Source organism: Actinomadura sp. NPDC048394 (genome assembly GCF_040651755.1).
GTDB classification, from domain to species: domain Bacteria; phylum Actinomycetota; class Actinomycetes; order Streptosporangiales; family Streptosporangiaceae; genus Spirillospora; species Spirillospora montaniterrae.
Map to the genome: position 1 here is coordinate 1 of NZ_JBEZJL010000051.1, position 53,288 is coordinate 53,288.

General features: G+C 73.8%; 61 protein-coding genes (1 of these 61 running past the window's edge). 36 read left to right on the plus strand and 25 right to left on the minus strand.

All coding sequences use genetic code 11. The annotated features are described in order from the left end of the window. From AB0C78_RS32120 to AB0C78_RS32145, 6 genes are all read left to right on the plus strand, one after another. Window positions 1-570 (plus strand): aldehyde dehydrogenase family protein (locus AB0C78_RS32120; RefSeq protein WP_360755158.1); only part of this gene is annotated, 570 nt, incomplete at its 5' end. Between the two features lie 90 nt (window positions 571-660). After that, window positions 661-1,605, plus strand: a complete 945-nt coding sequence (locus AB0C78_RS32125; protein ID WP_360755160.1) for a ribokinase — start codon at window positions 661-663, stop codon at window positions 1,603-1,605. Continuing rightward, window positions 1,602-2,000 (plus strand): D-ribose pyranase, encoded by a 399-nt coding sequence (rbsD, locus tag AB0C78_RS32130; RefSeq protein ID WP_360755162.1) that lies wholly within the window; start codon window positions 1,602-1,604, stop codon window positions 1,998-2,000. Before AB0C78_RS32125 ends, rbsD begins: the two co-directional genes overlap by 4 nt. Before the next feature lie 12 nt (window positions 2,001-2,012). Next, on the plus strand, window positions 2,013-3,506 hold the full coding sequence (locus tag AB0C78_RS32135) for a sugar ABC transporter ATP-binding protein (RefSeq protein WP_360755165.1): 1,494 nt from the start codon (window positions 2,013-2,015) through the stop codon (window positions 3,504-3,506). Beyond that, the gene (locus tag AB0C78_RS32140) at window positions 3,503-4,552 is read left to right on the plus strand and encodes an ABC transporter permease (RefSeq protein ID WP_360755167.1); all 1,050 of its coding nucleotides are present in this window, start codon (window positions 3,503-3,505) and stop codon (window positions 4,550-4,552) included. The genes AB0C78_RS32135 and AB0C78_RS32140 overlap by 4 nt, the downstream gene beginning before the upstream one ends. A gap of 35 nt (window positions 4,553-4,587) precedes the next feature. Continuing rightward, entirely contained in the window at window positions 4,588-5,598 is a 1,011-nt protein-coding gene (locus tag AB0C78_RS32145) for a substrate-binding domain-containing protein (protein ID WP_360755170.1), read from the plus strand. Window positions 5,599-5,667: 69 nt separating this feature from the next. On the opposite strand, the gene AB0C78_RS32150 is transcribed toward AB0C78_RS32145, so the two are convergent. Further along, window positions 5,668-7,797 carry a thiamine pyrophosphate-dependent enzyme gene (locus tag AB0C78_RS32150; RefSeq protein WP_360755173.1) on the minus strand — a complete coding sequence of 710 codons (2,130 nt, stop codon included), beginning with the start codon at window positions 7,795-7,797 and terminating at the stop codon, window positions 5,668-5,670. A gap of 222 nt (window positions 7,798-8,019) precedes the next feature. Here AB0C78_RS32150 and AB0C78_RS32155 point away from each other — a divergent pair, with 222 nt between their 5' ends. From AB0C78_RS32155 to AB0C78_RS32165, 3 genes are read left to right on the plus strand one after another with little or no spacing between them, the layout of a single operon-like run. Then, window positions 8,020-9,558 carry an aldehyde dehydrogenase family protein gene (locus AB0C78_RS32155; protein WP_360755176.1) on the plus strand — a complete coding sequence of 513 codons (1,539 nt, stop codon included), beginning with the start codon at window positions 8,020-8,022 and terminating at the stop codon, window positions 9,556-9,558. A 9-nt stretch (window positions 9,559-9,567) separates the two neighbouring features. Next, complete coding sequence (locus AB0C78_RS32160) at window positions 9,568-10,710, plus strand: FAD-binding oxidoreductase (RefSeq protein WP_360755178.1); 1,143 nt, start codon at window positions 9,568-9,570, stop codon at window positions 10,708-10,710. After that, a complete protein-coding gene (locus AB0C78_RS32165) occupies window positions 10,703-11,845 on the plus strand; it encodes a Glu/Leu/Phe/Val dehydrogenase (protein ID WP_360755181.1) in 1,143 nt (380 codons plus the stop codon). Before AB0C78_RS32160 ends, AB0C78_RS32165 begins: the two co-directional genes overlap by 8 nt. On the opposite strand, the gene AB0C78_RS32170 is transcribed toward AB0C78_RS32165, so the two are convergent. The 4 genes from AB0C78_RS32170 to AB0C78_RS32185 form a co-directional block, all read right to left on the minus strand. After that, window positions 11,823-12,749 (minus strand): LysR family transcriptional regulator, encoded by a 927-nt coding sequence (locus AB0C78_RS32170; RefSeq protein ID WP_360755184.1) that lies wholly within the window; start codon window positions 12,747-12,749, stop codon window positions 11,823-11,825. The genes AB0C78_RS32165 and AB0C78_RS32170 overlap by 23 nt on opposite strands. A 62-nt stretch (window positions 12,750-12,811) precedes the next feature. Further along, a complete protein-coding gene (paaZ, locus tag AB0C78_RS32175; RefSeq protein ID WP_360755187.1) occupies window positions 12,812-14,851 on the minus strand; it encodes a phenylacetic acid degradation bifunctional protein PaaZ in 2,040 nt (679 codons plus the stop codon). Between the two features lie 187 nt (window positions 14,852-15,038). Then, entirely contained in the window at window positions 15,039-15,374 is a 336-nt protein-coding gene (locus AB0C78_RS32180) for a hypothetical protein (protein ID WP_360755189.1), read from the minus strand. Window positions 15,375-15,399: 25 nt separating this feature from the next. After that, window positions 15,400-16,521 (minus strand): zinc metalloprotease, encoded by a 1,122-nt coding sequence (locus tag AB0C78_RS32185; protein ID WP_360755192.1) that lies wholly within the window; start codon window positions 16,519-16,521, stop codon window positions 15,400-15,402. Between the two features lie 220 nt (window positions 16,522-16,741). Here AB0C78_RS32185 and AB0C78_RS32190 point away from each other — a divergent pair, with 220 nt between their 5' ends. The 4 genes from AB0C78_RS32190 (at window position 16,742) to AB0C78_RS32205 (ending at window position 20,238) form a co-directional block, all read left to right on the plus strand. Further along, a complete protein-coding gene (locus tag AB0C78_RS32190) occupies window positions 16,742-18,313 on the plus strand; it encodes an AMP-binding protein (protein WP_360755195.1) in 1,572 nt (523 codons plus the stop codon). 74 nt (window positions 18,314-18,387) lie between these two features. Further along, a complete protein-coding gene (gene mgrA, locus AB0C78_RS32195; protein WP_360755198.1) occupies window positions 18,388-19,413 on the plus strand; it encodes an L-glyceraldehyde 3-phosphate reductase in 1,026 nt (341 codons plus the stop codon). Window positions 19,414-19,477: 64 nt separating this feature from the next. Further along, window positions 19,478-19,921 (plus strand): YbhB/YbcL family Raf kinase inhibitor-like protein, encoded by a 444-nt coding sequence (locus AB0C78_RS32200; RefSeq protein WP_360755200.1) that lies wholly within the window; start codon window positions 19,478-19,480, stop codon window positions 19,919-19,921. After that, window positions 19,918-20,238, plus strand: coding sequence for a DUF6343 family protein (locus tag AB0C78_RS32205; protein WP_360755203.1), 321 nt, complete (start codon window positions 19,918-19,920; stop codon window positions 20,236-20,238). Before AB0C78_RS32200 ends, AB0C78_RS32205 begins: the two co-directional genes overlap by 4 nt. Here AB0C78_RS32205 and AB0C78_RS32210 read toward each other — a convergent pair whose 3' ends face one another. After that, window positions 20,239-21,120 (minus strand): helix-turn-helix transcriptional regulator, encoded by an 882-nt coding sequence (locus AB0C78_RS32210; RefSeq protein ID WP_360755205.1) that lies wholly within the window; start codon window positions 21,118-21,120, stop codon window positions 20,239-20,241. A 102-nt stretch (window positions 21,121-21,222) separates the two neighbouring features. Here AB0C78_RS32210 and AB0C78_RS32215 point away from each other — a divergent pair, with 102 nt between their 5' ends. After that, on the plus strand, window positions 21,223-22,653 hold the full coding sequence (locus tag AB0C78_RS32215) for an MFS transporter (RefSeq protein WP_360755208.1): 1,431 nt from the start codon (window positions 21,223-21,225) through the stop codon (window positions 22,651-22,653). Window positions 22,654-22,691: 38 nt separating this feature from the next. Here the strand turns inward: AB0C78_RS32215 and AB0C78_RS32220 are convergent, their stop codons facing one another. Both AB0C78_RS32220 and AB0C78_RS32225 read right to left on the minus strand, forming a co-directional pair. Further along, window positions 22,692-23,519: a glycosyltransferase family 2 protein gene (locus AB0C78_RS32220; RefSeq protein WP_360755212.1), complete on the minus strand. Its 828-nt coding sequence runs from the start codon at window positions 23,517-23,519 to the stop codon at window positions 22,692-22,694. Between the two features lie 17 nt (window positions 23,520-23,536). Then, window positions 23,537-24,424: a glycosyltransferase gene (locus tag AB0C78_RS32225; protein WP_360755215.1), complete on the minus strand. Its 888-nt coding sequence runs from the start codon at window positions 24,422-24,424 to the stop codon at window positions 23,537-23,539. Between the two features lie 273 nt (window positions 24,425-24,697). Between AB0C78_RS32225 and AB0C78_RS32230 the strand changes: the two genes are divergently transcribed. The 10 genes from AB0C78_RS32230 (at window position 24,698) to AB0C78_RS32275 (ending at window position 35,734) form a co-directional block, all read left to right on the plus strand. Further along, on the plus strand, window positions 24,698-26,338 hold the full coding sequence (locus AB0C78_RS32230) for a carbamoyltransferase C-terminal domain-containing protein (protein ID WP_360755218.1): 1,641 nt from the start codon (window positions 24,698-24,700) through the stop codon (window positions 26,336-26,338). After that, window positions 26,335-27,855 carry an HAD-IIIA family hydrolase gene (locus AB0C78_RS32235; RefSeq protein WP_360755220.1) on the plus strand — a complete coding sequence of 507 codons (1,521 nt, stop codon included), beginning with the start codon at window positions 26,335-26,337 and terminating at the stop codon, window positions 27,853-27,855. Before AB0C78_RS32230 ends, AB0C78_RS32235 begins: the two co-directional genes overlap by 4 nt. Next, a complete protein-coding gene (locus tag AB0C78_RS32240) occupies window positions 27,852-28,880 on the plus strand; it encodes a glycosyltransferase family 9 protein (RefSeq protein ID WP_360755223.1) in 1,029 nt (342 codons plus the stop codon). The genes AB0C78_RS32235 and AB0C78_RS32240 overlap by 4 nt, the downstream gene beginning before the upstream one ends. Continuing rightward, window positions 28,877-29,872, plus strand: a complete 996-nt coding sequence (locus AB0C78_RS32245) for a glycosyltransferase family 4 protein (protein ID WP_360755226.1) — start codon at window positions 28,877-28,879, stop codon at window positions 29,870-29,872. Before AB0C78_RS32240 ends, AB0C78_RS32245 begins: the two co-directional genes overlap by 4 nt. Before the next feature lie 8 nt (window positions 29,873-29,880). Continuing rightward, window positions 29,881-31,086 carry a glycosyltransferase gene (locus AB0C78_RS32250; protein ID WP_360755228.1) on the plus strand — a complete coding sequence of 402 codons (1,206 nt, stop codon included), beginning with the start codon at window positions 29,881-29,883 and terminating at the stop codon, window positions 31,084-31,086. Between the two features lie 154 nt (window positions 31,087-31,240). Then, window positions 31,241-31,765, plus strand: coding sequence for an SIS domain-containing protein (locus tag AB0C78_RS32255; RefSeq protein ID WP_360755381.1), 525 nt, complete (start codon window positions 31,241-31,243; stop codon window positions 31,763-31,765). Next, a complete protein-coding gene (locus AB0C78_RS32260) occupies window positions 31,762-33,159 on the plus strand; it encodes a PfkB family carbohydrate kinase (protein ID WP_360755230.1) in 1,398 nt (465 codons plus the stop codon). Before AB0C78_RS32255 ends, AB0C78_RS32260 begins: the two co-directional genes overlap by 4 nt. Next, the gene (locus AB0C78_RS32265) at window positions 33,156-33,833 is read left to right on the plus strand and encodes an SDR family oxidoreductase (RefSeq protein WP_151546959.1); all 678 of its coding nucleotides are present in this window, start codon (window positions 33,156-33,158) and stop codon (window positions 33,831-33,833) included. The genes AB0C78_RS32260 and AB0C78_RS32265 overlap by 4 nt, the downstream gene beginning before the upstream one ends. Continuing rightward, entirely contained in the window at window positions 33,824-34,768 is a 945-nt protein-coding gene (locus AB0C78_RS32270; protein WP_360755233.1) for a glycosyltransferase family 9 protein, read from the plus strand. The genes AB0C78_RS32265 and AB0C78_RS32270 overlap by 10 nt, the downstream gene beginning before the upstream one ends. Before the next feature lie 9 nt (window positions 34,769-34,777). Beyond that, on the plus strand, window positions 34,778-35,734 hold the full coding sequence (locus AB0C78_RS32275; protein ID WP_360755235.1) for an NAD-dependent epimerase/dehydratase family protein: 957 nt from the start codon (window positions 34,778-34,780) through the stop codon (window positions 35,732-35,734). Between the two features lie 19 nt (window positions 35,735-35,753). Here AB0C78_RS32275 and AB0C78_RS32280 read toward each other — a convergent pair whose 3' ends face one another. The 6 genes from AB0C78_RS32280 to AB0C78_RS32305 all read right to left on the minus strand — a co-directional run bounded on the left by AB0C78_RS32280 (window position 35,754) and on the right by AB0C78_RS32305 (window position 39,341). Next, entirely contained in the window at window positions 35,754-36,641 is an 888-nt protein-coding gene (locus AB0C78_RS32280; protein WP_360755237.1) for a polysaccharide pyruvyl transferase family protein, read from the minus strand. A gap of 7 nt (window positions 36,642-36,648) precedes the next feature. Beyond that, complete coding sequence (locus AB0C78_RS32285) at window positions 36,649-37,221, minus strand: DUF4142 domain-containing protein (protein WP_360755240.1); 573 nt, start codon at window positions 37,219-37,221, stop codon at window positions 36,649-36,651. Between the two features lie 285 nt (window positions 37,222-37,506). Next, a complete protein-coding gene (locus AB0C78_RS32290; RefSeq protein WP_151546346.1) occupies window positions 37,507-37,869 on the minus strand; it encodes a CrcB family protein in 363 nt (120 codons plus the stop codon). Then, on the minus strand, window positions 37,866-38,216 hold the full coding sequence (locus AB0C78_RS32295) for a DUF190 domain-containing protein (RefSeq protein WP_151546347.1): 351 nt from the start codon (window positions 38,214-38,216) through the stop codon (window positions 37,866-37,868). Before AB0C78_RS32295 ends, AB0C78_RS32290 begins: the two co-directional genes overlap by 4 nt. After that, on the minus strand, window positions 38,213-38,698 hold the full coding sequence (locus AB0C78_RS32300; RefSeq protein WP_360755244.1) for a CrcB family protein: 486 nt from the start codon (window positions 38,696-38,698) through the stop codon (window positions 38,213-38,215). Before AB0C78_RS32300 ends, AB0C78_RS32295 begins: the two co-directional genes overlap by 4 nt. Window positions 38,699-38,879: 181 nt before the next feature. Beyond that, on the minus strand, window positions 38,880-39,341 hold the full coding sequence (locus tag AB0C78_RS32305) for an SRPBCC family protein (RefSeq protein ID WP_360755248.1): 462 nt from the start codon (window positions 39,339-39,341) through the stop codon (window positions 38,880-38,882). 164 nt (window positions 39,342-39,505) lie between these two features. Between AB0C78_RS32305 and AB0C78_RS32310 the strand changes: the two genes are divergently transcribed. Further along, a complete protein-coding gene (locus AB0C78_RS32310) occupies window positions 39,506-40,321 on the plus strand; it encodes a SigB/SigF/SigG family RNA polymerase sigma factor (protein WP_360755250.1) in 816 nt (271 codons plus the stop codon). Window positions 40,322-40,386: 65 nt separating this feature from the next. On the opposite strand, the gene AB0C78_RS32315 is transcribed toward AB0C78_RS32310, so the two are convergent. Further along, a complete protein-coding gene (locus AB0C78_RS32315) occupies window positions 40,387-41,232 on the minus strand; it encodes a serine protease (protein WP_360755252.1) in 846 nt (281 codons plus the stop codon). Between the two features lie 119 nt (window positions 41,233-41,351). Here AB0C78_RS32315 and AB0C78_RS32320 point away from each other — a divergent pair, with 119 nt between their 5' ends. Next, entirely contained in the window at window positions 41,352-42,341 is a 990-nt protein-coding gene (locus AB0C78_RS32320) for a Gfo/Idh/MocA family oxidoreductase (RefSeq protein ID WP_360755255.1), read from the plus strand. Here the strand turns inward: AB0C78_RS32320 and glpK are convergent. The 3 genes from glpK to AB0C78_RS32335 form a co-directional block, all read right to left on the minus strand. Further along, window positions 42,317-43,834, minus strand: a complete 1,518-nt coding sequence (gene glpK, locus AB0C78_RS32325; RefSeq protein WP_360755257.1) for a glycerol kinase GlpK — start codon at window positions 43,832-43,834, stop codon at window positions 42,317-42,319. The genes AB0C78_RS32320 and glpK overlap by 25 nt on opposite strands. Before the next feature lie 82 nt (window positions 43,835-43,916). After that, window positions 43,917-44,768, minus strand: coding sequence for an MIP/aquaporin family protein (locus AB0C78_RS32330; RefSeq protein WP_151546353.1), 852 nt, complete (start codon window positions 44,766-44,768; stop codon window positions 43,917-43,919). 93 nt (window positions 44,769-44,861) lie between these two features. Further along, the gene (locus tag AB0C78_RS32335; RefSeq protein ID WP_360755260.1) at window positions 44,862-45,332 is read right to left on the minus strand and encodes a thiamine pyrophosphate-dependent enzyme; all 471 of its coding nucleotides are present in this window, start codon (window positions 45,330-45,332) and stop codon (window positions 44,862-44,864) included. Window positions 45,333-45,458: 126 nt separating this feature from the next. Here AB0C78_RS32335 and AB0C78_RS32340 point away from each other — a divergent pair, with 126 nt between their 5' ends. Further along, the gene (locus tag AB0C78_RS32340; RefSeq protein ID WP_360755263.1) at window positions 45,459-46,337 is read left to right on the plus strand and encodes a tyrosine-type recombinase/integrase; all 879 of its coding nucleotides are present in this window, start codon (window positions 45,459-45,461) and stop codon (window positions 46,335-46,337) included. Here AB0C78_RS32340 and AB0C78_RS32345 read toward each other — a convergent pair. After that, on the minus strand, window positions 46,334-46,600 hold the full coding sequence (locus tag AB0C78_RS32345) for a GntR family transcriptional regulator (RefSeq protein WP_360755265.1): 267 nt from the start codon (window positions 46,598-46,600) through the stop codon (window positions 46,334-46,336). The two genes, AB0C78_RS32340 and AB0C78_RS32345, sit on opposite strands and share 4 nt — an antisense overlap. Window positions 46,601-46,690: 90 nt before the next feature. Here AB0C78_RS32345 and AB0C78_RS32350 point away from each other — a divergent pair, with 90 nt between their 5' ends. Further along, window positions 46,691-47,062 carry a hypothetical protein gene (locus tag AB0C78_RS32350; protein ID WP_360755268.1) on the plus strand — a complete coding sequence of 124 codons (372 nt, stop codon included), beginning with the start codon at window positions 46,691-46,693 and terminating at the stop codon, window positions 47,060-47,062. A gap of 68 nt (window positions 47,063-47,130) precedes the next feature. Here the strand turns inward: AB0C78_RS32350 and AB0C78_RS32355 are convergent, their stop codons facing one another. From AB0C78_RS32355 to AB0C78_RS32380, 6 genes are all read right to left on the minus strand, one after another. After that, window positions 47,131-47,430 carry a hypothetical protein gene (locus tag AB0C78_RS32355; RefSeq protein WP_360755271.1) on the minus strand — a complete coding sequence of 100 codons (300 nt, stop codon included), beginning with the start codon at window positions 47,428-47,430 and terminating at the stop codon, window positions 47,131-47,133. Continuing rightward, window positions 47,427-47,807, minus strand: a complete 381-nt coding sequence (locus tag AB0C78_RS32360; protein WP_360755273.1) for a hypothetical protein — start codon at window positions 47,805-47,807, stop codon at window positions 47,427-47,429. The genes AB0C78_RS32355 and AB0C78_RS32360 overlap by 4 nt, the downstream gene beginning before the upstream one ends. After that, window positions 47,804-48,274 (minus strand): hypothetical protein, encoded by a 471-nt coding sequence (locus AB0C78_RS32365; RefSeq protein ID WP_360755276.1) that lies wholly within the window; start codon window positions 48,272-48,274, stop codon window positions 47,804-47,806. Before AB0C78_RS32365 ends, AB0C78_RS32360 begins: the two co-directional genes overlap by 4 nt. Further along, a complete protein-coding gene (locus AB0C78_RS32370) occupies window positions 48,271-48,474 on the minus strand; it encodes a helix-turn-helix domain-containing protein (RefSeq protein WP_360755278.1) in 204 nt (67 codons plus the stop codon). Before AB0C78_RS32370 ends, AB0C78_RS32365 begins: the two co-directional genes overlap by 4 nt. Before the next feature lie 123 nt (window positions 48,475-48,597). Beyond that, window positions 48,598-49,014: a hypothetical protein gene (locus tag AB0C78_RS32375; protein WP_360755281.1), complete on the minus strand. Its 417-nt coding sequence runs from the start codon at window positions 49,012-49,014 to the stop codon at window positions 48,598-48,600. After that, the gene (locus AB0C78_RS32380) at window positions 49,014-49,352 is read right to left on the minus strand and encodes a hypothetical protein (protein ID WP_360755283.1); all 339 of its coding nucleotides are present in this window, start codon (window positions 49,350-49,352) and stop codon (window positions 49,014-49,016) included. The genes AB0C78_RS32375 and AB0C78_RS32380 overlap by 1 nt, the downstream gene beginning before the upstream one ends. A 40-nt stretch (window positions 49,353-49,392) precedes the next feature. Here AB0C78_RS32380 and AB0C78_RS32385 point away from each other — a divergent pair, with 40 nt between their 5' ends. The 8 genes from AB0C78_RS32385 to AB0C78_RS32420 all read left to right on the plus strand — a co-directional run. Then, window positions 49,393-49,536 carry a hypothetical protein gene (locus AB0C78_RS32385; protein WP_360755286.1) on the plus strand — a complete coding sequence of 48 codons (144 nt, stop codon included), beginning with the start codon at window positions 49,393-49,395 and terminating at the stop codon, window positions 49,534-49,536. Next, entirely contained in the window at window positions 49,524-50,174 is a 651-nt protein-coding gene (locus tag AB0C78_RS32390; protein WP_360755288.1) for a hypothetical protein, read from the plus strand. The genes AB0C78_RS32385 and AB0C78_RS32390 overlap by 13 nt, the downstream gene beginning before the upstream one ends. Then, window positions 50,155-50,886, plus strand: coding sequence for a hypothetical protein (locus AB0C78_RS32395; protein WP_360755290.1), 732 nt, complete (start codon window positions 50,155-50,157; stop codon window positions 50,884-50,886). The genes AB0C78_RS32390 and AB0C78_RS32395 overlap by 20 nt, the downstream gene beginning before the upstream one ends. Before the next feature lie 15 nt (window positions 50,887-50,901). Next, window positions 50,902-51,342: a hypothetical protein gene (locus tag AB0C78_RS32400; protein WP_360755293.1), complete on the plus strand. Its 441-nt coding sequence runs from the start codon at window positions 50,902-50,904 to the stop codon at window positions 51,340-51,342. 10 nt (window positions 51,343-51,352) lie between these two features. Beyond that, on the plus strand, window positions 51,353-52,546 hold the full coding sequence (locus AB0C78_RS32405; RefSeq protein WP_360755296.1) for a hypothetical protein: 1,194 nt from the start codon (window positions 51,353-51,355) through the stop codon (window positions 52,544-52,546). Then, window positions 52,543-52,842 carry a hypothetical protein gene (locus tag AB0C78_RS32410; RefSeq protein ID WP_360755298.1) on the plus strand — a complete coding sequence of 100 codons (300 nt, stop codon included), beginning with the start codon at window positions 52,543-52,545 and terminating at the stop codon, window positions 52,840-52,842. The genes AB0C78_RS32405 and AB0C78_RS32410 overlap by 4 nt, the downstream gene beginning before the upstream one ends. Before the next feature lie 111 nt (window positions 52,843-52,953). Further along, window positions 52,954-53,241 carry a hypothetical protein gene (locus AB0C78_RS32415; RefSeq protein ID WP_360755301.1) on the plus strand — a complete coding sequence of 96 codons (288 nt, stop codon included), beginning with the start codon at window positions 52,954-52,956 and terminating at the stop codon, window positions 53,239-53,241. Between the two features lie 12 nt (window positions 53,242-53,253). Continuing rightward, window positions 53,254-53,288, plus strand: partial view of a hypothetical protein gene (locus tag AB0C78_RS32420; RefSeq protein WP_360755304.1) — the 5' end (the start) only. 121 nt of this gene lie beyond the right edge of the window; only the first 35 of its 156 coding nucleotides appear in the window; its start codon is at window positions 53,254-53,256; the stop codon falls past the right edge of the window.

A 53,288-nucleotide genomic window follows, 5' to 3' on the forward strand; every position in this document is an offset into this window, starting at 1 on the left:
ACCGGCGCCTCCAAAACCCAGGCCGCCGCCGAGGTGGACGCCGCGATCGACCGGTGGGTCTGGTACGCCGGCTGGGCCGACAAGATCACCGCCGTCGCCGGCGCCGCCAACCCCGTCGCCGGACCCTACTTCAACTTCTCCACCCCCGAACCCACCGGCGTCGTCGCCGTCATCGCCCCCGACTCACCCCTGCTCGGCCTGGTCTCGGTGATCGCACCCGCGATCGTCACCGGCAACACCACCATCATCGTCGCCTCCGAGCCCGCACCCCTCGCCGCGATCACCCTCGCCGAGGTCCTCGCCACCTCCGACCTGCCCGGCGGCGTCGTGAACATCCTCACCGGACACCGCACCGAACTCGCCCCCTGGCTCGCCTCCCACATGGACGTCAACGCCATCGACCTCACCGGCGTCCCCGACGAGCACGTCCAGGACCTCGAAGAGAAGGCCGCCGGCAACCTCAAACGCGTCCACCGCCCCACCGCCACCGACTGGACCGCCGATCCCGGGACCGCGCGCATGACCGCGTTCCTGGAGACCAAGACCGTCTGGCATCCCGTCGGGGTCTAGACCCACGACCGCACGACGCCCAAGGACACGGCGGAACCGCCGTGACCTCTCCCCACTCATGCCTCGAACAGCCGGAACAGGAGGACCGCGATGGAACCCCACGGTGTTCTCGTCGTCGGCAGCATCACCGCGGACGTGACCGCGTTCAGCGCACGGTTCCCGCGGCGCGGCGAGACCGTGCTCGGCGACGACTTCACCCTCGTGCTCGGCGGGAAGGGGGCGAACCAGGCGGTCGCCTCCGCCCGCGCGGGGGCGCGGACGTGGCTCGCCGGGTGCGTCGGCCGGGACCCGTTCCGCGAGATCGTCCTGGACGGCCTGCGCGCGCACGGCGTCGAGCTGGACCAGGTCCGGACCGTGGACGGCCGCACGGGCGTCGCGCACATCCGGGTCGACGCGTCCGGCGAGAACGACATCGTCATCACTCCCCTGGCGAACGCGGACCTCGGCCCGGCGATGGTCGACGCGAGCATCGCCGCGACCGCCGGGAAGGTCGGGGTCCTGCTGCTGCAGCTCGAAGTCCCCGCCGCGACGACCTGCCACGCGGCGAAGGCGGGCCGCACGGCCGGGCTGACGGTCGTCCTCGACCCCGCCCCCGCGCAGCCGCTGCCGGACGACGCGTGGCGGCACATCGACCTCGTCACGCCGAACGAGAGCGAGGCGACCGGGCTGACCGGCGTGGAGGTGACCGACGCGGCGTCCGCAGAGCGGGCGGGGCGGTGGTTCCTCGACCGCGGCGTCGGCCACGCGCTGATCACGCTGGGCGCGGGCGGCGCCGTGTCCGTCACCGCCGCCGGCGCCCGCCACTACCCCGCCTACGAGGTCACCGCCGTCGACACCACCGCCGCCGGGGACGCGTTCACCGGGTCACTCGGCGCGGCGCTCGCGGCCGGCGACGACGTGGAACGTGCCATCAGGCGCGGGATGGCCGCCGGCGCGCTGGCGACGACCCGGCCCGGCGCGAGCCCGTCCCTCCCCGGACGCGACGAGGTGGACGCGCTGATGACCGGCACCACCCTGGAAGGAGCCGCCCGATGAGGCGCAACAACGGCACGCTCAACGGCCAGCTGGCCCGGGTCATCTCCGAGCTCGGCCACACCGACCTGCTCGCCGTCACCGACGCCGGGCTGCCCATCCCGCCCGGGGTGGAGCGGGTCGACCTGGCGGTGCGGGAGAACCTGCCGCGCTTCCTCGACCTGCTGGACGCCGTCCTCGCCGAGGTCGCCGTGGAGGGCGTCCTGATGTCGGAGGAGATCAAGGAGCACAGCCCGGACATGCTCGCCGCGATCGAGGCGCGCCTCCCGGGCGTGCCGGTGCGGTTCGTCCCGCACCCCGAGTTCAAGCGGGCCACCGGCGGCGCGCGGGCGGCGGTGCGGTCCGGGGAGTTCACCCCGTACGCGAACGTGCTGCTCACCGCGGGCGTCGTCTACTGACGGGAGATCGACATGCGGATGCAGCTGGCCGACGTCCACAAGTCGTTCGGGGAGAACCACGTGCTGCGGGGCGTGAGCCTCGCGGTCGAGCCGGGCGAGGTCGTCGCGCTGTGCGGCGAGAACGGCGCCGGCAAGTCCACCCTCACCCGGGTGATCTCCGGCGCGCACCAGCCGGACGGCGGGCGCGTCCTCATCGACGGCGAGGCCGCGGTCCTGAAGGACCCGCAGGCCGCGATGGCGCTCGGCATCGAGGTCATCTACCAGGAGTTCCAGCAGAACCTGTTCCCGCACCTGTCGGTCGCGGAGAACATGCACGTCCTCGACCGGGAGGGCCGGTTCGGGCGGTGGAGCGTGTCGCGGCGCCGGATGGCGGAGGCCGCGTCGTCCGCGCTGCGGGACCTCGGCCTGGACATCGACGTCCGGCGCCCCGTCGGCGAGCTGGGCGTCGCCGAGCGGCAGATGGTCGAGATCGCGAAGGCGATGACGCACGAGCCGCGGCTGCTGATCCTGGACGAGCCGACGGCGGCGCTGGACGAGCGCGAGTCGGAGCGGCTGTTCGAGCAGGTCCGGCGGCTGCGCGAGGCGGGCGTCACGATCCTCTACATCAGCCACCGGCTGGACGAGGTGTTCGAGCTGTCCGACCGGATCGTCGTGCTGCGCGACGGCCGCGTCACCCTGGACGAGCCCACCGGGTCGCTCACGCCCGCCCGGGTCGTCACCGCGATGGTCGGCGACGCCGTGGACGACTTCTACCCGAAGGAGCGCAACGCCACCGACCGGGTCGTGCTGCGGGTCCGGGGCGCGTCGGGCGGCGCGGCGTTCCACGGCGTGGACCTCGACGTCCGGGCGGGCGAGGTGCTCGGCATCGGCGGCGTGGTCGGCTGCGGCCGCGGCGAGCTGCTGCGCGCCCTGTTCGGCCTGCACCCGCTGACCGCCGGGACCGTGACCGTGGACGGCGAGCCGGTCAGGGCGAGCGACCCGCGGCGGGCGATCGCCGGGCGCATCGCCTACGTCACCCCGGACCGGTCCGGTGAGGGCCTCGCGATGCGGCAGTCGGTCGAGGCGAACGTGTCGCTGCCGTCCCTCGGCCGGTTCACCACGGCCGACGTCGTCCGGCGCGGCCGGGAGCGCGCCGCGACCGGGAAGGTGATGGCGGACCTGCGGGTCCGCGCGGCGTCGCCGTCGATCCCGGCCGGGTCGCTGTCGGGCGGCAACCAGCAGAAGACCCTGTTCGCCAAGTGGGTCATGACCGGCCCCCGGGTGCTGCTGATGGACGAGCCGACCCGCGGCGTCGACGTCGGCGCCAAGACCGAGATCTACCGGATCATCAACGGGCTCACCGCGGACGGCGTCGCCGTCGTGCTGGTCAGCTCCGACCTGCCCGAGCTCGTCGCCATGTCCGACCGCGTCCTCGTGATGCGCGAGGGGCGGCCCGTCTCCGAGCTCACGGGCGACGACGTGAACGAACAGAACATCCTCGAACACGCACTGGTAGGTGCCCCATGACCTCCACCGTCACGAGCCTCGCGTCCCGGTCCCGGCTCTCCTCGGCGGCCGCCGCCGCGCGCCGGCTGCGCGCGGTCTGGATGCTGCTGCTGGTCGGGGTCGTCCTGACCATCGCCTCCCCGGTCTTCCTGACGCACAACAACCTGATGAACGTCGGGCTGGCCACGTCGGTCGCGGCGCTGCTCGCGGTCGGCCAGACCTACGTGATCATCCTGGCGGAGATCGACCTGTCGGTCGGCGCGGCGCTCGGCTTCACCGCCGTCGTCACCGCGCAGACGCTCCGCGACCACGGCCTGGTCGCCGGGGTCGCCGCGGGCGTGGCGGCGGGCGCCGCGATCGGGCTGGTGAACGGGCTGCTCGTCACCAAGACGCGGATGCCGTCGTTCATCGCGACGCTCGCCACCATGTCGGTGCTGTCGGGCCTCAGCCTGCAGCTCACCAAGGGCAACCCGGTCGCCGTCACCGACTACGACTTCCAGGGCATCGGGCAGAGCCGGATCGCCGGCGTGCCCGTCCCCGTCGTGATCATGCTGGTGGTGTTCGCGGCGGCCGGGTACCTGCTGGCCCGGACGCGGTTCGGCCGGCACGTCTACGCCACCGGCGACAACACCGAGGCGGCGCGGCTGTCCGGCGTCCGCACCGACCGCGTCAAGATCCTCGCGTTCGTGATCAGCGGGGTGCTGGCGGCGCTCGCCGGGTTCATCCTGACGGCCCGATTGTCGACCGCCGAGCCGACCGCCGGCACCGGCCTGGAGCTGGAGGCCATCGCCGCCGTCATCATCGGCGGGACGAGCCTCGCGGGCGGCCGCGGCACGCTGCTCGGCACCCTCGTGGGCGCGCTCGTCCTCGGCGTCATCGACAACGGGATGAACCTCCTCGACGTGTCGCCGTTCCTGCAGAACGTCGTGAAGGGCCTGGTCATCCTGCTGGCCGTGTTCCTGGACCGCAACATCGACGTGCTGCGCTCCCTCATCCCGAAACGCGCGGACGGCACCGCGCACGGCGGCCCGTCGCATCGCGGCACCGCCGCCGCCAAGACCCGCTGACCGGTTCCCACCCCACCCCCGCGAAGGAGATTCCCATGCGCGTGGCCCGTACCACCCGCGCCGCGATCGCCGTGACCGCCGCCGCCGCGCTCGCCCTCACCGGGTGCAGCCGCGCCGGCGACGACGCCGGCGCGGACACCGGCAAGGCGTCCGGCAAGAAGGACGCGACGATCATCATGAGCACGCTGAACAACCCGTTCTTCGTCAGCGTCAAGAACGGCGCGCAGGCGCAGGCGGCCAAGCTCGGCATCAAGCTGAACGTGCAGAACGCCAACAACAGCGACGCCGCCGCGCTGAACCAGGCGACGACGGCCGTGTCCAAGCAGACCGGCATCCTCATCATCGACCCGGTCAGCACCCAGTCGGCGACGTCGTCGGTGACGCAGGCGAACGGCGCGAACATCCCGGTGATGGCGTTCGACCGCAAGCCGTCCGGCGGCAAGCTCGCGACGTTCGTCGGCTACGACGCCGTCCAGGCGGGGCGCAACGCCGCCAAGTCGCTCGCCGAGGCCGTCGGTGAGAAGGGCAAGGTCGTCGAGATCCAGGGGCTGCTCGGCACGAACGTCGCGCAGGACCGCAGCAAGGGCTTCAACGAGGAGATCGCGAAGCACAAGGGCATCACGGTCGTCGCCAAGCAGGCCGCGGACTTCGACCGCGCGAAGGCGCTCAACGTGATGACGAACGTGCTGCAGGCCAACCCCGGCATCAACGGCGTCTACGCGGCGAACGACGAGATGGCCATGGGCGCGCTGTCCGCGCTGAAGGCCCGCAACCTGGCCGGGAAGGTGAAGCTCGTCGGCAACGACGGCATCTCCGACGCGCTGGCCGCCGTCGCGGCGGGCGACATGTACGCGACCAACGCCGAGTCGCCGTTCGCGCTCGGCCAGAAGGTCATGGCGCTCGCCGCCGACATCCTGGCGGGCAAGCAGGTCGCGGCGGACGAGACGCTGCAGGGCCGGCTCGTGACGAAGGCCGGCGCCAAGGAGTACGCCGACTACCTGGTCGGGCTCGGCGACGCCGCCGACGTTCCGGCGTCCCTGAAGTAGCCCGGCTCTCGGTCCCGCCGCCCGGTCCGGGGCGGCGGGACCGTTGCCGTCCGCGCGCCTGTGCCCTCGTCATCGGGGACGGCCGAGCAGGCGCGCGGCGGCCTCGACTACGGCGTCCTCCGAGAGCAGCACGTGGGAGGCCGCGTCGCCGAGCGGGATGAAGGAGTCCTCGCTCGCGACGCGGGCGGCGCGGCCGCCGAACCCCGCGTCGGCGAGCGCCGTCAGGACGCCCTCGGACACGCCGCCCGTCCGCCTCGTCTCGTCCGCGACGAGGACGGCGCCGGTCGCGCGGGCCTCCCACAGCAGGTCGTCCACGGGCAGCGGGGCGAGCCACCGCAGGTCGAGCACGCGGCACCGGACTCCACCCGCCTCCAGGCGGCGCGCGGCCCGCAGGCTCATCCGCAGGCCGTTGGCGAAGGTGACAATCGTGAGGTCGCGGCCGTCGCCGTAGGTGCGGCCGCGCCCGAGCGGGACCGTCCCACCGGCCGGCGCCAGCCACCCGCCATCGCCCTCTTCGTGCAGGTCACGCGTGCGGTAGAGGGCGATCGGCTCCAGGAACGCGCAGACGCGGCCGTCGCGTTCGGCCGCGTCGGCGCAGGCGCGCAGCATCCCGGCGGCGTCGTCCGGCCTGGCGGGCGAGGCGATCACGAGGCCGGGGACGTCCCGCAGCGCCGCCACGGCGTTGTCGTTGTGGAAATGGCCGCCGAACCCCTTCTGGTAGGCGTAGGCGGCGATGCGGACCACCATCGGGTTCCGGTACCGCCCCGCCGAGAAGAACGGCAGCGTCGCTGCCTCGCCCCGGATCTGGTCGGCGGCGTTGTGCAGGTAGGCGAGGTACTGGATCTCCGGGACGGGCAGCATGCCCGCGAGGCCGAACCCGAGCGCGAGCCCGAGGATCGACTGCTCGTCCAGGACGGTGTCGAACACCCGCGCCGCCCCCGCCCGTTTCATCAGCCCGCGCGTGACGCCGTAGACGCCGCCCTTGCGGGCGACGTCCTCCCCGAAAACGACCATGCCGGGGCGCTCGTCGAGCAGGTCGGCGAGCGTCCGGTTGATCGCCTGCGCGACCGTGACGGGCTCGCCCCGCCCGGGCGCCTCCGCGCCGGGCGGCGGCTCGCGGTACCGGATCGGGGCCATCACCTCGGCGGCGGACGCCAGCCGCGGCGCGTCCCTCACCCGTTCCGCGCGCCGGATCACCTCGTGCCGCTTGGCCTCGTACAGCCGGACGACCTCGTCGGCGGTCGCGATGCCCCGGTCGACAAGGAGGCGCGCCGTGCGCAGCAGCGGGTCGGAGGCGAGGTCCGCGGCGATTTCGGCGGGCGTGCGGTAGGCGGACTCGACGTCCGACCCGGCGTGGCCCATCAGCCGGACGCAGCGCAGATGCAGGAAGGCGGGGCGGCGGTGCTCGCGCACCCACTCGGCCGCGCGGCGCGACGTCGCGAAGGCGTCCTCCAGGTCGCCGCCGTCGGCCGGGAAGTAGGCGAGGCCGGGCCGCGAGCCGTAGGCGGCCTCGATCCAGCCGGGCGGGGTGCGGACGCTGATGCCGATGCCGTTGTCCTCGCAGACCAGCAGCAGCGGCATCGGCAGCCCCTGGAAGCCGCAGTTGACCGCGGCGTTGATCGCGCCCGCCGCCGTCGAGTGGTTCGCGGACGCGTCGCCGAAGCCGCACACCGCCACCGCGTCGCGCGGCCACGGCGACGCGACCCCGAGCCGCGCGGCCCGTTCGATCGCGAACGCGACGCCGAGCGCGCGCGGCAGGTGCGAGGCGATCGTGGAGGTCTGCGGGACGATGTGCAGGCGTTGGCTGCCGAACACCTTGTGGCGGCCGCCCGCGATCGGATCCTCGGCCGCCGCGACGACGCCGAGCAGCACGTCCCTGAGCGGGTCCGTCTCGCCAGCCTGCCGGGCCCGCTCCAGGAAGAACGCGCCTGACCGGTAGTGCAGGAGTGCCGGGTCGTCGGGACGCAGCGCGGCGGCGACGGCCGCGTTGCCCTCGTGGCCGGACGACCCGATGGTGTAGTAGCCGCGGTCCTGGGCGCGGAGCCATCGCGCGGCGAGGTCGAGGTGCCGGCTCCCGAGCTGCGCGTCGAACAGCCGCAGGCACTCCTCGTCCGAGAGCGTGCCGGGCGCGCGCGGGGTCCCCGGCGGCTTCAGCGACGCGGCCTGCTCCAGGAAGTGGAGGTCGGCGGGCTCGGCCATGCGGGCTCCTGCAGTGCGGTGAAGCGGTCCGGTAACGAGCATCGTGCGCGCGCGCCGCCCGGGTCGACCGGTGCGAGACCACGATCCGGTTGTCAGGTGGCCAAGGGATGCTTAACGCGCGTGCTCGGCGGGCGAAGCGTCAGCCGGGCTTGGCCTCGCGGTAAGCAAGCCGCGCTCTGCCCGATCTTGGCCGCGCCCGGCGGCCGGTTCAGTGTGGGAACCGTGCTCACCTCCGTCATCGGCGGCGCCCGGATCCCGGCGGGGCCGCGCTCATACCGCTCCACCGATCCCTCCCGGTCCGCGGACCTGGTCGCGGAGGTGTCCCTCGCGGACGCCGCCGGCCTCGCCGCGGCCTGCCGGGCGGCGCGCGCGGCGCAGGACGCCTGGCGCGACGTGCCGGCACCGGTCCGCGGGCAGGTCGTCGCGTCGATCGGCCGGCTCGTCGAGGCGAACAAGCCGGCGCTGGCGCGCGTCGTCGCCCGCGAGGTCGGCAAGCCGTACGCCGAGGCGCTCGGCGAGGTCCAGGAGATCGCCGACACGTGCGCGTTCTTCCTCGGCGAGGGGCGGCGGCTGTACGGGCAGACCGTCCCGTCGGAGATGCCGGACAAGCAGCTGTTCACGTTCCGCGACCCGGTCGGCGTCGTCGCCGTGATCACGGCGGGGAACTTCCCGGTCGCGGTGCCGTCCTGGTACATCGTCCCGGCGCTGCTGTGCGGGAACGCGGTGGTGTGGAAGCCCGCCGAGTACGCGGCGGCGTGCGCCGATGCGTTCTACCAGCTGTTCGCGCACGCGGGCCTGCCGGAGGGCGTGCTCAACGTCGTCTACGCCGACGGCCCGGAGACCTACGCGGGGCTGGAGCGGGCGCTCGGCGAGGGGCTCGTCGACAAGGTCGGGTTCACCGGGTCAACGGAGGTCGGGTCGCGGATCGGCGAGCTGTGCGGGCGGCACCTGCAGACGCCGTGCCTGGAGCTCGGCGGCAAGAACCCGATGGTGGTGACCGAAGACGCCGACCTGCCGCTCGCCGTCGAGGGCGCCCTGTTCTCCGGCTTCGGGACGGCCGGGCAGCGCTGCACGTCCCTCGGGACGGCGATCGTGCACGAGTCGCTGCACGGCGCGTTCGTCCGCCTGCTGGACGAGGCGGTGCGCGCGGCGCCGGTCGGCGACCCGTTCGAGGACGTCCTGTACGGCCCGCTCATCAGCGAGCGGTTCGCCGCCGGGTTCGAGAAGACGCTCGGCTGGGTCGGCGGCGGCCACGCGGTGCACGGCTCGTCCGGCACGGGGCGGATCACCGCGGCGAACCCGCGCGCCGGCTTCGTCGGGGACCCGGAGGCCGGGCTCTTCTACCACCCGGTGATCGTCGACGGCGTCGGTCCCGCCGACGAGCTGTTCATGAACGAGACGTTCGGCCCGGTCGTCGGCGTCGTCCCGTACCGGACGCTGGACGAGGCGATCGCGCTGGCGAACGCGCCGGGCTACGGCCTGTCCGCGTCGATCTACACCACGGACCCGGCGAAGGTGTTCCGGTTCCGGCGGCGGATCTCCGCCGGGATGGTCAGCGTGAACAACTCGACGTCCGGTGCGGAGGCGCACCTGCCGTTCGGCGGGAACGGGCGGTCCGGCAACGGCAGCCGCCAGTCCGGCGTCTGGGTGCTGGACCAGTTCACCCGCTGGCAGTCGATGAACTGGGACCACTCGGGGCGGCTGCAGAAGGCGCAGATGGACGTCGCCGAGATCGTCCCCGACCTGGGCTTCCGGCTGTAGGGGCGGGCGATGGGGCACGAGGCGGACGTCGTCGTCATCGGCGGCGGGGTGATGGGGACGAGCATCGCGTTCCACCTCGCCGAGGCCGGGGTGCGGGTGGTGCTGGCCGAGCGGGACGAGCTGGGCTCCGGGTCGACGTGCAAGGCGGCGGGCGGGGTCCGGGCGCAGTTCTCCGACGAGGTGAACATCCGCCTCGGCGCCCGCAGCCTGGAGGCGTTCGCGCGGTTCGGCGAGCGTCCCGGCCAGGAGATCGACCTGCACCGGGTCGGGTACCTGTTCCTGCTGTCGCGGCCCGAGGACGTCGCGGCGTTCGAGGAGAGCGTCGCGCTGCAGAACGAGCTCGGCGTGCCCAGCCGGATGATCACGGTGGCGGAGGCGCGGCGGCTGTCCCCGCTCATCGAGACCGGCGGGCTCCTCGCCGCCGCGTTCTCCCCCGACGACGGGCACTGCACGCCGGAGTCGGTCGTCCTCGGGTACGCGACCGCCGCGCGGCGGCACGGCGCGACGCTGCTCACGCACTGCGAGGTGCTCGGGATCGACGCGGACGGCGGTGAGGTCCGGGCGGTGGAGACCTCGCGGGGACGGATCGCCGCGTCCGCCGTCGTGTGCGCCGCCGGGGCGTGGTCGGCGCAGGTGGGCGCGATGGCCGGCGTCGACCTGCCGGTGGAACCGCTGCGGCGGCAGATCGCGTTCACCGGGCCGATGCCGGACCTGCCGCGTCCCGTGCCGATGACGATCGACTTCACGACCTCGTTCTACTTCCACGGCGAGGGCGAGGGGCTGATGCTCGGCATGTCCGACCCGGACGAGCGGCCCGGCTTCCTGCTCGACCGGACGGACGCGTGGCTGCCGCGGCTCACCGGCGCCATCGCCGCCCGCGCGCCGCGCCTCCTCGACGCGGGCCTCGCCGGCGGATGGGCCGGGCTGTACGAGGTCACCCCCGACCACAACGCGCTGATCGGCGAGGACGGCCGGGTGTCCCGGTTCCTGTACGCGACCGGGTTCTCCGGCCACGGGTTCCTGCAGGGCCCGGCGGTCGGGGAGGTCGTCCGCGACCTGTACCTGCGCCGCGAGCCGTTCGTGGACGTCGCTCCCCTGCACGCCGCGCGGTTCGCCGGCGACCGCCCCCGCCCGGAGATCAACTGTGTCTGACGTGCTCGCGCTGATGGACGAGTGGGGCCCCGAGCGGGTCGTGTGCGTGTCGGACGCCCGGACCGGGATGCGCGGCGTCCTCGTCATCGACAACACCGCCCTCGGGATGGGGAAGGGCGGCATGCGGATGAGCCCGGGCGTGACGGTCGCGGAGGTCGCGCGGCTCGCCCGCGTGATGACCTACAAGTGGGCGGGCGCCGACCTGTTCTTCGGCGGCGCGAAGGCCGGGATCGCGGCCGACCCCGCGTCCCCGGACCGGGAGGGGATCCTGCGGGCGTTCGTGCGGGCGCTGGCGCAGGAGATCCCGGCCCGGTACGTCGCGGGCCTCGACATGGGACTGACGGAACGGGACGCGGCGATCGTCCAGGACGAGCTGGGCGACCGCGGCGCGGCGGTCGGCACCCCGCACGCGCTGGGCGGCATGCCCTACGACGAGCTGGGCGTGACCGGGTACGGCGTCGCGGAGGCCGCCGACGCCGCCGCGCGCGACGCGGGGCTGGAGCTGTCCGGCGCGCGGGTCGCGGTGCAGGGGTTCGGCGCGGTCGGGCACGCCGCCGCGCGCCGCCTGGCGGAGCTGGGCGCGACCGTCGTCGCGGTGTCGACCGTCCACGGTGCACTGCACGACCCCGACGGTCTGGACGTCGCGCGCCTTCTCGCGCTGCGCGGCGAGGCCGGCGACGCGGCGGTGAAGGAGTACGGCGGGCGGCTCCTGGACGTCGGCGCCGAGCTGCTGGTGCCCGCGGACGTCCTCGTCCCGGCCGCGCTGCAGGACGTGATCGGCGAGGACGTCGCCGGGCGGATCCAGGCGCGGATCGTCGTGGAGGGCGCGAACCTGCCGACCGACCGCGCGGCGCAGCGGGTCCTCGCGGAGCGCGGCGTCACGGTCGTCCCCGACTTCGTCGCCAACGCCGGAGGCGTCGTCGCGGCCGGGTTCGCGATGGACGCCCGCTACTCGGCGTTCCGCCCCGACCCCGGCGCGGTGTTCGCGGCGGTCTCGTCGAAGATGCGCGACAACACCGCGAAGGTGCTCGCCGCCGCCCGCGCGCAGGGCACGACCACGCACGAGGCGGCGCTGGCGCTCGCGCAGGACCGCGTGCGCGCCGCGATGGAGCTCAAGGGCCGGTGGCGCCGCTGATCTCCGCCTCCACGTCGCGCGCCACGTCCATCAGCCCGCGCAGCGCGTCCTTCACCAGCGGGTTGCTGTTGGAGGTGCGGCGCAGCACGGTCACGTGGCGGCGCGGCGTGCGGCGGCTCAGCCGCAGCGTCCGCAGGCCCGGATGCGGGACGCAGCCGAGCGCCGGGACGAGCGCGATGCCGAGGCCGCAGCCGACGAGCCCGCACACCACCGCGTAGTCGTTGCTGCGGAACGCGATGTTCGGCGTGAACCCGGCGGTGCCGCACAGCCGCAGCAGCGCCTGCGCGCCGCAGCTGTCGGGGCGGCTCGCGATCCACGTCTCCGACCGCAGGTCCCGCAGCCGCGCGGTGCGCCGGCCCGCCAGCGGATGCCCGGCCGGGACGCACAGCACCAGGTTCTCGTCCATCACCGGCGTCTCGATGATCTGGTCGGGCCAGCCGCGCGGGAACAGGTCGTACCGGTAGACGAGCTGCAGGTCGAGGTCGCCGTCCAGCAGCTCGGGCAGCAGCTCGTCCGGTTCGCCCTCCGACAGCTTGATCTCGATGCCGGGCCGGATCCGCGACAGCTCCGCCAGCACCCGCGGCAGGATGCGGGCGCTGGCGGTCGGGAAGCTGCCGAGCTGCAGCGCGCCGCGCTCGCCGCTGGCGACGGTGCGCAGCTCCCGCTCCAGCGTGGCCAGCGCCGACAGCACGTCGTTGCCCTTGCTGACCAGCAGGAACGCCGCGCTGGTCGGCCGCACGCTGCGGGCCCGGCGCTCGAACAGCACCAGCCCGCAGGCGCGCTCCAGCGCGGCGACCTGCTGGGAGACGGCGGACGCGGTGTACCCGAGGTTGCGGGCGGCGTCCGCGAACGACCCGGTGCGCACGACCTCGCGCACGGTCTGGATGTGCAGGGGACTGATCATCGGTGCTCCCCGTCGACCGGCGGCGCTTCGACGTCTCCCCGCGGACGCCCCCTCCTTCCGTTCTAGTCGTGCGCGGGCCGTTTCGCCACCAGCGTCAGCACGTCGTACTTGGCGACGGACGCGCCGTCCTGGTTGGTGACGTCGGTGTCCCAGCGCACCTCGCCGTAGTCGGCGCCCTCGCGCGGCGAGATCTGCTTGGCGGTCAGCGTCACCGTCAGCTCGTCGCCGGGCTTCACCGGGGTGAGGAACCGCAGGTTCTCCAGCCCGTAGTTCGCCAGCACCGGCCCGGGCGCCGGCTCGACGAACAGCCCCGCCGCGAACGACACGACGAGGTAGCCGTGCGCGACCCGGCCGCCGAACAGCGGGTTCCTGCGGGCCGCCTCCTCGTCGGTGTGCGCGTAGAAGGTGTCGCCGGTGAACTCGGCGAAGTGCCCGATGTCGTCGAGCGTGACGACGCGGGGCCCGCCGACGGCGGTGTCTCCGACCCGCAGGTCCTCCAGGTGCTTGCGGAACGGGTGCTCGTCGGTGACGGTGCGGTCGGTGCCGGGCACCCAGCGGCCGGTGAGCGCGGTGAGCATCGCGGGCCCGGCCTGGACGGCGGTGCGCCGCATGTGGTGCACGACCCCGCGGATCCCGCCCATCTCCTCGCCGCCGCCGGCGCGCCCCGGGCCGCCGTGGACGAGCGCGGGCAGCGGCGACCCGTGCCCGGTGGACTCCTTGGCGTCCTCGGAGTTCAGCACCAGCAGCCGCCCGTGCCAGGGCGCAAGGCCGAGGACGACGTCGCGCGCGAACTCGGCGTCGGCGGTCACCACGGACCCGGCGAGGCTGCCCCGGCCGCGCGCCGCGAGCGCGATCGCGTCCGCCGCGTCCGCGTGCGGCATCAGGGTGCTGACCGGGCCGAACGCCTCGACCTCGTGCGGCTCGGCGCGCCCGGTGTCGTCGGCGCGCAGCAGCACCGGCGACATGAACGCGCCGCGCTCGGCGTCCGCGCCCCTCACCTCGACCCGCTCCGGGTCGCCGTACACGATCCGGCCCGCGTCCGTCAGCGCCTTGAGCGACCGGCGGACCTCCTCGCGCTGGTCGAGGGTGGCGAGCGCGCCCATCCGCACGTCCGGATCGGCCGGGTTCCCGACCGTCACCCGCGCCAGCCGCTCCTGGACGGCCTCCGTCACGGCGTCGATCAGCGCGGCGGGGACCAGCGCGCGGCGGATCGCGGTGCACTTCTGCCCCGCCTTGACGGTCATCTCCGCGACCAGCTGCTTGACGTACAGGTCGAACTCGGGCGTGCCGGGCGCCGCGTCGGGGCCGAGGACCGAGCAGTTCAGCGAGTCGGCCTCGGCGTTGAACCGGACGGCGTTGCCGACGATCGCCGGATGCGTCCGCAGCAGCCGCGCCGTCGAGGCAGAGCCGGTGAACGCCACGACGTCCTGCTCGGTGAGGTGGTCGAGCAGGTCGCGCGGGTCGCCGCAGACCATCTGCACGCTGCCCTCCGGCAGGATCCCCGACTCCACGACCAGCTCGACCAGCCGGGCCGTCAGGTACGCGGTCTGGCTCGCGGGCTTGATCAGGCTCGGCATGCCGGCGAGGAACGCGGGCGCGAGCTTCTCCAGCGGCCCCCAGACCGGGAAATTGAACGCGTTGATCTGCACCGCGACGCCGTGCGACGGCGTGCACAGATGCTGGCCGACGAACGTGCCGCCCTTGCCGAGCGGCTCGACGCCGCCCTCCACCAGCACCGTGTCGTTCGGCAGCTCACGCTTGCCCTTGCTCGCATAGCCGAACAGCACACCGATGCCGCCGTCGACGTCGAACTTGGAATCGCCCAGCGTTGCGCCCGTCCGCGCGGACAGCGCGTACAGCTCCTCGCGGTGCTCCCGCAGGTGGGACGCCAGCGCCTTCAGCAGCGCGGCGCGCTGGTGGAACGTCAGCTCCCGCAGCACCGGCCCGCCGACCGCCCGCCCGTGGTCCAGGGCGGCGCCCATGTCGACCCCCGCGGAGGAGATCCGCGCGATCTCCTCCCCCGTGACGGCGTCGTGCAACGGCGCCCCCTCGTCCTCCGGAGCACGCCATGAACCCGACACATAGCTGCGCAGCACGACCACCGGGACCTCCTCGTCCGCATATCTCTGGTTCTTCCTGCCACGATCGGCGCGCGTTCACGCCTTGCAGACATGACAGCCCAGGACGGGTTTCTTTGTCGACATGCTGCCTCGCGGCAAGGAGGATTCCGGCTGCGAGGGACACGGAGGCCGGTGATCTTGCGCAGGGCGGAGGCCGGGGCCCCGCCCCTCAGTTCTCGACGAGGAGCCTGTCGCCGTCGTCCCTGGAGACGGACATGACGAGCGGTGCCCCGTGCCCGCCGGGGAAGTCGACGGCGATCCGCTCCGGCCCCCGCCGCTCCCACCGGCCCTCGCGCTCGGCGAGGCGGTCGTCGGGAGCGGGACGGTGCTCGGTGACGGTGCCGTCCGGGCGGAACTCCAGGCGCCGCCGCGGGCGGCGGGCCGGAGGGAGCGGCCGGCCTTCCGGCCGGTACACCGCCGCGGCCGGGGTGTCCTCCTCGAAGGCGTGGACCCACGTGCCCGTGACGGGGGCCGGCGTGCCGTCCGTGCCGCTTCCTCCGGTCATGGCGCCTCCTCCGGCGATCGTCCCGTCATCCGCCGAAGCGGTGGCCGACGAGCCCGAGCGCGTCGTGGATGTCGGTCAGGGCCTCCCGGGTCAGGCGCTCGGTGTCGTGGAGCAGCCGTTCGACGTCGGCGTCCTGCGCGACGTACCCCGGAGTCTGAGCCTCCACCGGCCTCGTCTCGGGCGCGGGCGCGGCGGGTGTCGCGGGCGCGGCCTGGTGCGCCACGAGGAACGAGGCGCGCGTCCCCTCGAGGCAGGCGTTGATCCGCTCGCGCTGGCCGCGGGTGAACATGAACATGCTGTCGTCGTCCACGTAGTCCATATAGTTCATGAACATGTCGCCGTTCGGGCCGTTGTTGCAGGTGACGTGCGGGAACGCCGGCTTGCCCACGTTGGAGTTGGCCTGGTTCGGCGTGTCCGCGACGCGGTCGTCGTTGCTGCACGCGCCGTCGTCGTCGCCCCAGATGTGGAACAGGTCGAGCCAGTGCCCGATCTCGTGCGTCGCCGTGCGGCCGCCGTTGTACGGGGCCGCGGCGGTACCGGTCGTCCCGAAGGCCGAGTGCAGGATGACCACGCCGTCGGTCTGCGGCGGGCCGCCGGGGAACTGCGCGTAGCCCAGCAGGCCCTCGCCCAGCTGGCACACCCACAGGTTGAGGTACTGGTCGCTCGGCCAGGGATCGGCGCCGCCGCTGGCCGCCGCCTTCACGGCGTCGTGCGAGTCGAAGCCGGTGCGGTCCGTCTCGGCCCTGACGATCCCTCCCGTCGGGGCGCCGTGGGGATCCACGGTCGCGAGCGCGAACTCGACCTCGATGTCGGCCACCAGCGGCTTCCACGCGTCCGGCACCCGCGACACGTCGGGGTTGGCGGCGCGGAAGTCCCGGTTGAGGACGTCGATCTGGCTGTGGATCTGCGCGTCGCCGATGTTCTGCGCCGGGGTGCGCGGGTTGTGCACCACGTGGACGACGACCGGGATGGTGACCACGCCGCTGCGGACGGAGGCGCGCCGCCCGGTCTCGTACTGGAGAGCCCGGTTCTCGATGCGCGCCCGCTGCGCCCGGTAGGTCATGCTCTCGTTCAGCAGCCGGCGGTGGACGTGCATGGCGCCGCACAGGTCGCGCGACGGGGCCGGGAAGGGGTTGTACTCGGTCATGGTGGTCCTCTCGGATCTCGCGGCCGAGGCCCGCCTCTCCCGCGCGGGCCTCCCCCTGCCGTGCCGGGAGCCCTACCAACCACCACCGGCACCCTAAGCTCGAAAAGCCGCAAACTACCGTCAAACCCCCAGACGTCTACATTTCACTCGGCATTCACGACCCACCCGAACGAAGTTACAGATCTTGATGATCTGTTCCTCCGTTCACTACGCTGCGCGCATGCCCACGCTCTCCCGCGTCTCCGCCGAGCTGACCGGCCTGCGCGCCGCCGCCCGCGCGGGGATGATCGGCCCGATGCCGCCGGCCGCGCTGCTGCGGGCGGCGCGCGCCCTGCGCGCCTACGGGCCGCTCGGCGCCGTGACCTCGCTGCCCGCCCAGCGCTTCCCCGACCGCGTCGGGCTCGTGGACGAGCGGGGCCCGCTGACGTTCGCCGAGCTGGAGCGGCGCTGCAACGCCCTCGCCAACGCGTTCCGGGAACGCGGCGTCGGCCCGGACTCCACCGTCGGCATCCTGTGCCGCAACCACCGCGGCCTGCTGGAGGCGATGTCGGCGGCGGCCAAGACCGGCGCGTCCGTGCTGTTCCTCAACACCGACTTCGCCGCGCCGCAGCTGCGCGACGCCGTGACCCGCGAGGGCGTCACCGTCCTGGTGCACGACGAGGAGTTCGCGGCGGTCGCCGACGGCCTCGACCTGCCCCGCCACACCGACGCCGGCCTCGACGCTCTCATCGCCGAAGGCGGCGCCGCTCCCCCGCCCGCGCCGTCCCGGCACGGCTCGATGGTGATCCTCACCAGCGGCACGTCCGGCCGGCCGAAGGGCGCGCCGCGCTCGCAGTCGCCGTCGATGGCACTGCCCGGCGGCATCCTGTCGAAGGTGCCGTTCCGGGGCCGCGAAGCGATGTTCGTCGGCCCGCCGCTGTTCCACGGGTTCGGGCTGACCTGCGCCGTCCTCGCGCTCGGCCTCGGCTCCACCCTCGTGCTGCGCCGCCGCTTCGACGCCGCCGCGGTCCTGGCCGACCTCGCCGAGCACCGCTGCACGTCGCTGATCGCCGTCCCGGTGATGCTGAACCGGCTGCTCGCCTCGCCCGCGCTCGACGCCCGCGACCTGTCCCGGCTCAAGGTCATCCTCACCGGCGGAGCGCGGCTGGACCCCGACCTCGCCCGCCGCACCGCCGAGGCGTTCGGGCCCGTCCTGCACAACTTCTACGGCTCCACCGAGGCGTCCTGCATCACCATCGCCACGCCCGAGGACCTCGCCGCCGCGCCCGGCTGCGTCGGACGCCCGCCCGCCGGCACGACCGTCGCGATCCTCGGCGACGACGACCGCCCCGTCGCCCCCGGCGCGACCGGCCGGATCTTCGTCGACTCGCCCGCCCGGTTCGGGGGCTACACCGGCGGTGGCGGCAAGGAGGAGGTCGGCGGGCTGATGGCCGTCGGCGACCTCGGCCATGTCGACGAGGGCGGCCGGCTGCACGTGGACGGCCGCGCCGACGACATGATCGTCTCCGGCGGGGAGAACGTCCACCCGGGCGAGGTCGAGGACCTGCTGGCCGCGCATCCCGCCATCGCGGAGGCCGCCGTCGTCGGCGTCCCCGACGAGGAGTTCGGCCAGCGCCTACGCGCCTTCGTCGTCGTCGCCGCCGACGGCGAGGGCCTCGGCGAAGACGACGTGAAGAAGCACGTCGCCGCCAACCTCGCCCGCCACAAGGTGCCCCGCGAGGTCGTCTTCCTGGACGCCCTCCCCCGCAACCCGGCGGGCAAGGTCCTCAAGCACACCCTCCCGGAGCCCTGACCGGCCGCGCCGCCCACCATCATCGCGGTGACCGGCGCCGAGGTCCGGCGCGGCGGGCTGAAATACTCGTGACCATGACTTACACGGCCGACGGCGACCGATACGAACGAATTCCCTACCGGCGGTGCGGGCGCAGCGGGCTGCGGCTCCCCGCGATCTCGCTCGGGCTGTGGCACAACTTCGGCGACGACCGCCCGATCGACGTCCAGCGGGCGATCCTGCGGCGGGCGTTCGACCTCGGGGTGACGCACTTCGACCTCGCCAACAACTACGGGCCGCCCTACGGGTCGGCGGAGACCAACTTCGGCCGCATCATGCGCGAGGACCTCGCGCCCTACCGGGACGAGCTGATCATCTCGACGAAGGCCGGCTACGACATGTGGCCCGGCCCGTACGGCGAATGGGGGTCGCGCAAGTACCTGCTCGCCAGCCTCGACCAGTCCCTGAAGCGGATGGGGCTGGACTACGTCGACATCTTCTACAGCCACCGGTTCGACCCGGACACGCCGCTGGAGGAGACGATGGGCGCGCTGGACCACGCCGTCCGGTCCGGGAAGGCGCTGTACGCGGGCATCTCGTCGTACTCGCCGAAGCGCACCGCGGAGGCCGCGCGGATCCTGCGGGAGATGGGGACGCCGCTGCTGATCCACCAGCCGTCCTACTCGATGCTGAACCGGTGGATCGAGGGCGGCCTGCTCGGCACCCTGGAGGAGGAGGGCGTCGGCTGCATCGCGTTCTCGCCGCTGGCGCAGGGCATGCTCACCGGCAAGTACCTCGGCGGCATCCCGGAGGGGTCGCGGGCCAGCCGGAACACCTCGTTCTCCAGCGACCTGCTGACCGAGGAGAACGTCCGGCACGTCCGGACGCTCGACGAGATCGCCCGGGGGCGCGGCCAGTCGCTCGCGCAGATGGCCCTCGCCTGGTCGCTGCGGGACGCGCGGGTCACCTCGGCGCTGATCGGCGCGAGCAGCGTCGCGCAGCTGGAGGAGAACCTCGCGGCGCTGGACCGGCTCGACTTCACGCCGGACGAGCTGGAGGCGATCGACCGGGACGCGGTGGAGGCCGGCATCAACATCTGGGCGGCGTCCAGCGCCGACTGACCGAAGGCGGCGGCGGAGTCTGCATCGTCGTCCCCGGACCGGGCACGACGGCGGCATGGAAGAGATGACGCTGCGCAGTGCCGCATTCGACGATCACACGCTCATGCCGTCGGAGTACTCGCACGACCGGGGCGACGTGTCGCCGCCGCTGGAGTGGTCGCCGGTCCCGGAGGAGGTGGTGGAGCTGGCGCTGGCCTGCGAGGACCCGGACGCCCCGGTCGGGACGTTCGCGCACTGGCTGGTCGCCGGCATCGACCCCGTCACCACCGGCCTGGACGCCGGGGAGCAGCCGACCGGCGCGGTCCTCGGCCGCAACGACTACGGGACGGAGGGCTACGGCGGGCCGAAGCCGCCGGCCGGCGACGACCCGCACCGCTACTTCTTCCGCCTGTACGGGCTGTCGGAGCCGTCCGGGCTGCGGGACGGCTTCACCGCGGAGGAGCTGCGGGACGCCGTCGAGGACAAGGTCGTGGCGTCGGGCACGCTCGTCGGCACGTTCGCCCGGTGACCGCGGGGAGCCCCGGCCCGGACGACGACGACCGCGGCCGCGAGGACCACGACGGCCACGACGGCCACGAGGACCGGGAGCCGGTCAAGGAGCCGGCAGGGAACGAGCCGCTGACCGCCCGGAGCGCGCTGGGCCTGCGGGCGGTCCTGTCGGGCGTCGCGCTGGTGGCGGCGGTCGCGGCGGCCATCGTGTTCGGCATCGTCGCGAACCGCGACGGGAGCGGGTCGGCCTGGGGCGCGGCGGTCGTCTGCGTGATCGTCGCCGCGATCGCGGCGGCGGACCTCGCGGTGATCGCGCGCCGCGCCCGGGGCCGCTGATCAGTGCCGGTGGGACGGCGCGGCCAGCTCGGGGTGGGCCAGCAGCCAGGAGATCCGCTCGCGGCTCTCGTCGTCGGTGGGCGTGTAGACGACCAGCCGGGCGCCCGCCGACCCGGTGATGTCGAGGTTCGTGGTGCGGGTGCGGATCTCCTCGACCACGGGGTGCCGGAACACCTTCACGCGCGGCCCCGGCAGGGCGACCTCGTGCTCGGCCCACAGCCGCGCGAACTCCGGGTTGGCCGCCTGGAGCCGCTGGACCAGCTCCTTCCAGCCCGGCTCGTTCATGTGCCGGCTGTAGCGGTACCGGAACACCGCGACGTGCATCGGCATCTCCTCGGCCATGTTCCCGACCGGGTTGCAGCACGACGGCGTCGTGAACGTGATCCACATCGTGTTGCGCTCGCACGGCGGAAACGTCTCCAGGCACGGGAAGATCGCCGTGAAGGCGGCGTTCCAGGCGAGCACGTCCGAGCGGGCGTTGCACACCGCCGCGGGCAGCGGCAGCAGCTCGTCGAGGATCGCCTGCATGTCCTCGGGCAGCTGCCGGGCCTCGTCCGGGGGCTCCGCCTCCGGTACCTCGGCGAGCCGGTACAGGTGCTCGCGCTCGGCGCCGTCGAGGCGCAGCGTGCGGGCCACGGCGTCCAGCACCTGGGTGCTGGCGTTGATCGGGCGGCCCTGCTCGAGCCAGGTGTACCAGGTGACGCCCACCCCGGCGAGCTGCGCGACCTCCTCGCGGCGCAGGCCGGGCGTTCGGCGCCGCTGCCCCGGCGGCATGCCGACCTCGTGCGGGGTGATCCGCTCGCGCCTGCTGCGCAGGAACTCCGCCAGTTCGGTGCGGCGGCGGGACGTCCTGCGCCCGGTCGCCGTTCCGGTCGTCGTCACGGTTCCAGCCTGCCCTTCGCGCGGGGTCGTTACCAGGTGCTGCCAGTACCAGTATCAAGGGGCTCTCGTTACCGGTACCGGATCGGCGCCAGTGTCGTTCCCATGACACAGACAACCGATCTGCGCGGGGTCATTCCCGAGCGGGATGCGCGGAGCGGTCCCGGAGGCCTCGTCCTCGGCCTCCTGCTGCTGGGACAGTTCATGGCCATCCTCGACGTGAACATCGTCAACGTGGCGCTGCCGACGATGCGGGCGGACCTGCACGCGTCCGGCGCGGGACTGCAGCTGATCGTCGCCGGCTACACCATCACCTACGCCGTGCTGCTGATCACGGGGGCGCGGCTCGGCGACATCGCCGGGCACCGCCGGACCTACCACGCCGGGCTGGCCGCCTTCACGGTGATGTCCCTGGCCTGCGGGCTGGCGCCGTCCACCTGGCCGCTGGTCGGGTTCCGGTTCCTGCAGGGCGCCGGGGCGGCGCTGATGACGCCGCAGGTGATGTCGATGATCCAGCGGAACTTCACCGGCGCGGCACGGGCGCGCGCGCTGGGCTTCTACTCGGCGGTGATCGCGGGCGGCGTGGTCGTCGGCCAGGCCGCCGGGGGGCTGCTGGTGAGCGCGGACCTGTTCGGCGCGGGCTGGCGGACGGTGTTCCTCGTCAACGTCCCGATCGGCGCGGTGCTGCTGGCGGCCGGGCCGCGGCTGCTGCCGCGCGACGGCGGCGGCGCGCGGCGCGGGGACCTCGACCTGCGGGGGCTGCTCACGCTGTCGCCGGCCGTGCTGCTGTTCGTCGTCCCGCTGATCCTCGGGCACGAGCTGGGCTGGCCGCTGTGGGGGTGGTTCTCGCTGGCGGCGAGCGCCGCGTTCCTCGCCGCGTTCGTCGCGGTGGAGCGGGGCGTGGCGGCGCGCGGCGGCCGGCCGCTGGTCTCGCCGCGGGTGCTGCGGGCGCCGCGGCTGCTGCCCGCCTGCGGGGCGCTCATGCTGGCGCCGGGGACGTGGGGCTCGTTCCTGTTCACGACGACGCTGCACCTGCAGGGCGACCTGAGGATGTCGCCACTCCGGTCGGGGCTGGCGTTCGTGCCGTGCGTCGCCGCGTTCGCGCTGGTGGGGCTGAACTGGCAGCGGCTGCCCGTCCGCTGGCACCGGCGGGTGATCCCGGTGGGGTTCGCGATCGCGGCGGCGGGCTACCTGTGCGTCGGCCCGCTGGCCGGCGGCGGCGTCGCGTACGAGGCGCTCACCGCGGTGATCGGGTTCGGCCTCGGGGTCATGTCTATCATCATGACGGTGGGGCTGGAGCACGTCCCGGCCGCGGACGCGGCGGACGCCAGCGGGCTGCTGCTGACGCTGATGCAGATCAGCCAGGTGATCGGCGTCGCGACCATCGGGACGCTGTTCCTGACCGCGGCGGAGTCGAGCGGTTCGACCCGGCACGCCGAGTACGCGACCGGGTGGGCGCTGGGGGCGGTCGCGCTGGCCGGTACCGCGTTCACGGTGCTGCTGGCCCGCGGCCGGGCCGCCGCCCGCGACGCCTGACGCGCTCCCCGCCTTACGCGGAGCCTCAACGCGGAGCCTCAGTACGCGGTGAGCCGGGCGCGCGCGGCCTCCACGGCGGGCGGCAGGGGGCGACGCTCGCCTGCCAGCCGTGGCAGCGCGCGCGCCGCGTCGGCGAGCCCCGCCCGGCCGTCGCGGCTGCCCAGCGCCGCGGCGGCCATCCGGGCGACGGCCGGGAGTGGGCGGCGCAGCCAGGCCGTCAGCAGCCCGTTGCGGATCTCCCGGCGGCGCCGCGCCGACGGGTTCCGGCCGCTCTGCGACGGATGGTGGTGCACGACCAGCTCGGGGACGTAGGCGAGGTCCCAGCCCGCGGCGGCCAGGTCGAGGGCGAGGAGCTCCTCCTCGCCGGCGAAGTGCAGCACGTCGGAGAAGCCCCCGGCGTCGAGGTAGGCGTCGCGGCGGACGATGGCCGAGCAGGCGAGGAAGCCGAGGACGGCGGGCCCGGGCACGCCGTCCGGCCGCCCGAGCGGCGACCGGGACATCGCCTCCGACACCGGCTCCAGGTGCTCGTCCTCGCCGACGAGGACGCGGGCGGCCAGCAGCGCCGTCCGCGGGTGGGCGTCGAGGATCTCCACGGCTCGTTCCAGCGCTCCCGGCGCCCACCAGGAGTCGTCGTCGGCGAACGCGACATAGCGGGTCGCCGCCTCCCGCACGCCGACGTTGCGGGCGGCGGCGCCGAGGTTGCGTCGCAGCCGCAGCACCCGCGCGCCGGCGGCCTCCGCGACCTCCGCGGTGCCGTCGGCGGAGCCGTTGTCGGCCACGATGACCGGCGCGGTGTGCCGGCCGAGGCTGTGGCGGAGTTCGGCGGCGCGGTCGCGGGTCGCGACCACGATCGTGACGTCGGGCATGCTCTCCCCCGCTCCCATCAGCTGACGTACCGGCGCGCCTTGGAGGTCCGCTGCGCCTCCTCCAGGCTGCGCAGCCTGGTCTCGACGTCGCGCGGCAGCGTGCGGCGCTCCCGGGCGACCCAGCGCGCCCCGGCGGCGGCCTCGGCGAGCGCGCCGGCGGTGACGCGGTCGCGCGGCAGCGTGCGCAGCAGCCCGGCGGTGCGGCGGAACGCGACGGGCAGCGGGCGGCGCAGCCAGGTGAACCACAGCGTGTTGCGGATGCCGTGCCGGCGCCGCAGGTGCGCCTCGCGCAGCGGGGACGGCTCGTGGTGCACGACGACGTCCTCGGCGTAGCAGAGGTGCCAGCCGAGGGCCATCAGGTCGGCGCTGAGCAGTTCCTCCTCGCCGCCGAGCCACAGCCGGGCCGAGAACCCGCCGGCCTCCCGGAACGCCTCGGCCCGCAGCATCGACGCGCCCGCCAGGAACGAGCCGAGCGCGGGCCCGGGCAGCCAGGACGGCCCCGGGACGGGCGAGTCGCGCAGTTCCGGGACGATCGGGTCCTCGCGCCCGCCGGGCTCGACCAGGATCCGCCCGGTCACCACGGCGAGCCGCGGGTGGGCGTCCAGCAGATCGGCGGCGCGCGGCAGGGCGTCCGGTTCCCACCAGGTGTCGTCGTCGCAGAACGCCACGTACGGGGTGCGGACGTGGTCGACCGCGAGGTTGCGGGCGACGGCGCCGAGGTTGCGCTGCGACCGGATCAGCCGGAAGGCGGGGAACTCCTCGGCGACGGCGTCGGGCGTCCCGTCCCGCGAGGCGTTGTCCACCACGATGACGGGGGGCGGCCCGGGCAGGGCGCGCAGCCGGGCGAGCGTCGCCAGCAGCGAGCGCCGGCGGTCCCGGGTGATGACGACGAGGGTGCAGCGCATGGCACGCCCCGTACCCCCCGCCCCCGCGTCCATGTCCGGCTTTCGGCTCGAAAGCCAACAAACCCCCGCAGGCATCGCGACGTACGTAAACCCCATTTGAACTGCCAGTTCGCTCACCAGGCACTTTTTCCGGCGCAGTGTTTAGAGCCGGACTTCCCGGTAATGCACGAAATCACCTATAGGGGATTCGCTCCCTTCGAGATCCCCGGGCCGATGCCCACGACGGACGGCATCGCCACTCCACCGAACGCTGCGCCGAAACGGGGCTCATACATGCGCGTGCTCGGAATCAACGCGATCTTCCACGACCCGGCCGCCGCCCTCGTGGTGGACGGGACGGTCGTGGCCGCGGCGGAGGAGGAACGCTTCAGCCGCCGCAAGCACGGGAAACGGCCGGTCGCCTTCTCCGCCTGGGAACCACCGGAGCAGGCGGCCCGCTGGTGCCTGGAGCGCGCCGGGCTCGAGCCCGGCGACCTCGACGCCGTCGCCTACTCCTACGATCCCGGCCTGGTCGAACCCGGCCTGGACGGCCACGACGAGCAGTGGGAGAGGCTGCGGACCCTGTACGCGCGCCGCGCCCCGAACTTCCTCGCCGCCGCCCTGCCCGGGCTCGACCCCGGGATCGTCCGGTACGTCCCGCACCATGTGGCGCACGCCGCGTCCGCCGCCCTGGCCGCGCCGCGGCCCTGCGACGGCGACATCCTCGTCCTGGACGGCCGGGGCGAGTCCCACTCGCACCTCGCCGGCACGTACTCCGGCGGCGAGCTGACCCCGCTGCACGCGCAGCGGCTGCCGCACTCGCTCGGCCTCATGTACGAGGACCTCACCGAGCACCTCGGATTCCTGCGCTCCAGCGACGAGTACAAGGTGATGGCGCTGGCGTCCTACGGCGAGCCGCGCTTCCTGGAAGAGCTGCGCGAGCACGTGCGGGCGACCGGCGACGGCGGCTTCGCGGTCGCGCCGATCGACTGGGGCGCGCTCGCCAAGGCCCGCTCGTCCGAGGGCGAGTGGACCCGCGACCACGCCGACCTCGCGGCGAGCGTCCAGGCGCGCCTGGAGGAGGTGCTGCTCGACCTGGTGACGTGGCTGCACGGGCGGACCGGCTCGCGGCGGCTGATGCTCGCCGGCGGCGTCGCCCTGAACTGCGTGGCGAACTCGCGGCTCGCCGCAGACGGGCCCTACGACGACATCTGGGTGCAGCCCGCGGCGGGCGACGCGGGCACCGCGCTCGGCGCCGCGCTGCACCTCGCGCAGGACGGCGGCGACGCCGTCACCGCGATGCCCGGCGCCGACCTGGGCCGCCAGTGGGACGACGCCTCGATCGCGCGGTACCTCGACACCGCCAAGGTGCCGTACGAGCGTCCGCCCGACGTCGCGGCGGCGGTCGCCGAGGCGCTGGCCCGCAACGAGATCGTCGCCTGGTTCCAGGGACGTTCGGAGTTCGGCCCGCGCGCGCTTGGACACCGGTCGCTGCTCGCCCATCCCGGCCACGCCGCCAACATCGAGCGGCTCAACGACGTGAAGGGCCGCGAGCAGTTCCGTCCCATCGCCCCGATGGTCGCGCTGGAGCACGCCGCCGAGATCTTCGACGGCCCGATCCCGAGCCCGTACATGCTGTTCGTCCATCGCGTCCGCCCGGAGTGGCGGGAGCGGATCCCCGCCGTCGTCCACGTGGACGGCACCGCCCGGATCCAGACGGTCGCGAGCGGCCACGAGCCGCTCGTCGCGCGGCTGCTGGAGGAGTTCCGGCTGCGCACCGGCCTGCCGGTCGTCGTCAACACCAGCCTCAACACCGCCGGACGGCCCATGGTGGACGACCCGCGGGACGCGCTGGAGTGCTTCGGCTCCGCGCCGGTCGACCTGCTGGCGATCGGCCCGTTCGTCGTCCGCCGCCGGGAGGTGCACGCCCGATGAGCTGCACCGTCGTCGTCCCGACGATCGGCCGGCCGAGCCTGCGCACCGTCCTGGAGGCGCTGCTGGACTCGATCGCCGGCGGCCCGGAGCCCGCCCCGCACGAGATCATCGTGGTGGACGACCGGCCCGCGCACGGCGCGCCGCTGCCGCTGCCGGACTCCGGCGGGCGGCGGATCCGGGTGATCCGCTCCGGCGGGCGCGGACCGGCCGCCGCGCGCAACGCCGGGTGGCGCGCCGCCGCCACCGAATGGGTCGCCTTCCTGGACGACGACGTCGTCCCCGACGCCGGCTGGACGCAGCGGCTCGCCGCCGACCTCGCCGGGCTGCCGCCGAAGGTCGCCGGCTCGCAGGGCCGCGTCACCGTGCCCGCGCCGGACGGCCGCCGCCCCACCGACTGGGAGCGCGGCACCGCCGGGCTCGCGGACGCCGACTGGATCACCGCCGACATGGCCTACCGGCGCGGCGTCCTCGCCGAGCTGGGCGGCTTCGACGAGCGGTTCCGCCGCGCCTACCGCGAGGACGCCGACCTCGCGCTGCGCGCCCTGGCGGCCGGGCACGACCTGGTGCGGGGCGAGCGGCACGTGACGCATCCGGTGCGTCCGGCCGGGTTCTGGGCCTCGGTCCGCGCCCAGGCCGGGAACGCCGACGACGTCCTCATGTGGCGGGTCCACGGCTCCGGCTGGCGGGCCCGCGCGGGCGAGGGCAGGGGCCTGCTGCGCCGGCACGTCCTGACGACCGCCGCCGGCCTCGCCGCCCTGGCCGCCGTGCCCGCCGCGTCGCGCGGGAGCCGGGCCGGAACGGCCGCCGCGGCGCTGGCCGCGGGCGCCTGGGCGGTCTCCACCGCCCGGTTCGCGCTCCAGCGCGTCCGGCCCGGGCCCCGGACGCCCGGCGAGGTGCTGAAGATGGCGGTCACCAGCGCGGTCATCCCGCCCGCCGCCGTCGCGCACCGGATCAGAGGCCTGCTGACGCACCGCGACGCCCGGCCGTGGGCCGGGCCGTGGGTCGTGCTGTTCGACCGCGACGACACCCTCATCCGCGACGTCCCGTACAACGGCGACCCCGCGCTGGTCGAGCCGATGCCGGGCGCGCGGCGCGCCCTGGACCGGCTGCGCCGGCACGGCGTGCGGATCGGCGTGGTGTCCAACCAGTCGGGGGTGGCGAAGGGGCGCATCACCGCCGGCGACGTCCGGCGCGTCAACGCGCGGGTCGAGGAGCTGCTCGGCCGCATCGACGTGTGGGAGTTCTGCCCCCACGACGGCGACGACGGCTGCGAGTGCCGCAAGCCGCGGCCCGGGATGATCGAGCGGGCCGTGCGGCGGCTCGGCGCGCTGCCGTCCGACTGCGCCGTCATCGGCGACATCGGCCGCGACATCGAGGCCGCGGCGGCGGCCGGCGCCCGGGGCATCCTCGTGCCGACCGTCCGCACCCGGCCCGCGGAGATCGCGCGGGCGCTGGAGACGGCACCGAACCTCGGCGCCGCCGTCGATCTGGTCCTCGGCGGAAGGCGGGCGCGATGAGGGTGCTGCTGGCACGCCAGGACAACCTCGGCGACGTGCTGCTCGCCGGGCCCGCCGTCCGGGCGGTCGCGGCGCGGGCCGACGAGGTCGTGCTGCTGTGCGGACCGCGCGGCCGCGCCGCCGCCGACCTGCTGCCCGGCGTGGACGAGGTCATCGAGTGGCGCGCGCCCTGGATCGACCCGGAACCGGACCCGGTGGACCGGGCCGACATCGAGGCGGCCGTCGCGAAGCTGGCGGGCTTCGACCGGGCGCTCATCCTCACCTCCTTCCACCAGTCGCCGCTGCCGCTCGCGCTGCTGCTGCGGCTCGCCGGCACCCCGTGGATCGGCGGCATCAGCGAGGACTACCCCGGCTCCCTGCTGGACCTGCGGCACCGCCCCGAAGGCGACGTGCCCGAACCGCTGCGGATGCTGGCCCTCGCCGAGGACGCCGGGTTCCCCGCGCCCGCCGACACCCGGCTCCGGGTGCGCGAACCGCTGCCCGACACCGACCACCTCACCGGCGGCGCCGGCTACGTGGTGGTGCATCCGGGGACGTCCGTCCCCGCGCGGGCCTGGCCGCCGGAGCGGTGCGCCGAGGCCGTCCGGCTGCTGCGCGCCGCCGGCCACCGGGTCGTGGTGACCGGGCACGGCGAGGAGAAGGAGCTGACCGCGCTGGTCGCCGGGGAGGACGGCCTCGACCTCGGTGGCCGCACCGCCCTGCCGGAACTCGCGTCCGTGCTGCACGGCGCCCGCGCCGTCGTCGCCGGCAACACCGGCCCCGCCCACCTCGCCGCCGCCGTCGGCACCCCCGTCGTGTCGCTGTTCGCGCCGACCGTCCCCGCCGCCCGGTGGGCGCCGTTCGGGGTACCGATGGCGCTGCTCGGCGACCAGGGCGCGCCCTGCAAGGACAGCCGCGCCCGCGTGTGCCCCGTGGAGGGCCACCCGTGCCTGGCGTCGGTCGGCGCCGACGAGGTCGCCGCGGCCGTCGAGGTCATCGCCGCGGACCCGCGCGGCACACCCCCGGAGGAGGAACCCGCCCGATGAGAGTCCTGCTCTGGCACGTCCACGGCTCGTGGGCCACGTCGTTCGTGCACGGGCCGCAGACCACGCTCGTCCCCGTCACTCCCGGCAAGGGGCCCGACGGCAAGGGACGCCCCGACACCTTCACCTGGCCCGACCGCGCCGTCGAGGTCACGCCCGAGCGGCTGCGGCATGAGGACGTCGACGTCGTCGTCCTGCAGCGCCCCCACGAACTGCAGCTCGCCGAGGAATGGCTCGGCCGCCGCCCCGGACGCGACGTCCCCGCCGTCTACGTCGAGCACGACACCCCCCGGCGCACCCCCTCGGACGCGAGCCTGCCGGAGGAGGTCGTCCCCGACAGCCGCCACTTCCTGCACGACCGCGACGACATCCCCGTCGTGCACGTCACCCACTTCAACCAGCTGTTCTGGAACTGCGGCCGCGCCCCGACCACGGTCATCGAGCACGGGATCGTCGACCCCGGCTACCGCTGCACCGGCGACATGCCGCGCGCCGGCGTCGTCATCAACGACCCGCTGCGGCGCGGGCGCGTCGCCGGGACCGACCTGCTCGCCCGGCTGGCGAGCGCCGTCCCCCTGGACCTGTTCGGCATGAACGTCGCGGGCGTCCCGGAAGCGCTCGGCATCGCGCCGGAGTCCCTGTGGACGTTCGAGGACCTGCCGCAGGCGCGGATGCACGAGGAGCTCGCCCGCCGCCGCGTCTACGTCCATCCCTACCGGTGGACCTCGCTCGGCCTCGCCCTGATCGAGGCCATGATGCTCGGCCTGCCCGTGGTGGCGCTCGCCACCACCGAGGCGGTCGAGGCGGTGCCGCCGGAGGCCGGGGTGCTGTCCACGCGGGTCGGCACGCTGGCCGACGCCGCGCGGACCCTGGCCGCCGACCCGCCGCGCGCCCGCCAGATGGGCAAGGAGGCGCGCGCCCACGCCGTCGAACGCTACGGCCTGCCGCGGTTCCTGCGCGACTGGGAGCGAACTCTCACGGAGGTAACGCGATGAGAATAGCCATGATCTCCGAGCACGCCAGCCCGCTGGCCGCCAAGGGCGGGCTGGGCGGAGCGGACGGCGGCGGCCAGAACGTGTTCGTCGCGGAACTGGCCGCCGAGCTCGGCCGCCAGGGCCACTACGTCACCGTGTACACGCGGCGGGACGCGCCCGCCCTGCCGCGCCGGGTGCGGCTCGCGCCCGGCGTGACGGTCGAGCACGTCCCCGCGGGCCCGGCCGAGCGCATCGCCAAGGACGACCTGCTGCCGTGGATGCGCGACTTCGGGCTCTACCTGGAGCAGCGCTGGGCCGCCGAGCCGCCGGACGTGGCGCACGCGCACTTCTGGATGAGCGGGCTCGCCGCGCTCCAGGCGTCGGCGCCGACCCTGGCGCGGCGCGTGCCGGTGGTGCAGACGTACCACGCGCTCGGCACGGTGAAGCGGCGCCACCAGGGCGGCAAGGACACGAGCCCCGCGTCGCGCCTGGAACTGGAGCGCGCGATCGGGTTGTCCGCCGAAGCGGTCATCGCCACCTGCGCCGACGAGGTCGCCGAGCTGACCGCGATGGAGGTGCCGCGCGAGCGGATCTCGGTGGTGCCCTGCGGCGTCGACCTCGGGCTGTTCACCCCGGACGGGCACCGCTCGGACGGCCGGGAGCGGCACCGGCTCGTCGTGCTGTCGCGGCTCGTCGAGCGCAAGGGCGTGGACACCGCGATCCGGGCGCTGGCGCACCTGCCGGACGCCGAGCTGGCCGTCGCCGGCGGGCCGCCGCGCGGCGACCTGGACGGCGACGCGGAGGTGCGGCGGCTGCGGCGCGTCGCGCGGGACGCGGGCGTCGCGGGACGGGTGGAGTTCCTCGGCCGGCTCGGCCGCGAGGAGGTCCCGCCGCTGCTGCGGTCGGCGAGCCTGGTGGTGACGCTGCCCTGGTACGAGCCGTTCGGCATGGTCCCGCTGGAGGCGATGGCGTGCGGCGTCCCGGTCGTGGCGAGCGCCGTCGGCGGCCACCTGGACACCGTCGTGGACGGCGCCACCGGCGTGCTGGTCCCGCCGCGCGACCCGGAGGCGGCGGCCGCCGCGATCCGGGCGCTGCTGGACGACCCGGCGGGCCGCGCCGCGATGGGCTTCGCGGCGGGCGACCGGGCCCGGGAGCGCTACTCCTGGGCGCGCGTCGCCGCCGACACGGCCGGCGTCTACGAGCGCGCCGCGGCGCTGAGCGGGGTGGCCGCATGACCGAGCGAAGCGAGGGCATGCGGCGGTGTTGTCGGGGGGCACGGGGGGTCGCCCCCCGCAGGGAGGCAGCGTGACGACCACGACGCAACGGATCGCGCGGACGCGCACCGCGACCGCGCAGGACCGGCGCCTGGAGGCGCTCGCCGAGGCGGCGCTGGAGTTCCGCGCGCAGGTCCCGACCATCGAGGCGTGGGGCCGCCGGCTCGCGGGCGTGCTGCGCGCCGGCGGGCGGCTGCTCGCCTGCGGGAACGGGGGCAGCGCCGCCGAGGCGCAGCACCTGACCGCCGAGCTCGTCGGCCGGTTCGAGGACGAGCGCCGGCCGCTGTCGGCGATCCCGCTGCACGGGGACACCTCGTCGGTCACCGCCATCGGCAACGACTACGGCCCGGCGCACGTGTTCGCCCGGCAGGTGCAGGCGCACGGCCGCCCGGGCGACGTGCTGGTGTGCCTGTCGACCAGCGGCCGCAGCCCCAACGTGATCGCCGCGGCGGACCGGGCGCGCGAGCTCGGCCTGACGGCGTGGGCGGTCACCGGGCCGGGCCCGAACCCGCTCGCCGACGCCTGCCACGACGCGATCACCGTGCGGGCCGGCGCGACCTCGACCGTCCAGGAGATCCACCTCGCCGCGGTGCACCTGCTGTGCGGGGTGGTCGACGACGCCTTGGGGGTGAATCGATGACCGCACCGCTGGTGGTGGTGGGCGACGTGCTGCTCGACGTCGACATCGTCGGGACGAGCAGCCGGCTCTGCCCGGACGCGCCCGTCCCGGTCGTCGAGCAGGCGGAGGAGCACGCCCGGCCCGGCGGCGCCGGGCTGGCCGCGCTGCTGGCGGCGGCCGGCGGCCGGGAGGTCGTGCTCGTCACCGCGCTCGCCGACGACGAGCCGGGGCGGCGGCTGCGCGCCATGCTGGAGCGGCACATGGAGGTCGCCGCGTTCCACCTGCACGGCGGCACGCCGTGCAAGCTGCGCATCCGGTCGGGAGACCAGTCGGTGGCGCGCCTGGACGCCGGGGAAGGGCAGGCCCTCGACGGGCCCGTCGGCCCGCGCGTCACCGACGCGATCGCGGGGGCCGGCGCGGTGCTGGTCTCCGACTACGGGCGCGGGGTGACCCGGCACCGCGCCGTCCGGTCGCTGCTGAGCGCGCTGCCGCGCGGCGTCCCGGTCGTGTGGGACCCGCATCCGCGCGGCGAGCCGCCGGTGCCGGGCACGCGGCTGCTCACCCCGAACGAGGAGGAGGCCGCGCGGCTGGCGGCCGCGGACGGGGCCGACATCACCGGGTTCGGGCTGTCGGCGGCGGGCCGCCGCGGCCGGCACCTCGGCCGGTCGTGGGGCATCGAGGGCGTCGCGATCACGCTCGGGTCGGAGGGCGCGCTGCTGTGCGACGGGTCGGAGGCGCCGTTCCTCGCGCCCGCCGAGCCGGCCCGCGGCGACGCCTGCGGCGCCGGCGACAGCTTCGCCGCCGGGACGGTCGAGGCGCTCGCGGACGGGGCGTCGCTGTCCGGCGCCGTCACCGCCGGCGTGCGGCGCGCGTCGGACTACGTCCGGGCGGGCGCGGCGGCGGCCGTCGCGGCGCAGCTCGCCGAGTCCGGCACGGCCCGGCTCGTCCCCGAGCGCGGGGAGGACGCCTGGGACGTCGTCGAGCGGACGCGGCGGGCGGGCGGCACGGTCGTGGCGACCGGCGGCTGCTTCGACCTGCTGCACGCCGGGCACGTGAGCATGCTGCAGCAGGCCCGGCGGCTCGGCGACTGCCTGATCGTGTGCGTCAACTCCGACGCGTCGGTGCGCCGCCGCAAGGGCCCGACCCGGCCGGTGACGCCGGCCGCGGACCGCGTCCGGGTGCTGGAGGCGCTCAGCGACGTGGACGCCGCGGTCGTGTTCGACGACGACACCCCGGCGCCGCTGCTGGAGCGGCTGCGCCCCGACGTCTGGGTCAAGGGCGCCGACTACGCCGGGACGATCCTGCCCGAGGCCGAGACGGTCCGGGCGCACAACGGAGAGGTGGTCCTGCTGCCTCTGCTGGAAGGGCGCTCCACCACGCGCCTGCTGTCCACCACGAAGGGAAACGCGTCATGAACGTCCTCATCACCGGCGGTGCCTCCGGACTCGGCGCGGCCGTCGCGCGCAAGGTCGCCGAGGACGGGGGACGGCCCCTCATCCTCGACCGGCACCCCCCGAAGGAGGACTTCGAGCACATGCAGGCGGACCTGGCGGACCGGCGCTGCGCCGAGCGCGCCGTGCACGGGCTCGCGCGCGCGGCGGGCGGCCTCAACGCGGTCGTCACCGCCGCCGGCACCGACGCGTGCGGCACCCTGTGCGACGTGCCCGCCGAGGACTGGGAGCGGGTCGTGCAGGTGAACCTGCTCGGCACCGCCGCGGTCGTCCGCGCCGCGCTCCCCTACCTGGAGAACGAGCCGAGCGGGCGGATCGTCACGGTCGCGTCGACGCTCGGGCTGCGCGCGCTCAGCGACGCCACGGCGTACTGCGCGTCCAAGTTCGGCGTCGTCGGGTTCACGCGCGCGCTGGCCGCGGAGATGGCCGGGAAGGTCGCCGTCACGATGATCGTGCCGGGCGGGATGGACACCGCGTTCTTCGACGACCGCACCGAGCAGTACAAGCCGGGCCCGGACGCCCAGCTGAACCGGCCGGAGGACGTCGCCGCGGCGATCGCGTTCGCGCTGCGGCAGCCGCCCGGCTGCGAGGTGCGGGAGATGGTCGTCTGCCCGTCGAAGGAGCCCTCGTGGCCGTGACGGCCGCGCGCCGCGCGCTGGTGCTGCGGGCGCTCGGGCTGGGCGACCTGCTCACCGCGGTGCCCGCGCTGCGGGCGCTGCGGCGCGGCATGCCCGGCGCGCGGATCACGCTCGCGGCCCCGCCCGCGCTGGCGCCGCTGGCGCTGGCCACGGGCGCGGTCGACGACGTCCTGCCGGCGGACTCCGGGCTCGGCCCGCTGCCGCCTCCGGGGCCGGTGGACGCGGCCGTCAACCTGCACGGGCGCGGCCCGCAGAGCCACCGGGTGCTGGCGGCGCTGCGGCCCGCCCGGCTGCTGGCGTTCGCGCACACCGGCGCGCTGCACACCGACGGGCCGGACTGGGATCCGGGCGAGCACGAGGTGGCGCGCTGGTGCCGGCTGGTGCGCGCCTACGGGTTCGACGCCGACCCCGACGACCTGGACCTGGCGCCGCCGGCGGTCCCCTCGCCCGCGCCCGGCGCCGTCGTCGTCCATCCGGGCGCCGCGTTCGCGGCGCGGCGCTGGCCGGCGGAGCGGTTCGCGGCGGTCGCGGCGGCGCTGCGCGCCGGCGGCGAGCGGGTCGTCGTCACCGGCGGGCCCGGCGAGGGGCCCCTCGCGCACGGCGTGGTGGAGCTCGCGGGCCTGGACCCGCGGGACGACCTCGCCGGCCGCACCCACCTGCCGCAGCTGGCCGCGCTCGTCGCGGGCGCCCGGCTGGTGGTCTGCGGCGACACCGGCGTCGCGCACCTCGCGACCGCGTTCCGCACGCCGTCGGTGCTGCTGTTCGGGCCGACGCCCCCCGCCCGGTGGGGACCGCCCGACCGGGCCGAGCACCGGGTGCTGTGGGCGGGGCGCTCCGGCGACCCGCACGGCGGCGAACCCCACCCGGGCCTGCTGGAGATCTCCGCGGACCAGGCCGTCGAGGCCGCCGGGAAGGCGCTCACGTTACACGCTTAGGAGGAACAGATGAGGCATGCCCGCGCCGTCGTGACCGGAGGATCCGGCTTCCTCGGCTCGCACCTGTGCGAGGCGCTGCTGGCCCAGGACATCTCGGTGGTCTGCCTGGACAACCTGCTGACCGGCACGTCCCGCAACATCGCGCACCTCACCGACCGGCGCGACTTCCGGTTCCTGAGACGCGACCTCACCGAGCCGGTGCACGTGCCCGGCGACGTCGGCTACGTGTTCCACCTGGCGTCGTCGGCGTCCCCCGCGGACTACCTGCGGTACCCGATCCAGACGCTGGAGGTCGGCAGCCAGGGCACCCGCAACGCGCTGGAGCTCGCGGAGGAGAAGGGCGCCCGGTTCGTGCTGGCGTCCACGTCCGAGGTGTACGGGGACCCGCTGGTGCACCCGCAGCCCGAGACGTACTGGGGCAACGTCAACCCGGTCGGGCCGCGCAGCGTCTACGACGAGGCCAAGCGGTTCGGGGAGGCGCTGACGTCGGCGTTCCGGCACTCCCGGGGCCTCGACACCGGCATCGTGCGGATCTTCAACAGCTACGGGCCGCGGATGCGCCCCGACGACGGCCGCGCGATCCCGACGTTCCTGCGGCAGGCGCTGACCGGCGAGGACCTCACCGTGACCGGGGACGGCTCGCAGACCCGGTCGATCTGCCACGTCCACGACACCGTCCGGGGCATCATCGCGCTCGCGATGTCGGACCATCCGGGGCCGGTCAACATCGGCAGCCCGTACGAGATCTCCATGGCCGACCTCGCCGGGCTGATCGTCGAGCTGACGGGGTCGCCGTCGCGGATCCGGTTCGTCGACCGGCCGCAGGACGACCCGAAGGTGCGGCGGCCGGACACCACGCTCGCCGAGAAGGTGCTGGACTGGCACCCGCGGTGCGGCATCGAGGAGGGGCTGCGCTCCACCATCGAGTGGTTCTCCCGCGAGCTGCTCGTCGCCAAGCCCGCCTAGCCGGGGAGCACGGCGGGACCTAGGCGCGGAGGGCGGCCAGGAGGTCGGCGAGGAGGCCCGCGGACGGAGGCCGGGCGGGCGTGCGGCCCGCACCCCCGGGCGCCAGGCACCACCGCCACCACCGGTCGAGTTCCGCCGGGTCCAGCAGCGGCGGCGCGTCCCGCTCGCCGGTGGTGACGAGCGCGGGCCACGACCAGGCGCGGGCCTGCGCGGCGACCTTCGCGCCGCCGGCCACCGGGTCGACGGCCAGGACGGGGACGCCGTTCTTCAGCGCGAGGACGAGCCCGTGCAGGCGGGTCGTGACGACCGCGTCGAGGCGGCGCAGCGCGGACTCCAGCTCGGCGGCCGTGGAGAACAGCCGCCAGTCGCGCGGGTCGAGCCGGGTGTCGAGGGGCAGCCGCGCGCAGGCGCGGCCGGCGAGCCAGGCCGTGAGCTCGGCCTCGACCCCGTCGTGGCGGCGGCGCGTCCCGTACTCGCGCTGGCCCGGGGCGAGGACGACGCCGACGACGGGCACCTCCTCCGTTTCCGGCAGCGCCGCCAGGTCGTGCCGCGGCGCCGTCCCCGGCGCGTCCCTCGGCAGGACGGCGTCGAAGCCGGTGACGGCGGGGTCGTCCGGGTCGATGACGGAGACGCCGACCGCGACGCGCCGGCAGCGCGCGTACCGGTGGTGCAGCTCCTCGACCTGCGCGCCGTGCAGCGGTCCGCAGGCGAACACCAGGTGGGTGTAGCGGGCCGGGTCCGCCGCGTCGAGGTCGAGGCCGCCCGGGCGGAAGACGGGGCTCCAGGCGAGGTCGCAGCCGATCCCGGCGCCGTCGAGCGCCCGCCGGACGGCCTCCATCGCCAGGACGTCCCCCGCGGTGGCCTCACCGTGCAGGAAGCTCGGCCAGCCGGTCACCAGGACCCGCACGCCCCGCTCAGCCGCCCTGGGCGTTCTGCAGGGTCCCCAGGTGCTTCTGCAGCACCGGCAGGACGCTCGCCGCGAGGTTCTTCACGTCCGGTGACGAGCCCTTGGCGATCTCGGTCCTCGTCTCGGCGATCGCCTTCTCATGGCCGCCGATCATGGCGTTGAGCCAGTCGCGGTCGAATGAGCGTCCCGAGCCCCGCTCCAGCTCGCTCGCCTGCAGCGATTGGACGTTGGACGGCGCGTACGGCACCTCGACGCCGAGCCTGGACGCCGTCGCGGTGAGCTTGGCGTCGGACGCCGTGTGGTCCTGGACCAGCATCGCGCCCGCCGACGTGACCTGCGGGGTCGTTCCCTTGCGCTGGGCCATGCGGCCGGCGGCGATCTCCGCGAGGTCCGCCTGCCGGGTGTCGCGCAGCCAGGCCCGGTCCTGGTCGGAGACGGGGGCGGCGGAGGCGCTCGGGGAAGCGACCGGCACCGACGCCGCGACCGGCGAGGCGTGCCCGGTCTCTCCGCCGCAGCCCGCGGCGGCGACGGCGAGCGCGGCGGCGGCGAGCGGCGCGGCGAGCAGCCTGCGACGAGCCATGTCGGTCCCTCCCATCGGTGGCACGCTGGTGCCTGTTACCCGGGGAGGGCGCGCCCATGTCCTCGACGGCCCCGGATTTGGGCGTCCATGACGGAGCGCGGGGCGCCGCGTGGCGCGGCTCCTCGCGCCGTGACACTTGAGACACCTGCCGGTTTACCGAACGGGGCCGGTGGGAAAAGTAACTGCGCGGCCCACTCGCAGGCCGGGTTCTGCCAGGTCCCTTGGTCAGCGAGCCTGGGCCGCGCCACGTTTCCCCAGGCGCCGCCCGTCGCGGGCAAGGGAAGGTCAGCCCGTGAACGCCTGCGCGAGCGCCATCCCGCAGTACGCGGCGCCGAGCCCTCCGGCGACGCTCGCGCCCGCGTTGAGGACGGCGTAGAAGCGGGCGCCGTCCTCGGCCAGCCGGAGCGTCTCGTAACCGAACGTGGAGTAGGTCGTCAGCGCGCCGCAGAACCCCGTCCCGGCGAACGCCATCGGCCCCCCGGACGCGGGCAGCGCCGCCAGGAACCCCAGCAGCGCCGACCCCGCCACGTTGACGGTGAACGTCCCCCACGGGAACACCGAGTCGTGACGGGCCTGCACGGCCCGGTCGGTGAGGTAGCGCAGCGGCGCGCCGAGCGCCGCGCCCAGCGCGATGAGCAGGACGGTCACGCCTCCCCCTCCGCCCCGCGGCCGGTGTAGCGGATCACCTCGACCGGGTCGATGATCACCAGGCCCTCCTCCACCAGCTCGTCCAGCTGCGGCAGGAACGCGCGGATCTTCCGCTCGGCGTCCACGATCACGATCACCATCGGCAGGTCCTCCGACAGCGACAGGATGCGGGAGGTGTGGATGCGGCTGGACGCGCCGAACCCCTCGCAGCCGCGCACCACGCTCGCGCCCGCGAGCCCGGCCCGGTGCGCCCGGTGCACGATCTCTGTGTACAGGGGCCGGTGGTTCCACCGGTCGCTCTCCCCGACGAAGACGGTCAGGCGCAGCGCCGGACCCTGGATTCTCATGACCGCTCCTTGGGACGCGCGCGGACGGCGAGGCGGGTCAGCCGGACGCCCGCGAAAACCGCGGCGAGCGCGGCGGCGAGCGTCCCCCCGAGGTACGACAGTCCCACCACGGGCGCCCCGGCCGACAGCGCCCGCTGGAAGTCGACGATGTGGGTGGAGAACGTGGTGTAGCCGCCGAGCACCCCGACGCCGAGGAACGGCCGGACGAGCCGGTGCACCCGCCACGTCTCGGTGATCAGCACCATCAGCGCCCCGATCACCAGGCAGCCCGACACGTTGATCAGGAACACCGGCCACGGGAACTCACCGGGCCGGTACGGCATCGCCTCGGTGAGCCCGTACCGGGCGAGCGCGCCGAGGACCCCGCCCGCCGCGATGGCGCCGAGCGTCGCCCACGGGGCTCGGCGCAGCTCGAACCGCTGGCGCGGCACGCTGAGATCGACGTCGGGATCGACGGGACGTCCTGTCACGGCATCGGGCACGGCACACTCCTACCAGCGGAAACCTCGGTCACCGGTAGGGACCGTTGGCGGATCGCACCGCGGTTCTCCCCGTCCCGGGGACGGCGGGCCCCACCGCCGTGGCGCCGCTCCCCCGAGGGCGCGGGCCCAGTCTACCGATCACCGGGGGTGCGCCGGGCGCGCCCCCGCTCCTCCCGTCCCATCAGGATCCGGGGCGGTCGACCTTGCCGCGCCATCCGCCCGTCTGCACGCCGCGCGACTCGATGAACGTCTTGAAACGCCGGAGGTCGTCCTTCACGCGGCGGTGCAGGGCCCCCGCCCTGTCGCCCGCCTTCTCCACGAACCCCTCGGGGTCGAACTCCATCTGCGCGGTCACGCGGGTGGTGTCGTCGTCGAGGCGGTGGAACGTCACCACGCCCGCGTGCGCGGGGCCCTCCGTCGACGTCCACGCGACGCGCTCGTCCGGCAGCTGCTCGGTGACGCGCGCCTCGAACCGCCGCGTGACGCCGGCGACCCGGACGGTCCAGTGCAGCGTGGTGTCGTCGACCTGGCGGATCTCCTCGACGCCCTCCATGAACCGCGGGAAGTCCTCGAACTGCGTCCACTGGTCGTAGGCGACGCGGATCGGAACGGTGACGTTGACCGACTCGGTGATCGTGCTCACGGGGCTCCCCTTCGTCCGTCTCCCGCCCGCTACCCGCCTCGCCTCCTTCTACACGGCGGCCCGGACGGCGACGCGGTCCGGTGTGAGAGGCGGCTCCCCGGGTACAGGAGGCGCAGCGATCAGCGACCCGCCCATCGCCGGCACCCCGAAGGAGAACGACCCCCATGACGTCGGCGCGTCCGTCCAGCCCCCCGCGGCCCGATGACCGGCCGCCCCGCTTCGGGGACGGCCAGGCCGAGCTCCTCCTGGCGGAGATGAACCGCCTCCCGGAGGACGACCCGCGCCGCGACCGGCTGCGCACGCGGATCGTGGAGATGCACATCCCGCTCGTGCGGGGCATCGCGCGCCGGTACGCCAACCGGGGCGAACCCCTCGACGACCTGCAGCAGGTCGCGTACCTGGGGCTGGTCAAGGCCATCAACCGGTTCGACCCCGAGGTCGGCGACCGGTTCGTCACCTACGCCTACCCGGTGGTGACGGGCGAGGTGAAGCGGCACTTCCGGGACAAGACGTGGGGCGTGCGGGTGTCGCGGCGCATCCAGGAGCTGCGGCCGGTGCTGCAGAGCACCGTCCAGGGGTTCACCCGCGAGCACGGCCGCTCCCCCACGACCCGGGAGATCGCCGCGCTCATGGAGATCACCGAGGACGAGACGGTCGAGGTGATCGTCGCCTGCGACGCCTACCGGCCGCTGTCGCTGGAGGCGCCCGCGGACGGCACCCCCGACGGCGACGCGGGGACGGTCGGCGAGCGGCTCGGCTCCGACGACCCCGCCCTGCAGAACCTCATCGACGGCGACGCGCTCCGGCCGCTGATCGACGAGCTCCCCGAACGCGAGCGGACGATCCTGCTGCTGCGGTTCTTCGGCAACAAGACGCAGACGCAGATCGCCGAGCAGGTCGGGCTGTCGCAGATGCACGTGTCGCGGCTGCTGCGCGCGACGCTCGAGCGGCTGCGCGGCGGCCTCCTCGCGGACGGCTGACCGGCGGTGCGCGGCAGGCCTGCGCGGAAGGCCCGGGTCACGGTAGCGCGCGGAAACGATCGGGGTCAGGGCCGCGGCAGCGCGCAGGACCTGCTCAGCACCACGTCGCCGCCCTTGCCGAGGCACCGCGCGAGCAGGTAGGTCTGCGCGGCGTAGTGGGCGCCGTGCCGCACGGTGACGGCCCCCTTCCGGTCGACCTCGCACGGGTTGTTCAGGGTGCAGCGCTCGCCGTCGTCGTTCCCGGTGTTGTTGATCGCGACGACGTGGCGGGTCCGGACGTCGATGACGGGCGACCCGGACGTCCCGTGGACGGTCCGGCACTGCGCCGTGTACCGGATGGAGTCCTTCCAGGTCCAGCCGGCCTCCCGCAGCCGGTGGACGGTCGCGTCCGTCTTGCAGCCGTAGATGGCCTTCCAGTAGCCCGACACGACGCGGATCTCGGTGCCGTCGTGCGGCCGGGCGGTCGACAGACGCAGCGCGGGGACGCCGTACCGCTTGCGGATGGCCGCGTAGCTTTCGTCCAGCCGGTACACCGTGACGTCGGTCTCGGTCATGGTCGAGTACTCGACCCGGGTGGCCTTCAGGGTGCCGAGGGTGGTGCGGCCCGTCCGGTCGAGGAGCGTGAACGTCCTGGTGGAGGGCCGGTCGACGATGACCTGCCCGGGCTTCGGCATCCCGTCCTCCAGGCAGTGGCCGTTGGTCAGGACCAGGGCCTTGTCGGAGTCGCGCGAGCGCGGCCCGCGCACCAGGGAGCCCGAGCAGTTGCTGAGCGCGACGATCCCGGTGAAGTCGACCTCGCCGGGGCCGCGGGATGTGCCCGGGGCCTCGGCGGCACCCGCCGGGACGGCCGGAGCGGCGGCCCCCGCGAGGGCGATCGACGCGGTGACGGCTCCAGCGAATCGCCGGTTCATGCGGGGTCCTCTCGGGCGGGTCGGCACGGACGGTGACCGGCCGACTACGGCACTGTCCCGGCGGACACTAGATCACCTTCACCGCCGGGGGAAGGACCGCCACACCGTACGATCGGCGCATGACCGACACACCGCTGCGCTGGGGGATCCTGGGCACGGGCGGCATCGCCGCCGTGTTCACCGAGGACGTGCTGCGCCTGCCCGATCACGAGGTCGTCGCCGTGGGGTCGCGCTCGCACGGCACCGCCGCCGCGTTCGCCGAACGGTACGGCGTCCCCCGGGCGCACGGCTCGTACGCCGAGCTCGCCGCCGACGACGGCGTCGACGTCGTGTACGTCGCGACACCGCACCCCCTGCACTACGAGCCCGCGCGGCAGTGCATCGAGGCGGGGCGGGCCGTGCTCGTGGAGAAGCCGTTCACCACGGGCGCCGCCGACGCCGAGAAGCTCGCGGCGCTCGCCCGCGAGCGCGGCGTGTTCGCGATGGAGGCGATGTGGACGCGGTTCAACCCGCTCGTCCGGCGGCTCCGCGACCTCGTCGCCGACGGCGCGATCGGCGACGTGACGGCCGTGTACGCCGACTTCTCCATCACCGCGACCTACGACCCGGAGCACCGGCTGTGGTCGCCGGAACTGGGCGGCGGCGCGCTGCTCGACCTCGGCTGCTACCCGCTGTCGTTCACCTGGCCGCTGCTCGGCCCGCCCGCGTCCGTGCAGGCCACCGCGTCACCCGCGCCGACGGGCGTGGACGCCAACACCGGCGTCCTGCTCGGCTACGCCTCCGGCGCCGTGGCGCTGCTGCACTGCGGCCTGCTCGGCGACTCGCCGCACACCGCCACCGTCATCGGGACGCGCGGCCGCGTCGACGTCGCGTCGCCGTTCTACCGTCCCGCGTCGATGACGGTCGTGCGGACCGGCGGCGACCCCGAGGTCCTCACCGCGGACATCGACGGGCACGGCTACACCTACCAGGCGCAGGAGGTGGCGCGCTGCCTGCGCGCCGGCCTCACCGAGTCGCCCCTGATGCCGCTGGACGAGACCGTCGCGATCCTGCGGACCGTCGACGAGATCACCGCCCAGTTCACTCAGTCCACTTCCACCCAGCCGTAGGTGCGCTCGACCGCCTTCTTCCAGCCCGCGTAACCCTGCTCGCGCTGCTCGTCGCTCCAAGTGGGCAGCCAGCGCTTGTCCTCGTTCCAGTTCTGGCGCAGCTCGTCGGTGGTGTTCCAGAACCCGACGGCGAGGCCGGCGGCGTAGGCGGCGCCGAGCGCCGTCGTCTCGGCGACCACCGGCCGCGACACCGGGACGCCGAGGATGTCGGCCTGCATCTGCATGCACAGCTCGTTCGCCGTCACGCCGCCGTCCACCTTGAGCACGTCCAGCGAGACGCCGGAGTCCTCGCGCATCGCCTCGACGACGTCCTTGGACTGGTAGCAGATGGACTCCAGCGTGGCGCGGGCGAGATGCGCGTTGGTGTTGAAGCGGGACAGGCCGACGATCGCGCCGCGCGCGTCCGACCGCCAGTACGGGGCGAACAGGCCGGAGAACGCGGGGACGAAGTAGACGCCGCCGTTGTCCTCGACCTGCCGGGCCAGGTTCTCGCTCTGCGCGGCGCCGGAGATGATGCCGAGCTGGTCGCGCAGCCACTGCACCGCCGACCCGGTCACCGCGATCGAGCCCTCCAGCGCGTACACCTGCGGGTGGTCGCCGAACTTGTAGCAGACCGTCGTGAGCATCCCCGCCTTGGACCGGACGAGCTCCTCACCGGTGTTGAGCAGCAGGAAGTTGCCGGTGCCGTAGGTGTTCTTGGCCTCGCCGGGCGAGAAGCACACCTGCCCGACCGTCGCGGCCTGCTGGTCGCCGAGGATGCCGGTCAGCGGCACCTCCCCGCCGAGCGGGCCGTCCGGGCGGGTGACGCCGTACGGGTCGGGCGCCGACGACGGCCTGATCTCCGGGAGCATCGAGCGCGGGATGCCGAAGAACGACAGCAGCTCGTCGTCCCAGTCGAGGGTCTCCAGGTCCATCAGCATGGTGCGGCTGGCGTTCGTGACGTCGGTGACGTGCACGCCGCCGTCCGTCCCGCCGGTGAGGTTCCACAGCACCCAGGTGTCCATGTTGCCGAAGACGGCGTCGCCCTTCTCCGCGGCCTCCCGCACCCCGTCGACGTTCTCCATGATCCACTGGACCTTGCCGGCGGAGAAGTACGTCGCGGGCGGCAGGCCCGCGCGGTGCCGGATCGTCTTGCCGCGGCCGTCGCGCTCCAGCGCGGAGGCGATGCGGTCGGTGCGGGTGTCCTGCCACACGATCGCGTTGTAGTACGGGCGGCCGGTGCGGCGGTTCCAGACCAGCGTCGTCTCGCGCTGGTTGGTGATCCCGAACGCGGCGAGGTCGTCGTGGTGCAGGTTCGCCTTGTTCAGCGTCGTCTGGACGACCGCGCGGGTGCGCTCCCAGATCTCGGTCGGGTTGTGCTCGACCCAGCCCGCCCGCGGCAGGATCTGCTCGTGCTCGAGCTGGTGGCGGGCGACCTCGTTGCCGCCGTGATCGAAGATCATGAACCGGGTGCTGGTGGTGCCCTGGTCGAGGGCGCCGACGAAGTCGGCCATGCGGCTCTGCCTTTCTGCGCGGGACGGTCGAGGCGGTGGCGGGCGGGGCGGGGACGTTCGGGGCGGGGACGGGCGGCGCCCGTCACTCCTCGACGTCGTACTCGGGCCTCGGCTCGGTGCCCCCGGGGCCTTCCTCCGGGATGTTGCGGCCGATGAGCAGGATGTACAGGCCGGCGCCCACGATGCCCCCGATGATCGGCGCGACGAGGGGCACCCAGAAGTAGAAGTGCCCGTACTGATCTCGCCAGGCGTTGTCGTAGCCGGTGATGTACTGGGCGAGCCGCGGGCCGAAGTCGCGCGCCGGGTTGATCGCGTAGCCGGCGTCCGAGCCGAACGCCATGCCGATCGCGACCACGATGAGCCCGATGATGAACGGCGCCATGTTCGCCAGCGGCGGCGAGTTGCGCAGGTCGGTGAGCGTTAGCACCAGGAACAGGAGGATGGCGGTGCCGATGATCTGGTCGCGGAAGGCGCCCCAGGTGTGGATCGGCAGCGACCCGTTGCCCGGCATGGTGGAGAACACGAACTGCGTCTTCGTGGTGTGCCCGGGGTCGAACTTGTCGAGGATCTCGCTGTAGTCCCACCGGACGATCAGCGCCGCGATGAACGCGCCGAGCGTCTGCGCGAAGATGAACGGGATCACTTTCCGCCACGGGAAGCCCTTGAACACCGCGAGCGCGACGGTCACCGCCGGGTTGATGTGGCCGCCGCTGAGCCGCGCCGACACGTAGACGCCGAGCGTGACCGCGAGGCCCCAGGCCCAGGCGATCGCGTCGTGGCCGCCGAGGCTCTGCGGCTCGCCGAGGCCGCTGCCCGCGACCGCCTGGGCGACGACGGCGACGCCGAACAGGATGAGGATCAGCGTCCCGGCGAACTCCGCGGACATCTCGACGACGATGTCCGGGAGCCTTCGTGCTCGCGGGGGTGCGGCCATCTCTCCTCCTCGGGGTCGTGACGCTGGGCACAGTGGATGATCACTGTCCGCGTTCCTTCCCCGGCGAACGGCGGCTACACGACCCGGTACCGGTCAGTGCCCCCGGAAGGCCTCCTCGAGCCACCAGGACGGCCGTCCCCGCGCGACCTTCGCGTGCACGAGCATCGGCCGGTCGCGGGGGCCGGCGAGCCACTGCGCCACGGCCGCGAGGTCGTCCGGCCGCCGGACGGTCGCCGCCGCGCAGCCGTAGCCGCGGCCGATCGCGGCCAGGTCGGCGGGCGGGAACGTGACGGTGCCGAGCGGGTGGCCGGACGGGCCGAAATGGTGGACCTCCGCGCCGTAGGCCTCGTCGTCGTAGACGACCACCAGCAGGCCGAGGCCGAGCCGCACGGCCGTCTCCAGCTCGGCGGCGGCCATCAGCGCCCCGCCGTCGCCGAGCGCCGCGACGGTAAGCCGGCCGGGACGGGCGACCGCCGCGCCGATCGCGGTCGCCAGGCCCAGCCCGATCGACTGGAACGCCTGGGTGAACACCAGCCCGTCGGCGTCCGGGACGTCCAGGAACATCGCCGGGTTGTCCGATAGCGGTCGCGATTCTGGCGGCCTGACCTGGGGAGTCCTTACTCCGCTGCTAGCGGAGACTGTCCCCGTAGCCACTCGCGCCGCATGATTGTCAGAGAGAATCTCACATATATGCACAGCGGGGACGAAACACTCGTACGGGAGTACCTCACACGACTACATCTCAAGGGAAGAAGCCCGCGGACCATCACGGAGTACCGTCGACGGCTGACCAGACTCGCCGATTCGTTGGAAGCTTCCTTCCAGGAAGCGACGCCGGACGATCTTCTACGCTGGCGCACCGGGCTACAGCACAGCGACACGACCATCAGCGCGTACGCCAACACCGCGCGCACCTTCTTCGCGTGGCTCGCCCGTACGGGCCGTATCGAGCAGTCCCCGGCCGATGACCTTCCGATCCCCGCGCGCCGCCGCGGCATCCCCCGCCCGATCTCCGAAGACGATCTTGATTACGCGATCGAGAACGCACCGCACCGCATCCGGCCGTGGCTCGTGCTCGCGGCCTACGCCGGCCTACGCGCGCAGGAGATCGCGTACATCACCCGGCAGGACCTCCTGAACACCTACCGCCCGCCGATGATCCACGTCTCAGAGGAGATGGCGAAGGGCTCGAAGGAGGCCATGGTGCCGCTGATCCCGTACGTCTGGAGCGAACTCCAGGCGTACGGCCTGCCGCGCCGCGGCTACCTCTTCCTTCGCGCCCGCGGCTCCGGCCCGAACAGCCCGAAGACCGTCAGCAACATCGCGAGCGAGTACCTCCATGAGTGCGGCTTCGATGAGACCCTTCATCAGCTGCGCCACTTCTTCGGGACGTCCGTCCTCGAGACGAGCGGCGGGAACATCCGCGTCGCGCAAGAGGCGCTGCGCCACAGCAGCGTGAGCAGCACCATGGTCTACACGGCCGTGCAGCCGCGCGACGCCGTGCGCGCCGTGCTGCTCATCCAGCCGCAGGAGCGGCGCCGGCGGCGCGCTGCGGAGGGCGGCGGCTAGGCGTCCGGCGGTACGTCTTCCGGATCACGTACGAACGTGCCCCGGCCGAAGACGACCACCACGAGACCACGTTCCACCAGCACTTTCACGGCGCGGCTCGCCGTCATCTTCGCAACGCCGTAGGTCTCGGCGAGCCGCGGGACGCTCGGCAGCGCCGCGCGCGGCGCGAGCCGGCCGTCCCTGATCTGGGCTTCGATGTGGTCCGCCAACTGCACGTACTTGTGCTGCAGCGGGCTCCAGTCGATCTCGCTTCCGTCCTCCACTCTTCGACCGTAGGAACCCCCTGACCAGCACAGATGCTCGGATGTTCCTAGTGGAACCCATAGGTTCCTACAGCGTCCTACAATGCCGGTATGACCTCCGATCTCCCTCACACGCCCCTGCCCGAAGAGCGCACCTGGGCGGCCGAAGTCGTGGCCCGTCTTCACGCCCTGGCCGTGCGCCTGGACACCTACAAGACCCTGGAAGTGGAATGCGTCACGGGTGCCGTGCGCGTCCGGCGGCGGGACGTCCCCGGCTGCTGTGGGCTCGCCCGCGGCGACCGGATCACGTGCCGGAAGCGCCGCGAGGACAACGACCGGCTGTGGTTCTACACCTCGTGGCGCGAGCCGATCGCCCCGCACAGCGCCATCACGGACGCGGCGATGCGCATCAACGGCTACCTGAACCCCGACCGGCGACGCGCGGGGCGGGAGGTCAAACCCGCGTCGCCGGTCGGCACATAAGCTGACCTCGGAACCCCTGATGGGCCCGGGCGGCACCGGTCCAGATCTCCTCGCCGTCCGGGCCTTTCCTATGCCGCGGCCGCGCGCTGCAGCTCCGCGGCGATGCGGCCGGATGCGAGGTCCCGCGGCCGCCATACCGCCCAGTCCTGGCCCGCCTGCAGGAGCGCGTGCCCGATCGTCCACTGTTCCGGCCGCAGCCCGCCCGTGGCGCTCTTGAGCTCGCGCCAGAGCACATGCCCGCCGATGATGACCCAGTCCGGCAGGCCGCGCGTCATCCCGCGGCTGTCCGGCACGTGGAAGCTCGACAGCATCAGCCCGTGCTCTACGAGCAGCCGGCGAACCTCGCGCTCCAGGTCCTCTTCGCTCATTCCCCTAGGCAGCTGTCGCAGTTGCCGCAGGTGCAGCCGCAGTACTTCGGGGGCTCGTTGGGCTCGAACATCTCGAAGCAGACGGTCTTGCCTTCGAGCGTGAACCAGTGCCGCGCGAGCGGCTTCAGCCCGGCCGGCTCGACGGTCGGCTCGGTGGCCGCCGCGGCGACGTCGCCGGTGAGGTCCTGGCCCTCGTTGGCGAGCTCGGCGCGCAGGTGTCCTCCGAGCTCTTCGTAGTGCGCGAGCAGTCGCCCGATCTTCAGGAACGAGACGTGGCCGTCCAACGGAAGGTCGTCATCGAAGGACGCGAGCGTCTTGGTACGGCCCGGTGTCGTCACCCTGACCTGAACCTGAAGACGAAGCTGGTCGATCATCATCGAGCCCCCTCCTGATTCCGGAGCCAGTTGCAGTCCCATCCGGGCGTGCCGCTCCACTGGTAGGCGCGCTTACAGCGCAGCGTGAGCCGGTCGCCCGGGCGCACCGCGGCACAGCGCGTGTCGTCGCAGGAGCGCTGACGCCGGTCGACGTACGTCACCACGAACCGTTCGGTCATGCCGTGGTCGCCGTCGCTGACCGTACGCGAGTCGACCTGGGCAACGGTGCCGCTCGCCGTCCGCCACTCGTGGTACTCGGGCTTCCACGGCCACATCGTGAAGCCGGTGAGCACGAGGACGAGCAGCGCGACGGCGGCCGCGCCGGCGCCCAGGAAGAGCGCGCCTTCCGCTTCGAGTTCATCCGGCGTCCACAGCAAGCGGCGCACGGCGAACACGATCAGTGCGACGCACACGGCGAGGATCAGCGCCGCGATCGGCAGGCCGATCACCACTCCGAGAGACGGCGTCATCGCGCGGCCGCCTCTTCCTGCCGCTCGGCAAGCCACAGATCGAAGGTGACCTTGTGCACGCGGAAGATCCGCGGCCCGAACGGGATGGCGCCCGGGATCTCCCCGTTGTGGATCATGCGGTAGACGGTCATCTTGCTGACGCCGAGACGCTGGGCGATCTCCGCCACCTTGTAGTACTCGGCGGGCTTGCTGTCATTCATGTGCTGCCCCTTTCCGGGGTGATGTGCGTATGCGCGCGATATGCGTGGGCCGGGGCAATTTGCCGGGCTAATTTAGCCCGGCCGCCGGAAAAGGGCCCGTATATGCGCCCCGACGCGCCGTGTTCAGCTGTACGGGCCCCAGAAGCCGGGCTTCTTCTTGCCCTTCGGCTGCTCGGGCTCCGGCGCCGGCGCCGGCGCGGCCGCGGGCTCGGGCTCGGGAGCGGGCTCGGGCGGCGCTTCGACCACGACCGGGTCGGGCTCGGGCTCGGCCGGCGGCTGCGTCAGCTTGTCGAGGGTCTCCCGGATGCCGGCGAGCTCCCCTTCCAGCCTGGCCACGCGTCCTTCCTGCCAGACCTCCTCGCGCTCGACGTCGATGCGCGCGAGCTCGACGTCCCGGGCCGCTTCGATCTCGGCGACCTGGACGTCCGCGGCCGCGGTGGTCTGGGCGACCTCGGTAGCCGCTTCGGCGACCTCGCCGGCGGCGACCGCGTCAGGGTCGACCGGGAGGATTTCGCCGTTCGGTCCGTGCGTGTGCTCCATTACTCCGCCTTCCGGTGCCGCGGGTTGTAGGGCCACCGCGTGCGATCCTCGCCGTGCTTTTCCAGGATGTGCGCGCGCCCGTCGCGCTTGGAATGGACGGCGTACGTCAGCGTGTACGTTCCGTCCTTCTGCCGCGCCGCGTGCACATGGATACTCACGTTGTGCAGCTTCGCCGCATTGAACAGTCCGCGCCGCAACTGAATCACGTCGCCTTCTGCGACTTCTGTGATTTGGAGTTCCACGTCATGCCCGTACTGCACTGCTGCCCGGACAAAAGGCAACGCCTGCTGCGTATGTTCCGCAACGGCTGTCCAGTTCCGGGCCGGTCCTCGCGGCATGGTCCACCTCGATTTCGGGTCTTACGGTTATGGTAGATACGTGAACCCGCTGAAACACACCCGTGACACGATCGAACGCGCTTCGGAGCGTGTTTCGTCCGGGCTGATAGCGGTCGCCGCGGTCGCGATTTGCGCCGTGGTTCTGGGCCTCGTGGCGATCGGAGTTGCGCTGTGCCGAAGCTGAAGACCCCGGACGGCTCGACAATCGACGGAGACGACGTCGAAAGGCGGTTCGCCGCGGCGATGTCCGCCCCCGAGCCCGACGAGCCGCCGGCGCCGGCGCCGCAGCCGAAGGACGGCGACGAGGGCCAGGCGGACGCGCCCGCGCCGGCCGATGACGGCAAGCATCGCCGGACGCGCACGACGAAGGCCGCGGGCAGCCGCGGCCGCGGCGGTGCGAAGCGGCCGGCGAAGGCCTCGCCGGCGGCGGCCGCGCCCCCGACCGGGACCTACGTTCAGCCGGTCGCCGAGTGGCTGCAGGGCCTGACCATCGCGGCCGCGATCGTGCCCGTGCCCGGCGAGCTCGGCGTCCGGCTGCGTCTTCAGGGCCAGGTGGTCACCGACCACACCCCGGGCCTGGCCCGGGCCGTCGACCTCGCCGCGTGCAACAACCAGGTGATCCGGCGGGGCGTCGAACAGCTCACCATGGGCTCGGCCGGGTGGGTCCTGCCCGCGGTCATGGCGACGGTGCCGTTCGCCATGGCGTCCGCCGCGGTGTGGCGCGCGCCCGTCGACGAGCGCGCGGCCGCGGCCGCGGACGCCTTCAGCGGCGCCGTGCGCGAGCAGCTGGCGGAGATGGCCGGTGCGGGTACTCCGGCTTGAACGTGGTGACTTCCTGGCCCGGTACTGGCACTACCGGCCCGGTGAGCACGTGGTGGCCTTCGGACCGACGCAGCGCGCCGGCAAGACGTGGCTGCTCTGGCAGCTGCTGACCGCGACCCTGACCGGCGACCCGAAGCGCGACCCGCGCGTGACCGCGTTCTGTATGAAGCCGGCCGACCCCACCACGTCCAGGTGGAGCGAGCATCTCGGCTTCCGGGAGGTCTCGCACTGGCCCCCGGTGAGCGTCCCGTTCCGGCGGCCGCCCGGGTACACGCTGTGGCCCCACCACACCATGGACCCGGCGACGGACAACCCCCACATCCGGGAGGAGTTCCGGGCGGGCATCCTGGACGGCTACAAGCGCGGCCGCAGCGTGCTGATGCTCGATGAGATCTACGGCATCGTCGGCGAGCTCGGGCTCACGGAAGAGCTCCTCGCCGTGCTGACCCGTGGTGGCGGTGTGCGCTGTGGGGCGTGGATGGCGACGCAGAAGCCAAGCGGGACACAGAAGTCACCCCTGCCAGGTTTCGTTTTCAATTGCCCGTCGCATTTCTTTCTGGCACCAGATAACGACAGAAAGAACCGGCAGCGCTACGGGGAACTTGCGGGCGGTATTGACCCGCAGGAGATAGAACGGCACGTACTCACGCTGCAGCGCTTTGAGTTCCTTTACATCAATGCCTCTGGAGAAATGGCAATCGTGGGCGCGTAGAGGTCTAATGGAAATGTGCATGACCTGAACTGTCCGCGTAAGGACAGCCCTCACGAGGATGCGGCCAAGCGCACGGCCGATACCTACAACCTCCACCGGTCCGCGCTCGGCATTGACGCGGTCGGGCAGTGGTTCGCGGTGCGGCTGCAGGACGGCGATTCGGACGGCGAGCTCTACGAGAGCAAGCGGGACGCCGTCCGCCACCAGCACCACGACGAGCAGTGGTACGCGTTCGTCCGCATCGCGCCGTGCTCGATGTCGACGTGCGAAGCCGCCTCGTTCCTGCGGACGAACCGCGCGGCCTACGACCGGGGGATGCGGCTCGCCGATCCGGACCACCGCGCCGGCGGCCGCGAGCTCATCCCGCGGCTGACGGTGGAGGACCAGCGCGCCCAGGTAGGCGCGCTGCTCGGCCGGTGCCGCCCGACGAACCTGATCCTCCCCACCAGAGCGTAAGGAGACCGCGGTGACCACTCCTGCAGGAGCGGCGAGCGTCGCGACGAAGCCCGGCCCGGGCACCACGGGCGGCAAGGCCGCCCAGCCGGCGCCCGCGGCGCCCTGGCCCTTTCCGGTCGGGGTGTACGAGAGCGACGTGCAGGACTACGACCAGCAGGTGACCCAGACCACCAGCGCGCAACAGATGCCGCTGTGGAACCTGAGCCCGACCGGGTGGCTCCGGGGCGTGTGGTTCGACTTCACCATGACGGTGACCGGCCAGAGCACGAACAACGTCAGCTACGCCGGGGACAACCCGTTCTCGGTCGTCCAGAAGTGCACCCTGTACGACCTGGGCGGCGAGGTCGTCCAGCAGTACACCGGTTACGACTGGATGGCGATGAACAAGTTCGGCGGGTACCACAACGTGGGCGACCCCCGGGCGGACATCACGTACTCGGCGACCACCGGCACCGGCAGCACGGGCGGCAGCTTCCACTTCACGCTGTTCCTGCCCCTGGAAGTCGTCGCGCGCGACTCCCTGGGCACCGTGCAGAACGAGAGCAAACCGGGATGGAAGGTCGAAATCTACATCGACTCCCAGGCCAACACGTACAACCAGGTCCCGTCCGTGCAGGGCGTGCTTCGGCTCCGCGGCTACCCGAGCTCGTACACCGAGCCGGCCGCGGCCGCGCCGTCCGGCCGCGCGTTCGCCCAGACCCCGCCGCTCCCCGGCACGCTGCAGTACATCAAGAGCGAGTCCAACACGATCGCCGCGGGCAACAGCCGGTACGACCTGACGAACGGCATCGGCTTCCCCATCCGGTCGATCATCTACAAGCTGGTCGACACGACCACGCCGACCCGGGCGGCCGGTGACGCCGACTGGCCCGACCCGTATCAGCTGCTGCTCGGCAACGTGCAGCTGCGCAACATCGGCAAGAACCGGTACCTGACCAAGCTCGGCCGGGACTTCGGGCTCACCAGCGCGACCGCGGACACGGCGCTCGGGCGCGAAAACGGCGTCTTCCCGCAGTACTTCTTCCTGGACTTCACGCTGAAGCCGGGCTCGGAAGTGCGCATGAAGTACCTGGACACCCAGGTCAACACCCTCCTGCGGCTGACGGGCTCGTTCGGGGCGTCCTGCACCCTGTCCGCCCAGGTCAACTGGCTCGCCACGCCGTCGAAGAACCGGTACGCGCTGATCGCGGGGAGCGGAGCATGAGCGAGATCGACAAGGACGGCCTGACCGGCGCCAAGCAGCAGGCCGAAGAGGACCTGGACGTCACGGCGGCCCGGCCGGTGTGGGAGGACGACGACGCGCCCGCCGGGTCGACCGCGTCCAGCCTGCTCGTCTACGACCGGGGCGTCCCCGTCCGGGTGAGCGGCCCGACGCACTACCAGCACCTGCAGGACGGCCGGGTCGTCGCCGGGTACGCGGGCGGCACGCACCACACCGAGCCCGGCGAGGACGGCGGCCCCGACCGGGTGAGCCGCATCGTCGCGACCTACGAAGGGTGACCCATGAAGATCAACTGGATGTCCGTCGCGCTGTTCGTCGCCGGCGTCGTGCTCGCGGACCGCGTCCGGAGCCTGCCCGTGCTGAACAAGCTCCCGACCATCTGACCGCCCGTGGAGTCGCGGTCGGCAGGGCTCGTCATGGCGGCCGGCGGGATCGCGGTCGCCAACGATGCGCTGTTCGCGCCGCTCGCCGGCGGGCAACCGCCGTGGAAGTCGCTGAACTGGCGCCTCGTGCCCGCGACGGCGCTGCTCGCCCTGGCCCTGGCCGGGCTGGAGAAGCTGACGCCGACGTTCGCGGTCGGGCTCGCCGGGCTCACGGTGGCCGCGGTCCTGATCGTGCCCTACGGCAACGCGAAGCCGCCCCTGGACAACGTCCTGACGGTCCTCGGATACAGGTGAAGGGAGGACGGTGTGAGCGTCCTGCAGAAGTGGCTCTCTGGCCTGAT

Bases quoted from the DNA above. Each gene is read 5' to 3' on its own strand.
- AB0C78_RS32125 (WP_360755160.1), top strand. From the start codon at position 661: ATGGAACCCCACGGTGTTCTCGTCGTCGGCAGCATCACCGCGGACGTG.
- rbsD (WP_360755162.1), top strand. From the start codon at position 1,602: ATGAGGCGCAACAACGGCACGCTCAACGGCCAGCTGGCCCGGGTCATC.
- AB0C78_RS32135 (WP_360755165.1), top strand. From the start codon at position 2,013: ATGCGGATGCAGCTGGCCGACGTCCACAAGTCGTTCGGGGAGAACCAC.
- AB0C78_RS32140 (WP_360755167.1), top strand. From the start codon at position 3,503: ATGACCTCCACCGTCACGAGCCTCGCGTCCCGGTCCCGGCTCTCCTCG.
- AB0C78_RS32145 (WP_360755170.1), top strand. From the start codon at position 4,588: ATGCGCGTGGCCCGTACCACCCGCGCCGCGATCGCCGTGACCGCCGCC.
- AB0C78_RS32150 (WP_360755173.1), bottom strand. From the start codon at position 7,797: ATGGCCGAGCCCGCCGACCTCCACTTCCTGGAGCAGGCCGCGTCGCTG.
- AB0C78_RS32160 (WP_360755178.1), top strand. From the start codon at position 9,568: ATGGGGCACGAGGCGGACGTCGTCGTCATCGGCGGCGGGGTGATGGGG.
- AB0C78_RS32170 (WP_360755184.1), bottom strand. From the start codon at position 12,749: ATGATCAGTCCCCTGCACATCCAGACCGTGCGCGAGGTCGTGCGCACC.
- AB0C78_RS32180 (WP_360755189.1), bottom strand. From the start codon at position 15,374: ATGACCGGAGGAAGCGGCACGGACGGCACGCCGGCCCCCGTCACGGGC.
- AB0C78_RS32185 (WP_360755192.1), bottom strand. From the start codon at position 16,521: ATGACCGAGTACAACCCCTTCCCGGCCCCGTCGCGCGACCTGTGCGGC.
- AB0C78_RS32190 (WP_360755195.1), top strand. From the start codon at position 16,742: ATGCCCACGCTCTCCCGCGTCTCCGCCGAGCTGACCGGCCTGCGCGCC.
- mgrA (WP_360755198.1), top strand. From the start codon at position 18,388: ATGACTTACACGGCCGACGGCGACCGATACGAACGAATTCCCTACCGG.
- AB0C78_RS32200 (WP_360755200.1), top strand. From the start codon at position 19,478: ATGACGCTGCGCAGTGCCGCATTCGACGATCACACGCTCATGCCGTCG.
- AB0C78_RS32215 (WP_360755208.1), top strand. From the start codon at position 21,223: ATGACACAGACAACCGATCTGCGCGGGGTCATTCCCGAGCGGGATGCG.
- AB0C78_RS32220 (WP_360755212.1), bottom strand. From the start codon at position 23,519: ATGCCCGACGTCACGATCGTGGTCGCGACCCGCGACCGCGCCGCCGAA.
- AB0C78_RS32225 (WP_360755215.1), bottom strand. From the start codon at position 24,424: ATGCGCTGCACCCTCGTCGTCATCACCCGGGACCGCCGGCGCTCGCTG.
- AB0C78_RS32230 (WP_360755218.1), top strand. From the start codon at position 24,698: ATGCGCGTGCTCGGAATCAACGCGATCTTCCACGACCCGGCCGCCGCC.
- AB0C78_RS32235 (WP_360755220.1), top strand. From the start codon at position 26,335: ATGAGCTGCACCGTCGTCGTCCCGACGATCGGCCGGCCGAGCCTGCGC.
- AB0C78_RS32240 (WP_360755223.1), top strand. From the start codon at position 27,852: ATGAGGGTGCTGCTGGCACGCCAGGACAACCTCGGCGACGTGCTGCTC.
- AB0C78_RS32245 (WP_360755226.1), top strand. From the start codon at position 28,877: ATGAGAGTCCTGCTCTGGCACGTCCACGGCTCGTGGGCCACGTCGTTC.
- AB0C78_RS32250 (WP_360755228.1), top strand. From the start codon at position 29,881: ATGATCTCCGAGCACGCCAGCCCGCTGGCCGCCAAGGGCGGGCTGGGC.
- AB0C78_RS32260 (WP_360755230.1), top strand. From the start codon at position 31,762: ATGACCGCACCGCTGGTGGTGGTGGGCGACGTGCTGCTCGACGTCGAC.
- AB0C78_RS32265 (WP_151546959.1), top strand. From the start codon at position 33,156: ATGAACGTCCTCATCACCGGCGGTGCCTCCGGACTCGGCGCGGCCGTC.
- AB0C78_RS32275 (WP_360755235.1), top strand. From the start codon at position 34,778: ATGAGGCATGCCCGCGCCGTCGTGACCGGAGGATCCGGCTTCCTCGGC.
- AB0C78_RS32285 (WP_360755240.1), bottom strand. From the start codon at position 37,221: ATGGCTCGTCGCAGGCTGCTCGCCGCGCCGCTCGCCGCCGCCGCGCTC.
- AB0C78_RS32295 (WP_151546347.1), bottom strand. From the start codon at position 38,216: ATGAGAATCCAGGGTCCGGCGCTGCGCCTGACCGTCTTCGTCGGGGAG.
- AB0C78_RS32310 (WP_360755250.1), top strand. From the start codon at position 39,506: ATGACGTCGGCGCGTCCGTCCAGCCCCCCGCGGCCCGATGACCGGCCG.
- AB0C78_RS32315 (WP_360755252.1), bottom strand. From the start codon at position 41,232: ATGAACCGGCGATTCGCTGGAGCCGTCACCGCGTCGATCGCCCTCGCG.
- AB0C78_RS32320 (WP_360755255.1), top strand. From the start codon at position 41,352: ATGACCGACACACCGCTGCGCTGGGGGATCCTGGGCACGGGCGGCATC.
- glpK (WP_360755257.1), bottom strand. From the start codon at position 43,834: ATGGCCGACTTCGTCGGCGCCCTCGACCAGGGCACCACCAGCACCCGG.
- AB0C78_RS32330 (WP_151546353.1), bottom strand. From the start codon at position 44,768: ATGGCCGCACCCCCGCGAGCACGAAGGCTCCCGGACATCGTCGTCGAG.
- AB0C78_RS32335 (WP_360755260.1), bottom strand. From the start codon at position 45,332: ATGTTCCTGGACGTCCCGGACGCCGACGGGCTGGTGTTCACCCAGGCG.
- AB0C78_RS32340 (WP_360755263.1), top strand. From the start codon at position 45,459: ATGCACAGCGGGGACGAAACACTCGTACGGGAGTACCTCACACGACTA.
- AB0C78_RS32350 (WP_360755268.1), top strand. From the start codon at position 46,691: ATGACCTCCGATCTCCCTCACACGCCCCTGCCCGAAGAGCGCACCTGG.
- AB0C78_RS32355 (WP_360755271.1), bottom strand. From the start codon at position 47,430: ATGAGCGAAGAGGACCTGGAGCGCGAGGTTCGCCGGCTGCTCGTAGAG.
- AB0C78_RS32360 (WP_360755273.1), bottom strand. From the start codon at position 47,807: ATGATGATCGACCAGCTTCGTCTTCAGGTTCAGGTCAGGGTGACGACA.
- AB0C78_RS32365 (WP_360755276.1), bottom strand. From the start codon at position 48,274: ATGACGCCGTCTCTCGGAGTGGTGATCGGCCTGCCGATCGCGGCGCTG.
- AB0C78_RS32370 (WP_360755278.1), bottom strand. From the start codon at position 48,474: ATGAATGACAGCAAGCCCGCCGAGTACTACAAGGTGGCGGAGATCGCC.
- AB0C78_RS32375 (WP_360755281.1), bottom strand. From the start codon at position 49,014: ATGGAGCACACGCACGGACCGAACGGCGAAATCCTCCCGGTCGACCCT.
- AB0C78_RS32380 (WP_360755283.1), bottom strand. From the start codon at position 49,352: ATGCCGCGAGGACCGGCCCGGAACTGGACAGCCGTTGCGGAACATACG.
- AB0C78_RS32410 (WP_360755298.1), top strand. From the start codon at position 52,543: ATGAGCGAGATCGACAAGGACGGCCTGACCGGCGCCAAGCAGCAGGCC.